The 54465-nt window shown below is 68.9% G+C and carries 57 protein-coding genes (1 of these 57 only partly in view); 33 read left to right on the top strand and 24 right to left on the bottom strand.

The window, feature by feature from the left end; all coding sequences use genetic code 11:
- Both ACFXI3_RS20505 and ACFXI3_RS20500 read left to right on the top strand, forming a co-directional pair.
- Positions 1–62, top strand: partial view of a DUF4262 domain-containing protein gene (locus ACFXI3_RS20505; protein ID WP_378401287.1) — the 3' portion only. 406 nt of this gene lie to the left of the window's left edge; only the last 62 of its 468 coding nucleotides appear in the window; its start codon lies off the left edge, out of view; it ends in the stop codon at positions 60–62.
- Between the two features lie 53 nt (positions 63–115).
- A complete protein-coding gene (locus ACFXI3_RS20500) occupies positions 116–595 on the top strand; it encodes a GNAT family N-acetyltransferase (protein WP_378401285.1) in 480 nt (159 codons plus the stop codon).
- A gap of 5 nt (positions 596–600) precedes the next feature.
- Here ACFXI3_RS20500 and ACFXI3_RS20495 read toward each other — a convergent pair whose 3' ends face one another.
- Entirely contained in the window at positions 601–954 is a 354-nt protein-coding gene (locus ACFXI3_RS20495) for a MerR family transcriptional regulator (RefSeq protein ID WP_378401283.1), read from the bottom strand.
- 96 nt (positions 955–1050) lie between these two features.
- Here ACFXI3_RS20495 and ACFXI3_RS20490 point away from each other — a divergent pair, with 96 nt between their 5' ends.
- Positions 1051–1824, top strand: coding sequence for an amidohydrolase family protein (locus ACFXI3_RS20490; RefSeq protein ID WP_378401281.1), 774 nt, complete (start codon positions 1051–1053; stop codon positions 1822–1824).
- Positions 1825–1934: 110 nt separating this feature from the next.
- Here the strand turns inward: ACFXI3_RS20490 and ACFXI3_RS20485 are convergent, their stop codons facing one another.
- The 3 genes from ACFXI3_RS20485 to ACFXI3_RS20475 are packed head-to-tail and all read right to left on the bottom strand — an operon-like array spanning position 1935 to position 4137.
- Positions 1935–2621: a GntR family transcriptional regulator gene (locus ACFXI3_RS20485; RefSeq protein WP_378401279.1), complete on the bottom strand. Its 687-nt coding sequence runs from the start codon at positions 2619–2621 to the stop codon at positions 1935–1937.
- Between the two features lie 3 nt (positions 2622–2624).
- Entirely contained in the window at positions 2625–3350 is a 726-nt protein-coding gene (locus ACFXI3_RS20480) for a maleate cis-trans isomerase (protein ID WP_378401277.1), read from the bottom strand.
- A gap of 46 nt (positions 3351–3396) precedes the next feature.
- Positions 3397–4137: an Asp/Glu/hydantoin racemase gene (locus ACFXI3_RS20475; protein ID WP_344271034.1), complete on the bottom strand. Its 741-nt coding sequence runs from the start codon at positions 4135–4137 to the stop codon at positions 3397–3399.
- Positions 4138–4299: 162 nt separating this feature from the next.
- Between ACFXI3_RS20475 and ACFXI3_RS20470 the strand changes: the two genes are divergently transcribed.
- The 3 genes from ACFXI3_RS20470 (at position 4300) to ACFXI3_RS20460 (ending at position 7158) form a co-directional block, all read left to right on the top strand.
- A complete protein-coding gene (locus ACFXI3_RS20470; protein WP_378401342.1) occupies positions 4300–5247 on the top strand; it encodes a D-2-hydroxyacid dehydrogenase in 948 nt (315 codons plus the stop codon).
- The gene (locus ACFXI3_RS20465) at positions 5229–6611 is read left to right on the top strand and encodes an amidase (protein ID WP_344271039.1); all 1383 of its coding nucleotides are present in this window, start codon (positions 5229–5231) and stop codon (positions 6609–6611) included. Before ACFXI3_RS20470 ends, ACFXI3_RS20465 begins: the two co-directional genes overlap by 19 nt.
- Positions 6612–6672: 61 nt before the next feature.
- Positions 6673–7158, top strand: coding sequence for a MaoC family dehydratase (locus ACFXI3_RS20460; RefSeq protein WP_378401275.1), 486 nt, complete (start codon positions 6673–6675; stop codon positions 7156–7158).
- On the opposite strand, the gene ACFXI3_RS20455 is transcribed toward ACFXI3_RS20460, so the two are convergent.
- Positions 7115–8344, bottom strand: a complete 1230-nt coding sequence (locus tag ACFXI3_RS20455; RefSeq protein ID WP_378401273.1) for an MFS transporter — start codon at positions 8342–8344, stop codon at positions 7115–7117. The genes ACFXI3_RS20460 and ACFXI3_RS20455 overlap by 44 nt on opposite strands.
- An 86-nt stretch (positions 8345–8430) precedes the next feature.
- On the opposite strand from ACFXI3_RS20455, the gene ACFXI3_RS20450 reads away from it, so the two are divergent.
- Complete coding sequence (locus ACFXI3_RS20450) at positions 8431–9411, top strand: aldo/keto reductase (protein WP_378401271.1); 981 nt, start codon at positions 8431–8433, stop codon at positions 9409–9411.
- Positions 9412–9415: 4 nt separating this feature from the next.
- On the opposite strand, the gene ACFXI3_RS20445 is transcribed toward ACFXI3_RS20450, so the two are convergent.
- Positions 9416–10783: a wax ester/triacylglycerol synthase family O-acyltransferase gene (locus ACFXI3_RS20445; protein ID WP_344271050.1), complete on the bottom strand. Its 1368-nt coding sequence runs from the start codon at positions 10781–10783 to the stop codon at positions 9416–9418.
- Positions 10784–10977: 194 nt separating this feature from the next.
- On the opposite strand from ACFXI3_RS20445, the gene ACFXI3_RS20440 reads away from it, so the two are divergent.
- The 4 genes from ACFXI3_RS20440 to ACFXI3_RS20425 all read left to right on the top strand — a co-directional run bounded on the left by ACFXI3_RS20440 (position 10978) and on the right by ACFXI3_RS20425 (position 14435).
- Positions 10978–12624, top strand: coding sequence for a thiamine pyrophosphate-binding protein (locus ACFXI3_RS20440; protein ID WP_378401269.1), 1647 nt, complete (start codon positions 10978–10980; stop codon positions 12622–12624).
- A 173-nt stretch (positions 12625–12797) separates the two neighbouring features.
- Complete coding sequence (locus ACFXI3_RS20435) at positions 12798–13166, top strand: VOC family protein (RefSeq protein ID WP_344272295.1); 369 nt, start codon at positions 12798–12800, stop codon at positions 13164–13166.
- Positions 13159–14010 (top strand): NAD(P)H-binding protein, encoded by an 852-nt coding sequence (locus ACFXI3_RS20430; protein ID WP_378401267.1) that lies wholly within the window; start codon positions 13159–13161, stop codon positions 14008–14010. Before ACFXI3_RS20435 ends, ACFXI3_RS20430 begins: the two co-directional genes overlap by 8 nt.
- On the top strand, positions 14007–14435 hold the full coding sequence (locus tag ACFXI3_RS20425; RefSeq protein WP_378401265.1) for an EVE domain-containing protein: 429 nt from the start codon (positions 14007–14009) through the stop codon (positions 14433–14435). Before ACFXI3_RS20430 ends, ACFXI3_RS20425 begins: the two co-directional genes overlap by 4 nt.
- Positions 14436–14437: 2 nt before the next feature.
- On the opposite strand, the gene ACFXI3_RS20420 is transcribed toward ACFXI3_RS20425, so the two are convergent.
- The gene (locus ACFXI3_RS20420; protein WP_344271061.1) at positions 14438–15115 is read right to left on the bottom strand and encodes a GntR family transcriptional regulator; all 678 of its coding nucleotides are present in this window, start codon (positions 15113–15115) and stop codon (positions 14438–14440) included.
- 250 nt (positions 15116–15365) lie between these two features.
- On the opposite strand from ACFXI3_RS20420, the gene ACFXI3_RS20415 reads away from it, so the two are divergent.
- The 3 genes from ACFXI3_RS20415 (at position 15366) to ACFXI3_RS20405 (ending at position 18334) form a co-directional block, all read left to right on the top strand.
- Complete coding sequence (locus ACFXI3_RS20415; RefSeq protein WP_378401263.1) at positions 15366–16694, top strand: MFS transporter; 1329 nt, start codon at positions 15366–15368, stop codon at positions 16692–16694.
- Between the two features lie 14 nt (positions 16695–16708).
- A complete protein-coding gene (locus tag ACFXI3_RS20410) occupies positions 16709–16993 on the top strand; it encodes a hypothetical protein (RefSeq protein ID WP_378401261.1) in 285 nt (94 codons plus the stop codon).
- A 69-nt stretch (positions 16994–17062) separates the two neighbouring features.
- On the top strand, positions 17063–18334 hold the full coding sequence (locus tag ACFXI3_RS20405) for an aspartate aminotransferase family protein (protein WP_344271069.1): 1272 nt from the start codon (positions 17063–17065) through the stop codon (positions 18332–18334).
- A gap of 57 nt (positions 18335–18391) precedes the next feature.
- Here the strand turns inward: ACFXI3_RS20405 and ACFXI3_RS20400 are convergent, their stop codons facing one another.
- The 3 genes from ACFXI3_RS20400 to ACFXI3_RS20390 all read right to left on the bottom strand — a co-directional run bounded on the left by ACFXI3_RS20400 (position 18392) and on the right by ACFXI3_RS20390 (position 20741).
- Positions 18392–19366 carry an esterase-like activity of phytase family protein gene (locus ACFXI3_RS20400; protein WP_378401259.1) on the bottom strand — a complete coding sequence of 325 codons (975 nt, stop codon included), beginning with the start codon at positions 19364–19366 and terminating at the stop codon, positions 18392–18394.
- Positions 19367–19645: 279 nt separating this feature from the next.
- Positions 19646–19843 (bottom strand): hypothetical protein, encoded by a 198-nt coding sequence (locus tag ACFXI3_RS20395; protein ID WP_344272298.1) that lies wholly within the window; start codon positions 19841–19843, stop codon positions 19646–19648.
- Between the two features lie 196 nt (positions 19844–20039).
- The gene (locus ACFXI3_RS20390) at positions 20040–20741 is read right to left on the bottom strand and encodes a tyrosine-protein phosphatase (protein ID WP_378401257.1); all 702 of its coding nucleotides are present in this window, start codon (positions 20739–20741) and stop codon (positions 20040–20042) included.
- A gap of 150 nt (positions 20742–20891) precedes the next feature.
- On the opposite strand from ACFXI3_RS20390, the gene ACFXI3_RS20385 reads away from it, so the two are divergent.
- Together ACFXI3_RS20385 and ACFXI3_RS20380 are read left to right on the top strand one after the other, a co-directional pair.
- A complete protein-coding gene (locus tag ACFXI3_RS20385; RefSeq protein ID WP_378401255.1) occupies positions 20892–21194 on the top strand; it encodes a transporter suffix domain-containing protein in 303 nt (100 codons plus the stop codon).
- A complete protein-coding gene (locus ACFXI3_RS20380; RefSeq protein ID WP_378401253.1) occupies positions 21191–21637 on the top strand; it encodes a MarR family winged helix-turn-helix transcriptional regulator in 447 nt (148 codons plus the stop codon). The genes ACFXI3_RS20385 and ACFXI3_RS20380 overlap by 4 nt, the downstream gene beginning before the upstream one ends.
- 25 nt (positions 21638–21662) lie before the next feature.
- Here ACFXI3_RS20380 and ACFXI3_RS20375 read toward each other — a convergent pair whose 3' ends face one another.
- The 4 genes from ACFXI3_RS20375 to ACFXI3_RS20360 form a co-directional block, all read right to left on the bottom strand.
- Complete coding sequence (locus tag ACFXI3_RS20375; protein WP_378401251.1) at positions 21663–22166, bottom strand: GNAT family N-acetyltransferase; 504 nt, start codon at positions 22164–22166, stop codon at positions 21663–21665.
- A gap of 16 nt (positions 22167–22182) precedes the next feature.
- Positions 22183–22938, bottom strand: a complete 756-nt coding sequence (locus tag ACFXI3_RS20370; RefSeq protein WP_378401249.1) for an IclR family transcriptional regulator — start codon at positions 22936–22938, stop codon at positions 22183–22185.
- Positions 22939–23001: 63 nt separating this feature from the next.
- A complete protein-coding gene (locus ACFXI3_RS20365; protein WP_378401340.1) occupies positions 23002–24453 on the bottom strand; it encodes a PH domain-containing protein in 1452 nt (483 codons plus the stop codon).
- Positions 24454–24527: 74 nt separating this feature from the next.
- Positions 24528–25040 carry a PH domain-containing protein gene (locus ACFXI3_RS20360; RefSeq protein ID WP_378401247.1) on the bottom strand — a complete coding sequence of 171 codons (513 nt, stop codon included), beginning with the start codon at positions 25038–25040 and terminating at the stop codon, positions 24528–24530.
- Positions 25041–25214: 174 nt separating this feature from the next.
- Here ACFXI3_RS20360 and ACFXI3_RS20355 point away from each other — a divergent pair, with 174 nt between their 5' ends.
- A complete protein-coding gene (locus ACFXI3_RS20355) occupies positions 25215–26129 on the top strand; it encodes a proteasome assembly chaperone family protein (protein WP_378401245.1) in 915 nt (304 codons plus the stop codon).
- Between the two features lie 228 nt (positions 26130–26357).
- On the opposite strand, the gene ACFXI3_RS20350 is transcribed toward ACFXI3_RS20355, so the two are convergent.
- Positions 26358–26816 (bottom strand): MarR family winged helix-turn-helix transcriptional regulator, encoded by a 459-nt coding sequence (locus ACFXI3_RS20350; RefSeq protein WP_378401243.1) that lies wholly within the window; start codon positions 26814–26816, stop codon positions 26358–26360.
- Positions 26817–26899: 83 nt separating this feature from the next.
- Between ACFXI3_RS20350 and ACFXI3_RS20345 the strand changes: the two genes are divergently transcribed.
- Together ACFXI3_RS20345 and ACFXI3_RS20340 are read left to right on the top strand one after the other, a co-directional pair.
- Positions 26900–27319: a PaaI family thioesterase gene (locus ACFXI3_RS20345; RefSeq protein WP_378401241.1), complete on the top strand. Its 420-nt coding sequence runs from the start codon at positions 26900–26902 to the stop codon at positions 27317–27319.
- A 46-nt stretch (positions 27320–27365) separates the two neighbouring features.
- Positions 27366–28235: a class I SAM-dependent methyltransferase gene (locus ACFXI3_RS20340; RefSeq protein ID WP_344271102.1), complete on the top strand. Its 870-nt coding sequence runs from the start codon at positions 27366–27368 to the stop codon at positions 28233–28235.
- Here ACFXI3_RS20340 and ACFXI3_RS20335 read toward each other — a convergent pair.
- A complete protein-coding gene (locus ACFXI3_RS20335; RefSeq protein WP_378401338.1) occupies positions 28225–29163 on the bottom strand; it encodes an MCE family protein in 939 nt (312 codons plus the stop codon). The genes ACFXI3_RS20340 and ACFXI3_RS20335 overlap by 11 nt on opposite strands.
- A gap of 310 nt (positions 29164–29473) precedes the next feature.
- Between ACFXI3_RS20335 and ACFXI3_RS20330 the strand changes: the two genes are divergently transcribed.
- The gene (locus ACFXI3_RS20330; protein WP_037715467.1) at positions 29474–29668 is read left to right on the top strand and encodes a hypothetical protein; all 195 of its coding nucleotides are present in this window, start codon (positions 29474–29476) and stop codon (positions 29666–29668) included.
- Between the two features lie 1468 nt (positions 29669–31136).
- Positions 31137–31592: a hypothetical protein gene (locus tag ACFXI3_RS20325; protein ID WP_378401238.1), complete on the top strand. Its 456-nt coding sequence runs from the start codon at positions 31137–31139 to the stop codon at positions 31590–31592.
- Positions 31593–31602: 10 nt separating this feature from the next.
- Here the strand turns inward: ACFXI3_RS20325 and ACFXI3_RS20320 are convergent, their stop codons facing one another.
- On the bottom strand, positions 31603–32655 hold the full coding sequence (locus tag ACFXI3_RS20320) for a reverse transcriptase family protein (protein WP_378401237.1): 1053 nt from the start codon (positions 32653–32655) through the stop codon (positions 31603–31605).
- A gap of 229 nt (positions 32656–32884) precedes the next feature.
- Here ACFXI3_RS20320 and ACFXI3_RS20315 point away from each other — a divergent pair, with 229 nt between their 5' ends.
- Together ACFXI3_RS20315 and ACFXI3_RS20310 are read left to right on the top strand one after the other, a co-directional pair.
- The gene (locus tag ACFXI3_RS20315) at positions 32885–33349 is read left to right on the top strand and encodes a MarR family transcriptional regulator (RefSeq protein WP_344271116.1); all 465 of its coding nucleotides are present in this window, start codon (positions 32885–32887) and stop codon (positions 33347–33349) included.
- Positions 33346–34944, top strand: coding sequence for a chloride channel protein (locus ACFXI3_RS20310; RefSeq protein ID WP_378401234.1), 1599 nt, complete (start codon positions 33346–33348; stop codon positions 34942–34944). The genes ACFXI3_RS20315 and ACFXI3_RS20310 overlap by 4 nt, the downstream gene beginning before the upstream one ends.
- On the opposite strand, the gene ACFXI3_RS20305 is transcribed toward ACFXI3_RS20310, so the two are convergent.
- Positions 34934–36262: a class I adenylate-forming enzyme family protein gene (locus tag ACFXI3_RS20305; RefSeq protein WP_378401336.1), complete on the bottom strand. Its 1329-nt coding sequence runs from the start codon at positions 36260–36262 to the stop codon at positions 34934–34936. The two genes, ACFXI3_RS20310 and ACFXI3_RS20305, sit on opposite strands and share 11 nt — an antisense overlap.
- 58 nt (positions 36263–36320) lie before the next feature.
- On the opposite strand from ACFXI3_RS20305, the gene ACFXI3_RS20300 reads away from it, so the two are divergent.
- The 5 genes from ACFXI3_RS20300 (at position 36321) to ACFXI3_RS20280 (ending at position 41199) form a co-directional block, all read left to right on the top strand.
- Positions 36321–37229: an ABC transporter permease gene (locus ACFXI3_RS20300; protein WP_344271122.1), complete on the top strand. Its 909-nt coding sequence runs from the start codon at positions 36321–36323 to the stop codon at positions 37227–37229.
- Between the two features lie 93 nt (positions 37230–37322).
- On the top strand, positions 37323–38402 hold the full coding sequence (locus ACFXI3_RS20295) for a glycoside hydrolase family 3 N-terminal domain-containing protein (protein ID WP_378401232.1): 1080 nt from the start codon (positions 37323–37325) through the stop codon (positions 38400–38402).
- A 526-nt stretch (positions 38403–38928) separates the two neighbouring features.
- Positions 38929–39246 (top strand): hypothetical protein, encoded by a 318-nt coding sequence (locus ACFXI3_RS20290; protein ID WP_378401230.1) that lies wholly within the window; start codon positions 38929–38931, stop codon positions 39244–39246.
- Positions 39247–39562: 316 nt separating this feature from the next.
- Positions 39563–40072: an isochorismatase family protein gene (locus tag ACFXI3_RS20285; protein ID WP_344271131.1), complete on the top strand. Its 510-nt coding sequence runs from the start codon at positions 39563–39565 to the stop codon at positions 40070–40072.
- A 128-nt stretch (positions 40073–40200) separates the two neighbouring features.
- Positions 40201–41199 (top strand): hypothetical protein, encoded by a 999-nt coding sequence (locus ACFXI3_RS20280; RefSeq protein ID WP_378401228.1) that lies wholly within the window; start codon positions 40201–40203, stop codon positions 41197–41199.
- Here the strand turns inward: ACFXI3_RS20280 and ACFXI3_RS20275 are convergent.
- The 4 genes from ACFXI3_RS20275 to ACFXI3_RS20260 form a co-directional block, all read right to left on the bottom strand.
- Positions 41153–42010 carry a LysR family transcriptional regulator gene (locus ACFXI3_RS20275; protein WP_378401226.1) on the bottom strand — a complete coding sequence of 286 codons (858 nt, stop codon included), beginning with the start codon at positions 42008–42010 and terminating at the stop codon, positions 41153–41155. The two genes, ACFXI3_RS20280 and ACFXI3_RS20275, sit on opposite strands and share 47 nt — an antisense overlap.
- A gap of 650 nt (positions 42011–42660) precedes the next feature.
- The gene (locus tag ACFXI3_RS20270; RefSeq protein ID WP_378401224.1) at positions 42661–43410 is read right to left on the bottom strand and encodes an SDR family NAD(P)-dependent oxidoreductase; all 750 of its coding nucleotides are present in this window, start codon (positions 43408–43410) and stop codon (positions 42661–42663) included.
- A gap of 82 nt (positions 43411–43492) precedes the next feature.
- Positions 43493–43777, bottom strand: coding sequence for a hypothetical protein (locus ACFXI3_RS20265; RefSeq protein WP_344271141.1), 285 nt, complete (start codon positions 43775–43777; stop codon positions 43493–43495).
- A gap of 196 nt (positions 43778–43973) precedes the next feature.
- A complete protein-coding gene (locus tag ACFXI3_RS20260) occupies positions 43974–45215 on the bottom strand; it encodes a PucR family transcriptional regulator (RefSeq protein ID WP_378401222.1) in 1242 nt (413 codons plus the stop codon).
- A gap of 187 nt (positions 45216–45402) precedes the next feature.
- Here ACFXI3_RS20260 and ACFXI3_RS20255 point away from each other — a divergent pair, with 187 nt between their 5' ends.
- The 3 genes from ACFXI3_RS20255 to ACFXI3_RS20245 all read left to right on the top strand — a co-directional run bounded on the left by ACFXI3_RS20255 (position 45403) and on the right by ACFXI3_RS20245 (position 50114).
- Positions 45403–46842: a class I adenylate-forming enzyme family protein gene (locus ACFXI3_RS20255; protein WP_378401220.1), complete on the top strand. Its 1440-nt coding sequence runs from the start codon at positions 45403–45405 to the stop codon at positions 46840–46842.
- A gap of 75 nt (positions 46843–46917) precedes the next feature.
- On the top strand, positions 46918–48702 hold the full coding sequence (locus ACFXI3_RS20250) for a DUF3556 domain-containing protein (protein ID WP_378401218.1): 1785 nt from the start codon (positions 46918–46920) through the stop codon (positions 48700–48702).
- The gene (locus ACFXI3_RS20245; RefSeq protein WP_378401216.1) at positions 48699–50114 is read left to right on the top strand and encodes a phytoene desaturase family protein; all 1416 of its coding nucleotides are present in this window, start codon (positions 48699–48701) and stop codon (positions 50112–50114) included. Before ACFXI3_RS20250 ends, ACFXI3_RS20245 begins: the two co-directional genes overlap by 4 nt.
- A 3-nt stretch (positions 50115–50117) precedes the next feature.
- On the opposite strand, the gene ACFXI3_RS20240 is transcribed toward ACFXI3_RS20245, so the two are convergent.
- Entirely contained in the window at positions 50118–51668 is a 1551-nt protein-coding gene (locus ACFXI3_RS20240; protein ID WP_378401214.1) for an FAD-binding oxidoreductase, read from the bottom strand.
- A 68-nt stretch (positions 51669–51736) separates the two neighbouring features.
- On the opposite strand from ACFXI3_RS20240, the gene ACFXI3_RS20235 reads away from it, so the two are divergent.
- Positions 51737–52807: a DUF6670 family protein gene (locus ACFXI3_RS20235; RefSeq protein WP_378401212.1), complete on the top strand. Its 1071-nt coding sequence runs from the start codon at positions 51737–51739 to the stop codon at positions 52805–52807.
- On the opposite strand, the gene ACFXI3_RS20230 is transcribed toward ACFXI3_RS20235, so the two are convergent.
- A complete protein-coding gene (locus ACFXI3_RS20230; RefSeq protein WP_344271158.1) occupies positions 52788–53381 on the bottom strand; it encodes a TetR/AcrR family transcriptional regulator in 594 nt (197 codons plus the stop codon). The genes ACFXI3_RS20235 and ACFXI3_RS20230 overlap by 20 nt on opposite strands.
- A gap of 204 nt (positions 53382–53585) precedes the next feature.
- On the opposite strand from ACFXI3_RS20230, the gene ACFXI3_RS20225 reads away from it, so the two are divergent.
- The gene (locus ACFXI3_RS20225) at positions 53586–54353 is read left to right on the top strand and encodes an alpha/beta hydrolase (RefSeq protein ID WP_378401334.1); all 768 of its coding nucleotides are present in this window, start codon (positions 53586–53588) and stop codon (positions 54351–54353) included.
- Positions 54354–54465 lie beyond the last annotated feature (112 nt).

Raw genomic sequence — 54465 nt, 5'->3', positions numbered from 1 at the left:
GGTCGCCGCAGTACAACTTCGGCCTCGGCGGACAGCCCGTGCTGGGGGTGCGCGATGCCTGAGTTTTTCCTGTTGCGCCAGGCTTTTTCGCGCTTTCGCCCGGTAGAATCGGCGCATGCCCGAACTTGTGGCCCCCACCGTCCGGTTGCATCGCTCGTGGCTGGAAGCACACGCCGAATGGGGCCCAGGCCTGCACGAGGACGGCTTCGGCCTGTCGGCGTCGGACGAGGTCGATTCGCCAGCTGGCTTCGCCGCCTGGGTGAACTCTTTGACGCGGGACCGCGCTCGGTACCGCTGGCTAGTCGAGGACGGCCGGGTACTCGGCGGAATCGCTCTGCGCTCTGGCCCGGCGGAGTACGTTTCGTGGGCCGGGCACCTCGGCTTCGGCATCCGCCCGTCGGCGCGCGGCCGCGGTCTGGCTTCCTGGGCATTGCGCGAGATGCTGACCGAGGCCCGGGAATTGCCTCGGGTGCTCTTGGTGTGCGCGGGCGAGAACCTGGCGTCCGCCAAGACGATCGAACGCGCGGGCGGGGTGCTGGAGGAAGTGCGCCAGACCGATCACGGGCCGGTGCGGAGGTACTGGATCACGACCTGAGCCGTTCAGCCGGCGCGTTCCGTCACCGCGATCGCCTCGCGGAGCGTCCGCCGTGCCCGCGTGATGTCTTCCGCCCGGCGGTCGAGTTCGGTGAGTTGGGTGCGCAGCGCGCCCAGCACTCCCGGACACGGACGCAACGAACCGTCCGTTTCGGCGCACGGCAGCATCCGCTTGATCAGGCTGGTCGGCAACCCGGCCGCCAGCAGCGTGCGAATCTGCCGCACGGTCTGCTCGGCGGACGGGGCGTAGTCGCGGTAGCCGTTGGGCAGCCGGTCCGCCGTCAGCAGGCCGACGCGTTCGTAGTACCGCAGGAGCCGTTCGCTGGTCCCGGTGCGCTCGGCCAGCTGCCCGATTCGCATCGCCCCTCCGCTGAGCTTGACCTTGGCATGGTGTCAACGTTCAACACTGGTCCCGGCGGCCGCATTCCGCGCGCCCGAGCTGACCGGGAGTTTCCGTTGATCATCGACGCACACAGCCACGTCCACGACCCCGTGCACCAGCATCTCGCCCTGCTGGACGAAGCCGGAGCCGATCGCGCCGTGCTGTTCGCGACCAGGCCGCATCCCGAACGAGCCACCGATCTGGCCTCGTTCCGCCGGGAAATGAGCGCGCTGGACGCCGCGCTGAACGGCCAGTCTGGCGACGGCTACCAGTCCGCCTGGCAAGAACTGGACACCGCCCTGGCCGCACATCCGGACCGGTTCCTGGGCTTCCGCTCAGTCCGCCTTGACCGGTCCGAAGACCAGCTGGCCGCGGAGGTCGATCAGGTCGCGAGAGGGTTCCACGGCATCGGCGAACTGACCCCGCCCCCAGGCGCGGCGGCCCGGATCGAACCAGTCCTGCGGGCAGCCACCGACCACAATGGACTCCCGGTCGTGGTGCACGGCTCCGCCCCGACCACCGAAGCCGACCTTTCCACCCTGGCGGCGCTTGCCCGCAGCTACCCGACCGTGCCACTGGTGCTCAGCCAACTGGGCGGAGCACATTGGCTCACCGCGATCGACCTGGCCCGCGAGACACCGAACGTCTATCTGGAACTGTCGACAGCCAGCATCGTCTTCGCGGTCCGGCTGGCGATCAAGGAACTCCCGGACCGCACAATGTTCGGCTCGGACGCACCCTACGGCGACCCGGTCTTGGCCCGCACGACGATCGAACGCGTGACCCCGCCCGGAGAACTGCGAAACCGCGTCCTCGGCGGCACACTGGCGGAGGTGCTGGGGCTATGACGTTCGCCCTCAACCGGCTCCGGAGGGTGGCCCGGATCAGGAGACTGTTTGCGTTGTTGCGCGGCGCGCGAAAGCCGTCCGCACCCAACCACGCGGCGACCAACCCTTCATCACCCAGCCGCCGCGACTCCGTCCTTCAAGCTCCGCCCCGGAAGCAGCCGGCTGATCGCGTCCTCCATGTGCGCGTCCAGCAACTGCAGCGCCGTCTCCTCGTCGCCCGACCGCAGGGCTTCGATGATCCGCGTGTGCTCCTCCAGCCGATCCTCCACGCCCTGATACGTGCTCTGCAGCAACGTCAGGCACATCCGCGTCTCGATCAGCAACGTCCGGGCCATCCGCATCAACCGCTTGCTGCCGGAGGCGTTGATCAGGGCCTCGTGAAACCGGAGGTCCGCCTCGGACAACGCGGCCGGATCGTCCGCGGCGGCAGCCATGTCGGCCACGTTCTGCTCCAAGATGGCAGCCACCGCCTCGCGGTCGCCGCGGAACGCGCACAGCAGGGCGGCTCTTTCCACGGCGGACCGGGCGAGATAAATATCGAACACGTCAGCCGGTTCGAGGTCGATCACGAACAGGCCCCGGTGGCGTTCGCTGCGCAGCAAGCCCTCGGACACGAGGTGCTGCATCGCCTCCCGCAGCGGGCCGCGCGAGACCTGGAAGCGGGCGGCCAGGTCGGTTTCGCCGAGCTGGGTGCCCGGCGGCAGTGCGCCGGTCATGATCGCGTCGCGCAGCTGGCGCGCGATCACCGCGGCGGTCGATTCCCGGCTCACCGGTTCTATGTCAGGGAGTGCGACCACGGGTCAGCCCCTCGTCCGGAACAGCGCGCCCAGCGAACGCACCAGCCGAGTCGTGCCGGTCAGGCGCAGGCCTTCCCACACGGTCACCTGGTTGGCGGTCAGCACCGGCTTGCCGAGCTTCTCCTCGATCGCGGTGATCTCGCCGAGCGTGCGCATCGCGGTGTCGGGCACCAGAATCGCGTCGGCGTCCGGGTGGTCGTGGCTTACCGCCAGATCGACGACAGCCTCGGGCGCGAGCTGGCCGACTTCGGCGGCGGTGTCGATGTCGGCGCTCGACATCGACAGCACCTCGACGCCTCCCGCGGCGAGGAAGTCCACGAACAGCCGCGCGACGTCGTCGGGGTAGCTCGCGGCCACCGCGACTCGTTGCACGCCAAGGGCTTTCGCCGCGTGCACGAAGGCGAACGACGTGCTCGACGCCGGGACCCCGGCAACCGCGGCGAGCTGGTCGGCCTGGTTGCGCGCGCCGTCCCAGCCGTACACGAAGCTGCCGGACGTGCAAGCCCACACCACCGCTTCCGGCTGGTGCTTCGCGAGCAGCCGGGCGCCTTCGGCGAGCCGGGCTTCGCTGCCGAGGTCGAGCAGTTCCGGCACGGCGTGCAGGTCAGTCCCGTAAATATGGGCGACCGGCAGGCTGATGGCGCCTTCGGAGCCGCCGAGAAGCTGTTCCGCGAGCGGGTAGTCGTCCTCGGCCGCGTGGTCGGGGTAGATGAAGCCGATCGTGGTCACGAAACCTCCGGGATGCGCAAATTGTCGACAATATTAGCGGGACGGGTCAAGACACCTCCCGCAGCCACTGGCCGGGACCCACGACGGGCAGCCGCATCCGGCGCAGGCAGGCCCACATGGTCAGCTGGTTGGCGGTCAGCACGGGTTTGCCGAGCGCCTTCTCCAGCGGTTCGATCAGGTCGAACGTGGGGAGGTTGGTGCAGCTGACGAAAATCGCCTCGGCCTCGCGGTGGTCCGCGGCCAGGATCCGCTCGGCGATGGTGCGGTAGCTGACCTTCCAGATGCCGCCGCCCAGCCCGAGGTGGTCGCTGGACACGGTGTCCACGCCGACCTCGGCGAGGAAGTCGTGGAGTTTGCCGGTGAGGTCGGCGTCGTACGGCGTGAGCACCGAGACCCGGTGCAGGTCGAGCTGGTGCAGCACCTCGACGAGAGCGCCGGAGGTGGTGACCGCGTCCGGCGCGCCCGCGTCGCAGATCGCCTTGGTGAGGGAGCGTTCGTAGTCGATGCCGTTCACGAAGCTGCCTGACGTGCACAGGTACGCGACCACCTCGGGCTCCACGTGCAGCACGTCGCGCGTGGCCGTGGCGAGGTGCCGGCTGTCGCTCACCAGCTGGGCCATTTCCATGCTCACCGGGACCGGTTCGTACGGGGTGCGGGCGAGGTGCAGCGACACCTCCATCGGCACCCAGCGCCACAGTTCGCGCTCGAGCGCGAGGTCGAACGGCGCGATCACGCCGATGCCGCGCTGGGCTAGCGGGCCCTCGAACGCGAGGAAGTCCAGATCCAAGGTTCAGCCTCCGGAATACGCCTGTGCGGATGCCCGTCCGGTGCTCCGGGGGTGGTCCTCGGATTGTTGACAATCATACGAGCCACTTTTACCGTGTCAATCGTGATCGCCCCGGAAACCCCCGTACTGGCAGTGCTCTGCGGGGCAGACCAACCACCGGACATGGCCGCTATCGAAGACGCGGCGGTAGTTCGTTACACCGACGAGCGCGGCCTCGCCGGTGCGCTGGCCGGAGCCGACGCGCTTTTTGTCTACGATTTCCTTTCCGGCGCCGTCCCGGGGGCCTGGCCCGCGGCGGACCGGTTGCAGTGGCTGCACATCGCGAGCGCCGGCGTCGACCCGGTGCTGTTCCCGGGGCTGCGCGAGAGCGACGTGGTGCTCACGAACTCGCGCGGGGTGTTCGACGACGCCATCGCGGAGTACGTGCTCGGCGTCGTGCTGTCGTTCGCCAAGGACTTCGCGCGTTCGCTCGACCTGCAGCGCGCCGGCACGTGGAAGCACCGCGAGAGCGAGCGGATCGCCGGGCGGGAGGTGCTGGTGGTCGGCACCGGGCCGATCGGAAGGGCCATCGCGCGGATGCTGCGGGCGGCCGGGATGCGCGTGTCCGGGGCGGGCAGGCGAGCCAGGGTCGGGGATCCGGACTTCGGCGTCGTGCGCGAATCCACCGAGCTGGCGCGGTATTTGCCCGAGTTCGACTACGTCGTCGCGGTCGCGCCGCTCACCGATCAGACCAAGGGCATGTTCGACGCCTCCGCGTTCGCCGCGATGAAACCGTCCGCGCGATTCGTGAACGTCGGCCGCGGCGAACTGGTGGTCACGTCCGATCTGATCGCGGCCCTGCGAGCCGGCGAGATCGCCGGGGCCGCGCTCGACGTCTTCGAAACCGAGCCGCTGCCCGCCGAGAGTCCACTGTGGACCATGCCGGACGTCCTGCTGTCGCCGCACATGTCGGGCGACTTCATCGGCTGGCGGCGGACTCTGGTCGAGGTGTTCGCGGGGAACTTCCGGCGCTGGGTCGCCGGGGAACCGCTGTGGAACGTCGTGGACAAACGGCTCGGCTACGTGCCGTCCGAATCGCAGGGAGGCGCCGGATGGGCGACCGGGAATTGACCGCCAGCGAACTCGTCGCCGCCTACGCCACCGGCGAACTGTCGCCGGTCGAGGCGACGAAGAGCGCCCTGCAGAACATCGAGGACCGCGACGGCGAGATCAACGCCTACTGCCTCGTCGATGCCGAACGCGCGCTCGACCAGGCGAAAGCGGCCGAGGCCCGGTGGCGCGACGGGAATCCGATCGGCGCGCTCGACGGGGTTCCCGCGTCGATCAAGGACATCTTCCTCACCCAGGGCTGGCCGACGCTGCGCGGTTCCACGAGCATCCCGGTCGACCAGCCGTGGGAGGTCGACAGCCCGGTGATGGCGCGGATGCGCGAGGCGGGCCTGGTCGTGCTGGGCAAGACGACCACGCCGGAGATCGCGTGGAAAGGCGTCACCGACAGCGCGCTTGCGGGCATCACGCGCAATCCGGTGAACCCGCGGATGACGGCGGGCGGGTCCAGCGGCGGAAGCGCGGCCGCGGTCGCGGCGGCGATGGGCGAGCTGTCCGTCGGCACCGACGGCGGCGGTTCGGTGCGGATTCCCGCGTCGTTCTGCGGAATCGTCGGCATGAAACCGACCCACGGCCGGATCCCGTTGTTCCCCGCGAGCCCGTTCGGCCCGCTCGCGCACGCCGGGCCGATGGCGCGCTGCGTGGACGACACGGCGTTGCTGCTGGACGTCCTCGCGCTGCCCGACCACCGCGACCCGACCGGGCTCGCGCCGCCGATCAGCGCGTACCGCGAGGCGGTGCGGCGCGACGTGCGCGGGCTGATCGCGGCGTACTCGCCGGCGCTCGGTTTTGTCGACGTGGACCCGGAAATCGCCGCGATCGTCCAGTCGGCGGTGCAGTCGCTCGCCGACGCCGGGTTGCAGGTCGAGCAGGCCGATCCCGGATTCGCCGACCCGAAGGACGCCTTCGACGTGCTGTGGTCGGCAGGCGCGGCGAAGTCGCTCGACGCGTTCCCGCCGGGCAGCGAGCCGCGGGTCGACCCGGGCCTGCGCCGCGTCTGGGAACGGGGCCACACCTACTCCGCGGGCGATTACCTCGACGCCACCGCGGAACGCGCCGCGCTCGGCATCCTGATGGGCGAGTTCCACACCCGCTACGACGTGCTGCTCACGCCGACCGTCCCGATCCCGCCGTTCGAGGCGGGCCACGACGTGCCGCCGGGCAGCGGGATGAGCGAATGGCCGGAGTGGACGCCGTTCACCTACCCGTTCAACATGACGCAGCAGCCCGCGATCAGCGTCCCGGCCGGGCGCACCGAATCGGGCCTTCCGGTGGGACTGCAGATCGTCGGCCCGCGGCATTCGGACGACCTGGTGCTGGCGGTGGCGAAGCTGCTGGAGGAGGTCCGGCCCTGGGCCGCGCCGTGACGCTCGCCGGGCAGACGCGAGTCACGTTTCCGGCGCGATCAGCTGTGGCAGGCTGTCGCGTATGACCGAGTTCACCGCGCCCATCGACGACCGCTGGTTCGAGGACTACCCCGAGGGATCGGTGTACGAGTTCGGCGACACGACCGTCACCGAAGCGGAAATCGTCGAGTTCGCCGAGAAGTACGACCCGCAGAGCTTCCACGTCGACCCGGCGGCGGCGAAGGATGGCCCGTTCGGCGGGCTGATCGCGAGCGGCTGGCACACGTCCAGCCTGATGATGCGGATGTTCGCCGACCACTACCTGTCGTCGGTCGCGAGCCTCGGCAGCCCCGGCATCGACGAACTGCGCTGGCCGCGCCCCGTGCGGCCAGGGGACCGGCTGCGGATGCGGGCGACCGTCACCGAGGCGCGGCGGTCGAAGTCGAAGCCCGATCGCGGCCTCGTCCGCACCCGGATGGAAGTGTTCAACGGCGACGACGAACTGGTGTTCAGCGCGAGCGCGGTCAACTTCCTGTCGGTGCGACCGGAGCCGCCTGCCGGTTCGTGAGCTGCCGGATCTCGCGGCTGCACAGCGCGAGCCCGGTCGAAACCAGGATCAGCACCCCGCACGCGACTAGCACCGGCTCGCGGCCGAAGTGCTGCACGAGGGGACCCGCCGCGATCTGCCCGAGCGGCATCGCGGCGAGTGAACCCACCATGTCGTAGGAGTACACGCGGGCGAGCCGGTCGGGCGGGATGTGCTCCTGCAGCGACACGTCCCACGCGACGCTGAACTGCTCCATCCCGAGCCCGGCCGCCAGCATCGCGATCAGCAGCGGGACGAGCGACGGCCACCAGCCGAGCGTCAGCACCGGAAGCGCGTCCATCGCCACCAGGGCCACTCCGATGAACAAGGCGTGCCGCGGCTGCCAATGCGCGGCGACGATCCCGCCGAGGAACGCGCCCGCGGTCTGCACCGCCAGCGCCAGGCCCCAGCTGGACCGTCCGAAGGTTTCGTCCGCGACGACCGGCCCGATGACCGCGAGCGCGCCGATTCCGGCGGCATTGACGACGCCGAACTGCGCCACCACCGCCCACACCCAGGTGCGGGACCGGAACTCGTGCCACCCGGTGATCAGATCGGCGATCGGCCTGCTGCCCGAAACCCGGTCGGTCCGCGGCAACCGGACCGCGTGATAGGCGAGCGCGGCGGCGAAGAACAGCAGCGCGTTCAGCGCCAGCGCCCAGCCGGATCCGGTCGCCGCCACCGCGACCCCGGCGACTCCGGCCCCGGCGATGCGGCCGCCGTTGATCAGCAACCGCAGCAACGCGTTCGCCGGGGCCAGCAGTTCCCTTGGCACGGTCTGCGGAGTGATCGCCCCCGCGGCGGGCAGCGACATCGCCGCGACCGCCCCGTTGACCACGCTCAGCGAGATCAGGAACGGGATCGAAGAGAATCCACAAAGGACACTCGCGGCGATCAGCGCCTGGCTGAGCCCGGCCGCGATCTCGGTGCCCTGCAGGATCACCGCGCGCGGCAGCCGGTCCGCGAGGACGCCGCCGAAAAGCAGCAGCAGCACGTTCGCCAGCGACCGGGCGCCGACGACCAGCCCGAGATCGACCGCCGACCCGGTGCGGTCGAGCACCGCGAACGCGAGCGCGACCGGAGCGACCGAGTTGCCGAAGGTGCCGAGCGTTCGCCCGGCGGCGAGGGCGCGGAAACTGCGGTGCCGCAACGGCTCCAGGAGGCTCACCTGGCGAGCATCCTCTGATTGTCAACCGAATAATCAGCAGTTGAGAACGCTCGGCGAGGTCAAGCGAAGAGTGCTGTGCTCGGCGCATGCGGACGACGCCCCTTGGCCGCAGCGGCCTCGAAGTCTCCCGGATCGCCTTCGGCACCGGCGGGTTCGGCGGCCAGTGGGGCGGCTTCGACGAGGACACCGCGATCGCGGCGATCCGGCGCGCGCACGAATTGGGCATCACGCTCTTCGACACCGCCCGCGCCTATGGCACCGCCGAAGCGCTCCTCGGCAAAGCGTTGCGCAGCGAACTGGACCACCGCCGCGACAGCGTCGTCATCGCCACCAAAGGCGGGACGAACCCCGGTTCCGAACGCATCCGCGATTCGCGTCGAGCATGGCTTACGCAAGGCGTGGACGAGAGCCTGCGCGCGCTCGGCGTCGACCATCTCGACCTCTACCAAATCCATTGGCCCGACCCGCGGACGCCGGCCGCCGAGGTCGCCGGGACGCTGCGGGAGTTCGTGGACGCGGGCAAGATCCGCCACGCCGGAGTGTCGAACTACGACTCCGCGCAGCTCAGCGCAGTGAACGAGACGGCATTGAACAAGACGGCATTGAACGAGACGGTGGAAACCGTGCAGGTGCCCTACCACCTCTTCCGCCGCGGCGCGGAAACCGATCCGCTCCCGTACGCCCGCGAGCACAACCTCGGCGTGCTCGCCTACAGCGCGCTCGGCAGCGGTCTGCTCACCGGCTCGCTCACTGCCGAGACGGCGTTCGACCCGGCGGACTGGCGCTCGCGCTCGTCCGCTTTTCGTGGGGACTCGTTGCGGCACAACCTGAAGATCGTCGACCAGCTCGCCGCTTTCGCCAAGGACAGAGGTGCGGCGGTGAGCCAGTTGGCCATCGCGTGGACGCTGGCGAAGGCCGACGTCGCCATCGTCGGCGCCCGCCGCCCGGCCAGCATCGAGAAGAGCGCGACCGACCTTCAGCTCACCTCAGCGGACCTCGCCGAGATCGACCGCATCGTCGCCCAAGCCGTCCCGGTCGGCGGAGCCAGCCCGGAAGGCATCGACTGACCGGCTACCCCCGCGTCGCGAATTCCAGCTCGGCGAGCGCCGTATCCAGATGCGTCAGGATCCGCTGCAGGTGCGGGACGCTGCGCCGGCACCCGGTGACGCCGAAGTCGAGGTTGTCCCCGTTGCTGGTCAGCGTGATGTTCAGGGCCTGCCCGTCGAGCAGCACCGACGCCGGGTAGATGCCGTCCAGCGCCGCGCCGTTCCAGTACATCTGCTTGCGCGGGCCGGGGACGTTCGAGATCACCAGGTTGAACGGCGGGCGCGTGTTGCCGACGACGCCGGGGATCGGCGACGCCCCCAGCTGGGCCACATTGATCCCGGACAGCAGCAGCGTCTGCAGCGGCGAGAGCTGCGAGAACAGCTTCTTGCCGTTCGACATCGACTCGGAGATCGCGGCCAGCCGCCGCGCCGGATCGGTCTCGTCGGTGGCCAGGTTGCACAGCAGCGCGCCGATGTTGTTGCCGGTCGCGTCGCCGGAGTCGCGGCGGCGCAGCGACACCGGGACCATCGCGACCAGCGGCGCGTCCGGCAGCGCGCTCTGTTCGATGAGGTAGTCGCGCAGCGCGCCGGAGCACATCGCGAGCACGACGTCGTTGCGGGACACGCCCGCGGCGGTCGCGACCTCGCGCACCCGGTCGAGCGGCCAGGACTGCGCGGCGAACCGGCGCGCGCCGCCGATCGGCACGTTCAGCATCGTCTTCGGCGCCTGCATCGGCAGCGTGAGCCGGTGCTCGCGGAACGCCTCGCGGGCGACCTTCGCCGCGGCTGGCGCGATACCCGCGACCTGCTCGAACGTCTTGCCCACCAGGGCGAACGGCGACGCCGGGGCGCGGCCGTTGTGGTTCGCGGCGGGCTTGTCGCGCGAACCCCACGGCGGCGGGCAGTCCAGGTCGGCCGGGTCGTCCGACAGCGTGCCCTGCAGATGCCGCAGTGCCGAAACGCCGTCCATCAGCGCGTGGTGGATCTTCGAGTACACCGCGAACCGGCCGTCGCGCAGTCCTTCGATGAGGTGTGTTTCCCACAGCGGCCGGTGCCGGTCGAGCAGCGTGCTGTGCCAGCGCGAGGTGAGTTCGAGCAGTTCGCGGATCCGGCCCGGCTGCGGCAGCGCGGAATGCCGGAAGTGATAGTCGAGCTCCAGGTCGGTGTCACGCGACCAGCGCACGTGCCCGACGGTGTTCACCGGGCGGCTCGGCCGCATCCGGAACACGCTGCGCATGTTGTCCGACTCCAGCAGGCCGCGGCGAAGGTCGCGCAGGTAGTCCTCGCCCGCGCCCTCGGGTTTGCGGAACAACTGGAGCCCGCCGACGTGCATCGGGTGCTCGCGGGTTTCGACCATCAGGAACATCGAGTCGGTCACCGGCATCAACGGCATTCGGACACCCCTTTCCGCCGCCACGGGGACCTCGGCGTCCCCGGCACCCGGAGTGTACGCACGAAAAAGCCGGTATCTCAGATCTCGCGGCCAGGTGGGGGACAACGGGGCGGCGCGGCAGGCCGCGGACCCTGACAAACCCTGTCCGGTGACGTGTCTGCGGCTGCTTACCGGGGGCGGATACCATCGCTGGCGTGGCAGGACGGACTGGAGCTCAGCAGCTGGGGGACGCGCTCACGGCTCTCGGGACCGAGGTGGTGTTCGGCCTGCCGGGAGTCCACAACCTGCCGCTGTGGGAGGCGTTGGCGGACACCGGGATCCGGCTCGTCAACGTCCGGCACGAACAGACCGCGGGATACGCCGCCGACGGTTATGCCCGCAGGACGGGAAAACTCGGCGTCGCGCTCGTGACCACCGGCCCCGGCGCGGCGAACACGCTCGGCGCGGTCGGCGAGGCGATGGCGTCCGCGGCCCCGGTGCTCGTGATCGCCACGGACATCCCGTCGACGCTGCGCCGTCCGGGTGTCGTGCGCGGGGTGCTGCACGAAACTTCCGACCAGCAGGCGATGTTCGCGCCGGTGACCAAAGCCGGGTTCACCGTGCACCGCGCGGACCAGATCGCCACGACGCTGCACCGCGCCGCCCGGCTCGCGCTGATGCCGCAAAGCGGCCCGGTGTATTTGGGCATTCCGACCGATTTCCTCCGGGAGACCACGCCGCCGCGCGAACCGCCCGCGCCGCCCGCCGAGCGCGTGCTCGACCTGCCGGACCTGCCTCGTGCGTCGGAGCTGCTGGCGTCCGCGCGCCGTCCGCTGATCTGGGCGGGCGGCGGCGCGCTGCGTTCCGAAGCCGGGGAAGCGATCGGGCAGCTCGCGCAGCGGCTCGCCGCGCCGGTGCTCACCACGTTCGGCGCGCGCGGCCTGCTTCCGCCCGAACATCCTTGCCTGGCCCCGAATCCGGTGCACGCGCCGGAGGTCGGGCAGCTGTGGGACGAGGCCGACGTGGTGCTCGCGATCGGCACCGACTTCGACGGCCTGATGACGCAGAACTGGCTGATGCCCGCGCCGCCGAAGCTGATCGCGATCAACGTCGACGCCGGCGACGCGGCGAAGAACTACCGGCCGGACGTAACCCTGGTCGGCGACGCCCGCCGCGTCGTCGAATCCCTGCATCCGGAAACTCGCCCCGGCCTGGACGAGCTGACCGCGCGGCTGGCCGGCATCGGCCGCCGGGTGCGCAGGCGCATCCGCGACGAGGAGCCGCAGGCCGCCGACTTTCTGTCCACTTTGGAGGAAGTGCTCCCGGCGGACGGGACGATCGTCACCGACATGTGCGTCGCCGGATACTGGATCGGCGGCTTCCACCGGGTCCGCGCGCCGCGGCGGCTGGCGTACCCGATGGGCTGGGGCACGCTCGGCTACGGCTTCCCGGCGTCGCTCGGCGCGGGCGCGGCGGCCGAGGCGACCGGCGGCGGTCGCGTCCTGTGCGTCACCGGCGACGGCGGTTTCCTTTACGCGGTAGGGGATCTGGCGACGCTGGCCGAGGAACAGCTGCCGGTGACGGTCGTGATCGTGGACGACGGCGGCTACGGCATGCTGCGCTTCGACCAGGACCAGGAAGGCCTGCCGCACCGCGGAGTCGATTGGGACAGCCCCGATTTCGTCGGGCTGGCCCGCTCGTTCGGCGTGCACGCGGACCGGGTGTCCGGCTTCGGCCGCGCGTTTCGCCGGCTGCTGAGCGAATTCGTGGAATCGGACGAGCCGAACGTGCTGGTGGTGCGCGCGAAGCTCAAGCCGCCGCTGAACACTTCGCCGCGGTGGTACCGGAAACCGCGCAGCTAGGCGCCGTCTAGCCGGGGCGCGCCGCCGCCTCCTTCATCCACTGCCCGCGTCACGAACGCGGACAGCCTCAGTGACGTGTCCAAGATCGGACCTTCGCGGCCTTGACTAATGTCAGGATCCTGACATACCTTAGACGGTGTCAGGAACCTGACATGACGAAAAGGAGCAGCACCGTGCCCGCCATCGGCCCCGACTTCATCTCGCTCCAGGCGCGTGACCTGGACGCTTCGCAGGCGTTCTACGAGCGGTACCTCGGCCTCGTCCGCTCGCCCGCCGGACCTCCGCACGCCGTCGTCTTCGAGACGAAGCCGATCGCGTTCGCGCTCCGCGAGGTCGTTCCCGGCACCGACCTCGCCTCCGCCGCCCGGCCCGGCATCGGCGCCGCGATCTGGCTGCTCGCCACCGACGTCCAGGCCATTCACGACGCACTCGTCGCCGACGGGCACGAGATCGTGTCCGCGCCGATCGACGGCCCCTTCGGCCGGACGTTCACCTTCGCCGACCCCGACGGCTACCACGTCACCCTCCACGACCGTGGCTGACGCGAGCACCCTGGTTTTCGGGGCTACCGGAGCACTCGGCCAGCACGTCCTGGACGCGCTGGCCGCCAGGGGCCTGAGCCCCGAAACGATCACCGCGGCAGGGCGGAACCAGGCGCGCCTCGAGGAACTCGCCTCCGCCGGGTTCCGCACCGCTGCCGTCGACCTGTCGGATCCGGCCGCCGTCGCGGACTTGGTCGCCCGGCACCCGGACATCGTGCTGATCTCGGGCCGCGACGAGAATCGCCTCGCACAGCACGAGTCGGTCATCGAGGCGGCGAAGGACGCCCGGCACGTTTACTACACGAGCGGAGTCCGCGCCGACGACGAGCGCTTCGAGATCAACGCGGACCATCGTGCGACCGAGAAGGCTCTTGTCGCTTCCGGCTTGACATACACGATTCTGCGGAACACGTGGTACATCGAGAATTATGTTCAGTCGCTGGCCGGTCCTCGCTTCACCGGCGTCCTCGCCGCCGCGACCGGTGACGCCGTCGTCGCGGCGGCCAGCCGGAAAGACCTTGCCGAGGCGTTGGCCGTCGTGGTCACCACTGATGGCCACGACAATGTCACGTACAGCCTCTCCGGCGACACGGACTTCACCTACGCCGACATTGCCGAAGCGATGTCCGTCGTGCTGGAGCGAGAGGTCGTTTATCGGCCGGTCGCTTCCGAAGAATTGCGGGCAATGCTCGGCAAAACGGGAATGGACGGCGAGCTGGCCAGCTTCTTGGTCAGCCTCGACGAAACCATCGCGGGCGGAGTTTTCGCCCGGGTCGGCGACGATCTTTCCCGGCTCCTCGGCAGGCCGACGACCGGTCTCGTCGAAGGATTGACCGCGAAATGACCCCTTCCGATCAGCGATTCTGGATCAACACCGTCACTCTGGACCACGTCGAAGGGGCCATCGAAGGCAGCTTCACGCAGGCGGATCACGGGGCGGGAAAACGTCTCCGTCAGCCACGTCCGGGCGACGAGATGATTTTCTACTCGCCGCGTACGAGCTTGCAGGGAGGAAAGCCCGTCCGGCAATTCACCGCGTGGGCCACCATTGCCGGCGACAAGCCTTACCAGGCCTACGTAAGCGACGAATTCCAGCCGTGGCGGCTCGCGGTCACCTTTCACGATTGCCGGCGCGTGGACGCGAAGCCGCTAGTCGACCAGCTGTCGTTCGTCACCGATCCCGCGCATTGGGGGTTGCCGTTCCGCCGTGGCTTGTTTTCCATTCCGCGGCAGGATTTCGCGACGATCCTCGCGTGCATGACCGCGTGAGGTCAGCTGTGCGAGTCCGCCTCCCAGCTGAGGAACGCGTCCAGGGTCGCTGATCGGTGCGCCCGCGCGCAGTGCTCGATCCATTCGGCGCCGGAGCCGGAGCGGATGAGATCGAGCAGCTGGTCGTGTTCGGCGACCGAGGCGAGCGCGCGGGCGGGGACGAACGAGAACGTCGAATCGCGGATCCTGGCGAGCTGGGCCCAGCCCTTCTTGACCAGGTCGACCAGGCTCGGGTTGGGGCAGCGGGTGTAGAGGACCTCGTGGAACTCGTGGTTGAGCCGGGTGAACTCGACCGGCTCGAGCTGGTCGAGACCGGCGCGCATCCGGTCGTTGAGCTCGCTGGCCTCAGCGAGGTCGTCGGCGCTCAGGTGCGGCGCGGCGAGCGCGGTCGCCGCGCTTTCCACGATCGCGAGCATCTGCATCGTGTGCTCGTAGCCGACCGGGTCGATCGCCGCGACGGTCGCGCCGACGTTGCGCTCGAAGTGCACCAGCCCCTCGGCCTGCAGCAGCCGCACCGCTTCCCGCACCGGGACCGTGCTCACGTCGAATTCCTTGGCCAGCGAACCGAGGACCAGCCGGTGGCCCGCCGGGTACGCGCCCGCGGTGATCCGGGACTTGAGGACTTGGTACGTGTGCTGGCTCTTGCTGAGCCCGCCGGCCGTCTCGTGTGTTGTGGACATCCCTGTCGCCTCCCCTTCACAGCCCGCCGGGGCGGGGTGTCCAGGCCACGGTAACCGGTCCGTTCGCCGCGCTAAATAATATACATTCAATCCAGACGATGCGCCGAACGAGAGACGCGCGCTCGCGGCCGCGACTGGGCTATCTGGGCAAAAAGCCTGTTCAGTTACCTCATTGAGCCTTGTCGGGGTGACGACTGATTATATACGATCTGCCACGGCCTGAAGCACCGTCAGCAGCAGGGGAGGCGCGATGCCGCGCACGACCGGGATCAGCAGAGAGCACCGTCGCGTCGTCTTGGCGGCCATGGTCGGCACGACTATCGAATGGTTCGACTTCTTCATCTACGCGATCTGCGCCGGACTGGTCTTCGCGACGCAGTATTTCGCAGTGCTCGGCAAGGACGCGCTGATCGTGTCCTTCGCGACGGTCGGCATCAGCTTCTTCTTCCGCCCGATCGGCGCGATCATCGCCGGGCATCTCGGCGACCGCCTCGGCAGGCGCGCGATGCTGATCCTCACCCTGCTGCTGATGGGGATCTCGACGGTGCTGATCGGCCTGGTGCCGAACACCGCGTCGATCGGCGTGTGGGCGCCGATCATCCTGGTGCTGCTGCGGATCGTGCAGGGGCTGTCGGCAGGCGGCGAATGGGGCGGCGCGGCCCTGCTCGCGGTCGAGCACGCGCCCGCTGAGCGACGCGGGTTGTACGGCGCGTTCCCGCAGATCGGCGTGCCGATCGGGCTGCTGCTGGCCAACGGCGTCCTCGCGCTGGTCACCGCGGTGACGTCGCCGGAGCAGTTCCTCGCGTGGGGCTGGCGGATCCCGTTCCTGCTGAGCGTGGTGCTGATCGTCGCAGGGCTGATGATCCGGTCGCGGGTCGCGGAAAGCCCGGTGTTCGAGGAGGTCCGCGAGAAGAAGGCGCGCTCGAGCATGCCGCTGGTGCAGTTGTTCCGGCACCATTGGAAGCTGGTGATCGCGGGCGCGCTGCTGTTCGCGGCCAACAACGCCGTCGGCTACATGACCACCGGCGGATACGTGCAGTCGTATGCCACGAAGACATTGCACCTCGGCCGGTCGACAGTGCTGATCGCGGTGATGCTGTCCGCGGTCGCCTGGCTGGTGAGCACGCTGATCGGCGGCTGGCTCGCGGACCGGATCGGCCGCGTCCGCACTTACCGGATCGGGTTCGTCATCCAGCTGGCGTGGATGTTCCCGTTCTTCGCGCTGATCAACACGGCCAACGTCGGACTGCTTCTGGTGGCGCTGTTCCTGTTCTCGGTCGGGCTCGGGTTCACCTACGGTCCGCAATCGGCGCTGTACGCGGAGATGTACCCGACCACGGTCCGCTACAGCGGCGCGGCGATCTCGTACGCGATCGGCGCGGTGCTCGGCGGGGCCTTCGCGCCGACCATCGCCGAATCACTGCAGACCAGCACCGGAACGGTCTACGCGGTCGCCGGCTACCTCGCCGTGATGACCGTGATCGGCCTGGTCACCAGCTTCTTCGTCAAGGACCGGAAGGGCGTGTCACTGAGTTCCGCGCCCGCGAACGCACAGGCAACCACCGTCGAAAACGTCTGAGCAGGGGGCGCGCGATGCGGACCCAGACCCGAAGCGACTACTGCGCGTGGCTCGACGCGGCCGCCCGCGACGCGCACGACGCGATCAACCGGATCCACGTCGAGGCTTACGCCGATCTGGTCCGCGCCGCCGAGATCTTCAAGGGCGAGCTGGCCTGCCGCCGTCCGTCGCGGCGGCAGGCGCCTAGTCTGCCCGGCCGGGGACAGCGCCATCGGAGCCATCGGGACGCCGGACTGCGGAGTTCGGCGATGGCGCGCGTCGAGGGGTCGCGGTTCGCCGATCCCCGGCCGGGCGGGTAGAAAGGGCGGCGGCGGCCGGTCGCCGCTCCCCGCGGCGCCAGCCGGTTGAGCCGACCCCGAGGAGGAGCAATGCCGGACCAGCAGCCGAACCCGCTGTGGCACCCGTTCGCGGACATGGGCGCGGTCGACGGGAACCGGTTCGTGGTGACCCGCGGCGAGGGGTCCTATGTCTGGGACGACGCGGGCCGTCGCTACTTCGACGCCTCCGCTTCGCTGTGGTACTCGAACCTCGGCCACGGCCGTCCCGAGATCACCCGCGCGGTCACGGAGCAGCTGGAGAAGCTGGACGCGTACAACCTGTTCGGCGGCGTCGCGAACGAGCCAGCGCTGAAGCTGGCGTCGCGGCTGTCCGAGCTGGCGCCGGTGCCGGGGTCGAAGGTGTTCCTCGGCTCGGGCGGCGGCGACATGGTGGACACCGCGGTGAAGATCGCGCGGTCCTACTTCGTCCACACCGGACGTCCGGACAAGACCCATGTCATCAGCCGGACCCAGGGCTACCACGGCACGCACGGATTCGGCACCGCGGCGGCCGGGATCCCGGTGAACGCGGAGGGCTGGGGTCCGCCTGCCGCGGATTTCTCGCAGGTGCCGTATGACAACGCGGCGGCGTTGGAGGAGGAAATCCTCCGCGTGGGGCCGGAGCGAGTGGCCGCGTTCTTCTGCGAGCCGGTCATCGGCGCGGGCGGCGTGCTGCTGCCGCCGGACGGGTACATCGAGGAAGTGGCGGCGATCTGCCGCAAGCACGAGGTGCTGTTCGTCGCGGACTGCGTGATCTGTGCGTGGGGCCGGCTCGGCACCTGGTACGGCATCGACCGTTGGTCGGTGCAGCCGGACCTGGTGACGACGGCGAAGGGCGTGACGAGCGGGACGATCCCGCTGGGCGTGCTGCTGGTCGCGCCGCACGTGGCGGAGCCGTTCTTCACCGGCCGTCCGGGCGCGCCGATCCTGCGCCACGGCGCGACGTACGCCGGGCACCCGGTCGCCTGCGCCGCGGCCAACGCGACGCTGGACATCTACGAGCGCGACGACATCATCCCGCGCGGCAAGGCGCTGGAGAAGCCGCTCGCGGACGCGCTTTCCGGTGCGGTCGGGCATCCGGCGGTGGCGGAAGTCCGGGCTGGGCTGGGATTCCTGGCCGCCGTGGAGCTGGCGCCGGACCTGCTGTCGGCGGACCCGGGCGCGCCCGGCCGGTTGCACAAGTTCCTGCTGGAGGAAGGCGTGATCGTGCGTTCGCTCGGCAAGGGGATGGCGGTGTCGCCGCCGCTGGTCGCCGAAGAGGCGGAGCTGGACTTGCTGGCGGCTGCTGTTCCGCGGGCGTTGGACCGGTTGCTGAAGAACTGACGACACTGCGGCGGCGCCGATGTCCTGGTGCCGCCGCAGCTGTCTGTCTACAAAGGACTACTTACAGGCGAGCGTTCCGGTGCGCAGCGCGTGGTTGTCGTCGTTGTCGTCGTCGGACCACACGACCTGCTTGCTTCCGTTCGCGCAGGTCGGCGAGATCGCGAAACCCTCGTTGTTGTAGTTCGACATCCCGGACGGGCGGTCGTACTGCGCGGTGACCGCGAACGCGCCCTTGGCGTTGATGTCGAGCGTGGTGGTGCGGCCCTTGCACGTGTTGTCGCATTCGGCCCACAGGTGGCCGGTCGATGGTTCGTATTCGAGGTCCATCACCGCCGGGAACCCGCTGTCGATGGTGGCGACACGCGTGTACTTGGTGCCGGACTGGTCGAGCGCGTACGCGTAGACCTTCCCGTTGGCCTCGAGCCCGACGAAGTACAGGCCGGTCCCGTGGTTCGGATAGCTCGCCGGGTCGTAGGCGGCTTTCGTGTGCTCGTCCCGGAATTTGTGCGCGGTGAGCGCCGAGTCCGGCACCCAGGCGATGGCCTCGAGACCCTTGTTGGGCTCGACCGAAGGCAGGTCCGAGGTGAGGTCCCACTCCCCGGTCGCGTTCAGCGACTTGCCCGACCCGGAGGTCGCGTACCGGAGCACAGCGGGCTTGCTGGTGTCGCCGTTGTCGTTGTCGCGCTCAGTCGAGGTGAAGACGCCGTCCGGGGTGAAGACGACCCCTTCGGCGTCCGGGTCGCCGCTGCCGTCGGAGTAGTGCATGGACTTGCCCTTGGCCCAGCCGTTGGCGGTGTCGGGCCGCCATTTGCCGCCGTCCTGGACGAGCCGGTAGAGGGTGCTCGGGCCGTTCTTCACCGCCCACAGGACGCTGGGCGATTCGTACGACACGCCGCTGAGGTTGGTGCCGAAAACCCCGGAGTCGTCGGCGATGGCCACCTTCGACCCGCCGGGCCACGCGGTGGCTTTCGGGGTGGCCGCCGGCGCCGCGTGGGCCGCGCCGGCCCCGACCGCGAGCGCGAGGACCGACAACGCGACAGTGACTCGGATTTTTCCACGCCGATGTGTTCCACGCTGGTGCGCAAGCAAGGAGCCGCTCCTTCTGTCCGTCTTGGCACGGGTGCAGGGCCGTGCCGAGGTGGTTGCTGCTGACAAGCGGCGGTCCCGCGTCGCGGGACTTACAGCAGTGGGTGATCGACAGTGGAGCACAAGGCGTGGCCAGTAGGCAACAAACAGCGGGTGACGTTGTCCCGGTGATCGGCACGGCGGTCTCGCGCCGCGCCGATCACCGTGGGAGCCAACGAGAACCGGTCACCGAGCGACGGTCCGCCACACCGGCACGTTGACGACCGCCGCCGGCATGCCGGGAGCCCCGTGGTCTCCGGGAACGATCGTGAAGCGCCATTTGTCGACGCCGCCGCCCATGATTTCGGCATAGCGGCGAGCGCCGTCCGCGTTCGCGAAGCGGACCTGCTGACCACTGGCGAGGTGGGTGATCTTGACCGCCACACTGCCTCCTGGGATCGATCGAGGGGAGGGGTTCTGCCTGGGTGCCGGCCCGCGGAGCTTCCCCCTCCGGGGCCGGCCCGATCAGTAGAACACGTGTTCGATTCTGGGGGCAATCCAGGTCCCCCTCGCGAGCGACCCGGGCCAGGCGGCCCGACGGTTAGCCGGCGCTGAAGGTTCTCGCCGGCCGACCTGTTCGTCAGATGGTCAAGCGGGCGTGCAAGGCGGTCAGTTCGGTATCGGACAGGCCGTTGTCGAGAAGGTAGTCCGGCATCGTCAACGACGTGATCGTTGAGGTCAGCGATGCTTCGACGGTGGTGTTGCGGGCCGCGAGGAGCTTGGTCACTCCGGTCAGTTGGTCAGGGATGCCGAGTGCGTCGTACCGCTGCTTCATCCGGTCGTAGGCCAGCAGATAGTCGGCGATGATCTCCTCCGGTGCTGCTCTGGCCAGCGTGAGCAGCACCAGGGCCAGCAGCCCCGTCCGGTCCTTGCCGCCGGAGCAGTGGAACACCACGCACCCCGGCGCGGCGTTCGCGATCGCCCGCACGGCGGTGACCACCAACTCGGGGTGTTCGGCCAGCATCGCCGGGAAGTACAGCGGCGAGGCCAAGTTGTCGATCTTCTTCCACTTCTCGTAGAACGGCGTGCCGACCGGTTCCAGCGGGACATGAACGGTCGTGATTCCCGCCGGTCTCGGTGCGTCGTCCGGCTCGCGCTCGTCGGGCTCGCGCAGATCGACCACAGTGCGGACCCCATATGCCCAAGCCGCCGCCCACCCGGCCTCGCTCAAGCGCGTCGGCGCCTCCATCCGGACCACCGCGCGCGGCCTGACCCGCCCCAGCCCGTTGAGATCCCGAACATTGACACACCCGTCCCAAGAAAGCTCTCTGCCGCCGATCACCGTCACAAGACGCGTGACGCCCGCTCTCGGTTGGCACCCGGCAAGCCTGCCGTGCTGCCATTTCCGCGGCCGTCGACGAACAACGACTCGCCCCGCGCCAGGCCCACTCAACTGCTTGCCGCAATTAGTTTAGATATCTAAACTAATTGCATGACGCAGACCTCGAACCCTCCAGTCCAGCCCAAACCCAAGAAACCGCTCAGGTTCAAGATCGGAGTCGCCTTCCTCGTGCTGTGCGGCCTGCTCTACCTGAGCATCGCGGTCACCCTCTTCCTGCCCCTGGACGGCGGAAGCAAGGCCGCCTTCGTCGGCGTCACCATCGTGGTCGCGGAAGCCTGCGGGCTCATCGGGACCGCGGGCGTCGGCAAGGAGGTCGTCCGCAAGGTGAAGGCGCTGCTGGGCCTCAAAAAGCGCGGCCGTGCGCGGGAGAAGGAGAGCGTTCCGGGACAATGACCCTCGTGGCAGACGAGGAAACCCGGGTGCTGGCGGACCGGATCAACCAGCTGATCGTGGACATGTGGGCCGCCGTCGAGCGGAAAGGTCCCCGCTACGACGAGTTCGAGCTGACCAATCAGCAGCACCTCATCCTCGGGCTGATCATCCGCGACCCGGACGTGACGCCGAAGCAGCTGGCCGAGAAAGTCGGCGTATCGAAGGGCGCGATCAGCCAGCACTTGGCCCGCCTGGAGCAGGACGGCTATCTCTCCCGGGAGAAAAGCCCCGCCGACGGGCGTGTGCAGATCTTCCGGCTCCGCGACCACGGCATCGCCTATCAGCGGGCCATGGAGCACTACGACCGCTACCTCGAGGACTCCTATGCCGCGAATCTCACCCCGGCGGAGATGGAACAGATCGCGGCCTCGCTGGAGAAACTGAAGCGGGCCTTCGAAAACTAGGTCGGGACGGCCAAAACCGCTTGTGCTACAAGGAAGAACGCACCATAGCCACCCGCGGCCACCGGTCCAGCCCCCGCGCGATCTCCGTCCGCCGGATCTCCCGCAGTGCCGGTCCGAGATCCTCGTCCGCCAGCACGCGGAACCCGAGCCGCTCGTAATAGGGCGCGTTCCACGGCACCTCCGCGAACGTCGTCAGCGTCAGCCCGGACAGCCCGCGCTCCGTTGCCCATGCGCCGACCGTCTCGATCAGTGCTCGACCCAAGCCGCGGCGTGCGTGGCTCGGCAGCAGTGAAACCTGTTCCACGTGGCCGAAACCGTCGACTTCCTCGGCGAGCACGTACGCCGCGATCACCCCGTCGTCGTCCCAGACCCAGCACCGGCCCTCGGACTGGAACACCGCGAGGTCCTCGACCGAAGGCGGTGCGTCGTCGGCGATCTCGGCCATGCCGACGGTCCGGAACGGTTCTCCGGCGGCGCGTTCGAGGTCGGGCAACACAGACAGGTCGGCGGGGGCCGCGAGACGGATCACCGGTCCGATTTTACGGCTACACCGAGTACTCGGAAATCGCCTTTCCGATCTGCTCGGCGTAGCCGCGCAACGCCGTGATCGCCCGTTCGCGCTCCGTGTCGCCGACGCGCGTGGCCGGCCCGACGAGGCTAAGCACGCTCGGCCGGAGCCGGTCCGCGTCGACCGGTACCGAGCACGCCCACACGCCGTCCTCGATCTCGCCCCAGCTCTGCGCATAGCGGTTGACCAGCGCGTGCTTGAGGGTGTCGCGCACCTCGGCACCGCGTTCGTCGGCGATCCGGGCGACCTGGCGTTCGCGTTCGCCGTCGGGCAGCAGGGCGAGCAGCATCTTCCCGGTCGCGCCGACGCCGAGCGGGATCGAATGCCCCGGCTGGAACGTGAACCGCATCGCGCGGTCGCATTCGACCCGGTCGCTGCACACCGCGAAATCGCCGAAGTGCTGGAACAGCAGGATCGTCTCGCCGAGTTCGCGCGCGGCCTCCTCCATCGTCGGCCGCGCGATCCGCGCCAGGTCGTTCGCGAGCCGGGCGGCGCGCGCGAGCGGCATGACGCGGCTGGTGACGTGGTAGCGCCCGGAGCGCGCCTCTTCGAGCAGCTGCAGTTCCTTCAGCAGCTGCACGTAGCGATAGGTGGTGGCGACCGGGCTGCCGATCACCCCGGCGAGTTCCGCCACGCTGGCCTCCCAGCGCTGTTCGGTGAACGACAACAGCAGCTGGAGCACTTTGCGGGAACTGTTGGCGCCGGCCGTCCGACGGAGTCCGGGTTCCGACATCCTGAAAGCCTCTTCGTGAGATCACCGAATTCAGTCACGAACGCGTCGGTAAATTACCACAGGTCACGGTTTTTCCGCCCCAGCAAGGAACGGTGTCAGCAATCCGGGCACAGCGGTGTCGGCGAGCGCGAGCCCGGCGCCCTGCTCGACGTCCAGCACGCGGTAGTGCCCGCGGCCGGCGGCGATCGGCGCGGTGACGGTCACGAGACCGGCCCGCCGCTGGAACAGCGACTGGTGCACGACGATCCCGGTCAGCCGGTCACGCCGGACGGCGACCGTCGCCCTGGCCAGCGACCCGGAACGGGTCACCAGGTACCGGCCGGTGATCGCGTGGCCGAGCGAGCGGTACCGGTCGAAGCCCACCAGGACGGCGAACGGCAGCAGCACGAGCGCGGCCTGCCACGGCCATTCCGGCAGCACGTCGAGCCGAGCCAGCGCGAACAGCGCGGCCGACAGCGCCAGCACAGCGAAGACGGCACGGGTGATCCGGCGGGTCAGCGCGCGCCGGGAATGCCGCACGAGGGGGATGTTCGCGAAGTCCTCGCCGAGCACGTCGCTCGCGATCTCCGTGGCCTTCGCGGCCGGAGCGGGCGGCAGCAGCAGGCCGCCGCCGCGGTCCGCGCCCTTGCCCTCGCGCAGACCCGCCGCGACCGCGACGCACTTCGCGCCGCCGACCATCCGCAGCGGCAACGGTTCCTTGATCTCGACCCCGCGCAACCGGTCTTCCTCGATCGACACCGACCGAGTCGTGATTAGCCCGCGCCGGATGTGCAGTGTCCCGCCCGGTTCGCGCGTGAGCCGGAAGTTCCAGAACGACAACACGTATCCGCCGACCGACAGCACCGACACCAGCACGAGCAGCCCGGCCGCCGCCAGCACCACGGTGAGCCACACCGGCTGTGCGAGCGCGCGGGCGGTGAGGTCGCGCAGCGGCCCGAAGCTCGTCGGATCGAAGTGCAGTTCGTGCGCGAAGTGATAGACGGTGCCGAGAATCGCCGCGACCAGGGCGAGCCCGGACAGCGTGAACGGCGCGAACCGCACCCAGCGCTTGTCGACCTCGGCGACGAGCGACTCCGGCGGTCGCGGCGCCTCGGATTCGGCCGGTTTCCGGTGCAGCAACAGGGTCCGCAGCCGCTGGGCTTCGGCACGGGTGACCGCGTCGAGCACCAGCTGGTCCTTGCCCGGCCCCTTTCCGTGCTCGTGCCGTCCGGTGCCGATTCGTACTGCGGAAAGCGAGAAAAGCCGATGTTTCGGCTCTGAAACCACGTCTACGGCACGGATTCGATCGAGCGGAATCGCGCGTTGCTTGCGCAGCAGCAACCCGGTGTGCCATTCGATCTGGGTCGCGGTGACGCGGTAGCGCGAGGTGAGGCAGTGCGAAATGCCGACGCCGATAGTCACGGCGGTGGCCACGAGACCGATCCACTGCCAGTAATTCCCGTGGCCGAGCAGCAGCGCGCCAACCAGTACCGGAAGCGACTTCACCAGGTCGAGAACGGGGCGGATCAACAACATCCGGCGGTCGAGACGGTGCCAGGGCGCGTCGCCGGTGCCTTCGGCGGCGACCGGCGGGGAGGGCGCGGTGGCGTTCACGTCGCGTCCCCGCGCACGGCCTGGGTGGTGCGGGTCAGCTCGTCGGCCAGCGTGACCGCGACTTCGCGGTCGAGCCCGGAGATCCGCAACGGCCCGGCGGCCGACGCGGTCGTGACGGTGAGCCGGGCCAGTCCGAACAGCTGCTCCAGCGGACCGCGTTCGACGTCGACCGTCTGGATCCGCGAGATCGGCGCGATCCGCCACTCCTGCTTCAGCCAGCCGGACTGGGTGTAGACGGCCTCGCCGGTGACCTCCCAGCGATGCACGCGATACCGCCACTGCGGCATGATCAGCAGGTGCAGCGGGGCCAGCACGCAGGAGAGCACCAGCGTCACCGTGAGCCACGACGGCGGGTCGTCCGCGGTCGCGACCACCACCGCCTGCACCGCGAGCACGACCAGCCAGCCGGTCCCGGCCGACGCCGCCCAATGGCCGATCGCCCGGCGGCTCACCCGGTGTTCGGGCGGGCGCAGCCGCAGTTGCAGAGTGGTGGATTCCTCGGTGTTCACCTGCTCAGAGTGCCCGACCGGACGCGCAGATGCCCACGACAAGTGTCACGGTCCCCCGATCCGGGGTGGCCGATGAGTGCGGGGCGTTACTATTTCCGCCGCGCGCGGGATGGATTCGCAGCCGGGCCGCGTTGTACCGCGTACGTCCGTGCAAGCGAGCAGCAGGAGGATCCGGTGGGACTCGATCCCGAGGAACTGTACGAGGTGGACTCGGACGTCCCCGACCTGGACGGAGCCGTGCTCCTGCACTTCTTCGAGGGTTTCATGGACGCGGGCTCGGCCGGGCGGCTGGTCACCGACCACCTCGCAGGCGAAGTGGAGAACCGGGTCATCGCGCGGTTCGACGTCGACCGGCTCATCGACTACCGGTCGCGCCGCCCGACGATGATCTACGCGGTCGACCACTGGGAGGAATACGAGGCTCCCGAGCTGGTCGTGCGCCTGCTGCACGACGACGACGGCATGCCGTTCCTGCTGCTGTCCGGCCCCGAACCGGACCGCGAATGGGAGCTGTTCGCGGCCGCCGTGCGGCAGCTGGTGGAGCGCTGGGGCGTGCGGCTGACCGTGGGTTACCACGGGATTCCGATGGGCGCCCCGCACACGCGCCCGCTCGGCGTCACCGCGCACGCGACCCGCGAGCACCTGGTCGGCGAGCACCAGCCGCTGCCCAATCGCATGCAGGTCCCGGGCAGCATCGCCGCGCTGCTGGAGTACCGCTTCGGCGAATGGGGCCACGACGCGATGGGCTTCGCCGCGCACGTGCCGCACTACCTGGCGCAGTCGACCTATCCGGCCGCCGCGCTGACGATCCTCGAGTCCATCGGCAAGGCCACCGGCCTGCGCCTGCCCGACGGCGAACTGCGCACCGCGGCCGAGGTGGCCAAGGCGGAAATCGACCGCCAGGTCGCGGAATCCGACGAATCCGCCGACGTGGTGCGCGCGCTGGAGCGTCAGTACGACACGTTCACCGAAGCGTCCGGGCACAGCCTGCTCGCCGAATCGCAGGAACACATGCCGACGGCGGACGAGCTGGGCTCGCAGTTCGAACGATTCCTCGCGGAACAGGGCGGGGACGGCTCCGAACGCTGAGCCGAGAGGTACGCGACGCCTGCGGATCGGACCGTCTGCCAGGCCCACCAGAGCCGGGCCGTCATGATCGCCACGCCGGACATGGTGCGGCCCGCACGTTGCCGGGAGGCGGCGGGGACGGGTGTGGCGGGTGACATCTGGTGAAGCTAGCCGGTGCGCGGGTCGGCCCGGCACCCGGACAGGCCCCTAGCGCTTCCGCCGCCGTCCGTGAGGGGAACCCTGACGGAATCAGAGTCCCTCAGGGTTCCCCTCACGGACAACCACAGAGGGACCCGGCCATCCCACCAGCTGCCGCAGCGCCTCGCTGGTCGGCCCGAACGCGTCCCCGAGCAGCGCGTGCAGCTCGCCGTTGAACGTTTCGATCACCGGCCGAAGCCGGGCTAGCGTCGCGGTTCCCTCGGCGGTCAGGTCCAGCACTAGCGCCCGGTGCTGCCGCGGATGCGGCTCCCGGACGATCAGCCCGGCGTCGATCAGCCGCCCGGTCATCGCGGTGATCGCGGATTCGCGCTGGCCCAGCTCAGCGGCCAGTTCGCGCTGGGTGAGCCCCGGCCGATCGTGCACCGCGAGCAGCGCGCCGAGCTGCGCGGTCGTCACGCCGCCCGCCGCGAGGCAGCGCCGGTCGCCCTCGACGCGCAGCCGGTGTGCCGCGCTCTGCAGCAGGAAGAAAAGACGTTCGTCGGCGGCCATGCGGGGATCTTGACAGTGATCTCTCCTCGCCGCCATCCTCACTTCACTACTGAAGTACTTCACTACTGAAGTGAGGACTGGGAATGGACTTGGACTTCGCGCGCGCCGGACTCGCCGCACAACCGTTCAGCGTCCTGCTCGGCGCGCGAGCCGAGGAATTCGGCGACGGCCGCGCGGTGCTGGAGCTGGAGGTCCGCGACGATCTCCGGCAGCAGAACGGCTACCTGCACGGCGGCGTCCTCGCCTACGCCGCGGACAACGCGCTTACCTTCGCCGCCGGGAGTGTGCTCGGCGCGCAGTTGCTCACGAGCGGTTTCTCCATCGACTACCTCGTCCCTGCCGACGGAGTGCTGCTGCGCGCGGAAGCGATGGTGGTCCAAGCGAGTCGTTCGCGGGCCACCTGCCGGTGCGATCTGTACACAGTGGACAGAGACGGGAAGTCGACGTTGTGCGCGGCGGCGCAGGGATCCGCGGTGGTCCGGCGGACGGCTACTCCCGGGTAAACCAGGCAGTTCGAGGCGGCGTCCGGTTGTCGGCTATCGTCCCGGAATGAACCAGGAAAGCCAAGATCGGCTGACGACAAGGACTTTGGGCCCTGCGCTGCGCCGGAAGGCCGGCCTGGTGCTGCGCCGGGCCGCGGCCCGGCTGCACGATCCGCACACCGACCAGCTCGCCGAACTGCGCGCGGAACTGGAGCGGACACGCGAGGAACTGCGCTCCGAGGTCGTCCGGCAGGGGGATCGGCTGCTGGACCGCGTGGTCGAGTTCGAAATCCGCAGCCGTCGCGACATCGTGTACGCCGGCGACCAGGACGCGGCTCTGGAGAGCAACGTCTTCGCGCGCGAAAGCCTGATCGGGGCGCAGCATTTCGGCAGCCCCAAGGAAACGCTGGAGTACGCGCTTTCCCTCGCGCCCACCGGCGGGATGGCGCTGGAGTTCGGCGTCGCGTCCGGGAACACGCTGCGCACCATCACGGCCGCGCGCAAGGCCACCGAGGTGTACGGCTTCGATTCGTTCGACGGACTGCCCGAGGCGTGGCTCAACGGCATGCCCGCCGGCGCCTTCGCTCGCGACGACCTGCCGGACGTGCCGGGGGCGGAACTGGTCGTCGGCCTGTTCTCCGACAGCCTGCCCGGATTCCTGGAGAAGCACCCCGGTCCGGTCGATTTCCTGCACGTCGACGGTGATCTCTACAGCTCGGCGAAGACCGTGCTGGACAACGTCGGCCCGCGGCTGCGGGTCGGCAGCATCGTGCACTTCGACGAGTTCTTCAACTTCCCCGGCTGGAAACGGCACGAGTACCGGGCGTGGACCGAGCACGTCGAGAAGACCGGTGTCGAGTTCACTTACGAGGCCTACACGTACAACGACAACCAGGTCACCGTGCGGATCACTGGCGGTCCCGGGCTCATGGACTGAAGCAGCCGTGCTCGTTGAGCGGTCCGATCGCGGGAAGGATTAGGCCGCACAGGTAACCGTCGATCCACCGGCCGTTTCCGGTGAGATTCGCGGCGAAGCGGACGAGCGGGGCCATTTTCCGGATTCCTTCGGCGAGCGACGCGCGGTTTCGTTCGAGCAGCGCGGTGAGCCGGTCGAGCTGGGCGAGCACCGGGCCGAGTTCGCGGTCGTTGTCGGCGACGAGCCCGGATACCTCGACGCCTAACTGGCGGGCTCCGCTGAGCAACGCCTGAATGGCCGACTCGCGTTTGCTCACCTCGTCCAGCAACTGGTTGCCGTCGGCGAGAAGCCGGGTCAGCTGCGCGTCGCGGTCGGCGAGCGTGGCGGAAATCGTGCGTGCTTGCGTTAAAAGGTGAGCCAGTTTCGCGTCGCGGGTCGAGAGGGAGTCGGAGAGCCGCGACAGCCCGGTCAGCGTCGCGCGGACGTCGGCCGGTGTGTGCGCGAAGGTCTCGGAAATGGCGTGGAAGCTGCGCGAGAGCTGGTCGGTGTCGATGGCGTCGACGGTCGCGGCCAGCTGCCGGAACGCGGGCAGGACGTCATACGGAACAGTGGTCCGGTCGCGCGGGATCGGCGTGTCCGGATCGAGCGACCCCGCCCCGACCGGGTCGAGCGCGAGATATTTCTGGCCGAGCACCGTTTTGATCCGGATCGAGGCCGATGTCCGGTCGCCGAGCCACGCCCCCGACACCCGGAACGACACCCGGACGGACGCGCCGTCGAGGGAAACCTCAGACACCCGGCCGATTTTCACCCCCGCGATCCGGACGTCGTTGCCGGTCTGGAGCCCCGCGGCTTCGCTGAACTCGGCGGCATACGCGGTGCCGTCGCCGATGATCGGCAGATCCGGTGCGCGCAGTGCGGTGAGGACGCCGAGGACGAGCACAGTCATCCCGACGAGAGCGGTGCGCACGGGGCGCCGGTCGGGATGCACAGCGTGGATGGTGACTCGCCCGGCCGGGTGAGGCCAGTCATGCCACCCGAATGGGCGCTTTTTCCTAGTGTCCACTTAGGACTGTTCGCGCTCGCGCCCTGCGCACGCCCCCTTTTTATTGCCGCACCAGCCGCTCCTGTCGTGTGCCATTCTGGCCTGACCGGCCGACGTGACCGGAGTCATCGGAACATCCGGTGCGGGTCGGCCGTTGAAGGGGTGTGCAGCGAGCGCGGAAAGCCGCGCCGACGCCGATCGGGGAGGAGCCACCATGCGAGACCTGACCACCGGATTGCACCCGGCGCCAGACCTCGTGGACGACACGGACGCGGCCCGGCAGGAGGAACGCCGCCGCAAGGCCGCGCTGGCCGTCGCGTCCCGGGCCAAGGACGCGCAGGAATGCGCCCTGCTGCTGGACATGCTGGGGCTGCACGCCCCGGGCGGCAGCCGGACCGAGGTCGCCTGAGTTCCGTCCGAGGGGCTCGGAGTTGTTCCGGGGTGTTCGAGGTATTCGGGCTCGGGGTATTCGGGCTCGGGGTGTTCGGGGGAAGAACACACCGCGACCGGCGTGCGGACCGGCCGCGGGCTTTGTCGGCTCGCGCGCCAGCGTGGCCCTGGGGAGGGCCGGGCTGGCTGCGACTGAGCGATAACGAGCCAACCGGCCCGGCTGCGGAGGCGGCCGGGCCGGTTGGCTTGTGGTGAGTGGTTTCGGCTCCGGAGAACGGGGAACCCAGCGGGATTGCCGGATGAAGCGGGGACCCGGTGGAGCAGTTGGAGATATCGGGGAACCCGGTGGGTCTGCTGGACGGGGCGGGGACCGGGCGGGGCAGTTGGAGATACCGGGGAACCCGGCGGGACTGCCGGACGGGGCGAGGGACCTGAAGGGGTAGCTGGAGAGGCCGAGGAACCCGGCGGGGTAGCCGAACAGGCCGGGGAACCTGACGGGTCAGCTGGACAGGCCCCGGAAGCTCGGTTAGGTCTGCCAGACGGAGCGGGGAACCTGGCGGGCGGCAGCGGGTTGATGTGAGGTGCCGGTGTTTCGGCTCTGTCTGGCGGGAAGTGCCCCCACTTTCGGGCAGAAACAATCCCGCGGCGTATAGAGATGCCGAGCTCGCGTGGCAACTGGCTGGCCCATCAGCGCCCGGCCCAGCCCAGCCCAGCCGTCGCCAGGCCCAGTCGTCGCCAGGCCCGGCCAATCATCGTCAGGCCGGGACCGGTCGCGTCCTGCCCGGCCGACTCCGCATCGTGGCGACCGACCGCCCTGCGGTCAGACCTCGCGCTCAGATTCCTTCCCGCCACGCCGAATCCCGTCATTGCCCACAGCCGGAGTCCCGACCCGCTGCCAAGCCGGATCTCGCACGAGCCCGCAGCTTCGACCTGAAGCGACAGCCCCTCGACCCGCCCCAGATCTCCCCGCTACGCACCCAGCGCAGCCTCCCAGGCCCCCAATCCCACGCCTGATTGGGCCGAACGGGTGAAATCACCGCCGGAAATCAAACTCAAATATCGCGCCGCCCGACCCCGTCGAAGCGCGAACCGCCCGGAGGCCCGCTCCGTTTGAGTGGAGCAACCCCTTGCCATGAAAGCGATTCGCGACCGCCGCCTCCGTCGGGCCCGGGGTGTTCACCGGGACCGGTCGCCCCACGATGCGGATTCCGCAGCAACTCACCACATCCGCATCGGCAACCCAACCCAACCCCCGAAACGAATGCGGAAACCGGCCCATGTGAAAAACCTCCGCAACCCCCGCCGAAGTCCCCGATTCCCTGAACTCCACAGGAATTCCTGAGCTTGCGCGGTCGGGTACTGTCGATGCCCCTGGGTGATATTTTGCTCCGAACGGCTGAGTGTCGCCGACGTATCTGTCACCCTGGTGGAGCATCCTGTACCGGGAAGCGGCCTGGGTCGGGACCGGGCGCAGGGGAGGAAACGCTGTGCAGTACCTGCGGGAAGACGAATATCTCACTCGTCAGCAGCGAGCGCTGGCGGAAATGGTGCGCCGGGGACGGCGGAAGCGCAGTTTTCAGCTCGCGGAACATCTGGCGGCGGAGGGCGGGGTGCATCGGTCGGACGTCCTCGCCGTGACCGCGCTTTTCCTTGCCTGCCAGGCGTTTCGGCGAGGCGACGCGGTGGCCGTGCAACGATTTTCGAGCGCGTTTCGCAGTTGTGAGCGAAGCAGCGTGGATCTTGCTCGGCAGCTCATGCGATTGGAAGCGGGCCGGGAACAGGGGTGGCTTCCGCGGGCGCATTATGACGAGCTTTTTTCCTACGCTTGGCGAGAAAACCGGCCCGACATTCTGGTCAAAGCCTCGTTGATTCAGCCGAGAGATGTTCCGGCGGCCGGATGGTGGGCCGAGATGGAGCGGAATCTCAGCCTGTTATCGGTCTGAACCACCGCGTTCACGGCCAGTCGATCCGGTCGAACAGGCCGCGCAATTTCGCGCCGCGAGTCTCGTTCGCGGCGCTGACCCACGCGATCCGGCCCAGCAGGTGCGCGCGGAAATCCGGGTGCCCGGCACGGTTCTGCGACGCCGGACCGGTCCGGACGCAGTTGTGCAGCACGGCCCGCAGCTCGTCGTACTCGGAGCGAGCGACGGCCGGCGCTGCGTTCACCACCAGGCCCGCGACGCGTTGCTGCCGGTAGGCCGGTTTCACTGACGTCTTGTCGTCGCGCAGGCGGAAGCCCTCGTCGGTCACGATCCGCCGCACACCGGGTAGCAGCCGATGCAGCGGCAGGCTCGCGTCGCCGGAGAAGGCGAGATCGTCCGCGTAGCGGGTGTAGTTCGCGCCCAGTACGGCGGCGAGGCCGGAAAGCCGGCGGTCCAAGCGAGTGGTGACGGCGTTCGCCACGGAGGGCGATGACGGCGCGCCTTGCGGGAGGTGCGTGCCGGCGAGGTGGTCCAGCATCCTCGACCGAGCGGGCGCGGCACGCAGGACGTCGACCGGGGTGCGAGTGGTGAGGATTCCGGCGATGGCGGCGGCGACGGCCGGCGGGTAGCCGGCCAGATCGAGCAGCGAGCGCACGCGGGTCGCGGAGACCGTCGGGAAAAACCCAGCCAGATCGAGCCGCACCACCAGGTCCTGTCCGGCGTGCGGCCGGGCGCAGGTGTGGATCGAGCGGCCGCGACGGAAACCGTGCGCGGCCTCGTGGACCGGCAGCGCGTCGAGCACGTGCCTGCGGACTCGGCGTTGCACCTCGGCCAGCCGGGGCTTCGGCCGTTCGATCAACCGCGCGCCGCCGGTGGACGTCGGGATCCAGCGGTAGCTGTAGTGCCGCAGCACGGGCCGCGACCGTCGGTGCCAGCCGCGTTCGTCGGCGAACCACGCCAGTTCGCCGACGGTGAGGTCCAGCGCCGCGGCGCATTCGTCGAACGTCGTCCACCGCGCGACCGGCCACCGCCACACCGGCATCGGTTCGAGGAGCGACGCGGAGGCGACTCGTTCTCCGTTCATCCGCGCTGTCTTGCACGCGGAGCGTGCCGCCGCTGCGCGGGGCGCTGTGGGTACGTGTCGTGCTGCTCCCCGGGGTTGCCCCGGAGTGGGTGGGTCTCCACCGGCTCACCTCCGCGTCGCTCAACGCCACCCTAGCCAAGATCACCGACAAAACGGGCAGCCGGGGAGAACGCCCTCGTGACCGAGCACACCCTTGACCCAGAGCCTTGTCTATAGCAACTTTTGCACTATGCAAGGTTTGCCGGACGACGTGGCCGATCTCGAGCGGCTGACTCGCGTGCTCGTGGCCGTGGCCTGGGACAGCGCGCACGCCGCCCCGCGCGGCGTCACCTTCCCGCAGGTGCGATTGCTCGTGGTGCTCGACAGCCTGGGACGCGTGCCGTGTTCGCGGCTCGCCGAGGCGATGGGGGTCAACGCCTCCTCGGTCACGAGGCTGGCCGACAAGCTCGAGGCGCACGGATACGTCGTGCGCGGAGAGGACGAGCACCGCCGCACGGTGGTGACGATCGAGGTCACCGCTGCCGGGCGCGAGGTCGTCACGGGTGTCGTGGACCGACGCCACCGCGCGCTGTCCGAGCTGCTGGCGGAAGTGCCCGCCCAGCGGAGCCAGGCGGTCTCGACGGCGGTCCGCGACCTGGTCGCGGCGGCGGAATCGGCACCCGGTGTGCCGACGGCCGGGCCGGGCCGGCTGTGAAGATCCCGGCGCGGGCCGCGCACCTCGGCGACTTCGCAGTCAATCCGCGGATGCTGCTGATCACCGCGATCGCGCTGCCGGTGGGCGGCGCGGCGGCGGTGGCGGCGTTCGCGCTGCTCAAGCTCATCGGCTTGATCACCAATATGGTCTTCTACCAGCGCGTCGCCACGGATCTCGTCGCGCCGGGCGCGCAGCACCACCCGTGGTGGCTCGTGCTGCTCGCGCCGGTCGTCGGCGGGCTCGTGATCGGCCTGATGGCGCGCTACGGCTCGGAAAAGATCCGCGGCCACGGCATGCCGGAGGCGATCGAAGCGATCCTCACCGGCGGCAGCCGGGTGGCCCCGCGCGTCGCGGTGCTGAAGCCGGTTTCGGCGGCGGTCAGCATCGGCACCGGCGGCCCGTTCGGCGCCGAGGGACCGATCATCATGACCGGCGGCGCGGTCGGTTCGATCCTCGCGCAGTTGCTGAAACTGTCCGCGGACGAACGCAAGACGCTGCTCGTCGCCGGTGCCGCGGGCGGGATGGCGGCGACGTTCAACGCGCCGCTCGCGTCGGTCCTGTTGGCGGTCGAGTTGCTGCTCTTCGAATGGCGTCCGCGCAGCCTCGTGCCGGTGGCCGCCGCGGTGTCGGTCGCGACGGTGTGCCGCGGTTTCCTGCTCGGCACCGGACCGGTTTTCGGGGTCCCGTTCACCGGCGCGAACCCCGGCCCGGCCGCGGACGGTCTCGCCCTCATCCCCGGACTCACCGGCGGGTTGCTGGCGATCGGCGCGACCGCGCTCGTTTACTTCGCCGAAGATCTTTTCGGGCGCTTGCCCGTGCATTGGATGTGGTGGCCCGCGATCGGCGGCCTCGTGATCGGCATCGGCGGGTTGATCGAACCGCACGCGCTCGGCGTCGGCTACGACGTGATCGACACGCTGCTCACCGGGCACGCGACCGCGTCGCTGATCGTCGGAATCCTGGTTGTGAAGACGCTGATCTGGGCGCTGTCACTGGGATCCGGGACCTCCGGCGGCGTGCTGGCACCAGTGTTCATGATCGGTGCCGCGCTGGGTGCGGCGGAAGGCGGTTTGCTGCCACACGTCGCGCCGGGATTCTGGGCTACGTGCGGGCTGGCCGCGGTGGTCGGCGGCGTGATGCGATCGCCGCTCACCGGAATTGTGTTCACTTTGGAGCTGACCCACGCGTGGAGTTATCTGTTGCCACTCGTCGTCGCGTCGTTCTCGGCGTACGCGCTTTCGGTGTTGCTGCTCAAGCGTTCCGTGCTCACCGAGAAGATCGCGCGGCGACGGCTGCACCTCACTCGCGAGTACACGACTGATCCACTTGAGACGTTCTTCGTGCATGAAGTGATGACGCACCAACCGGATGTGCAGATGTCGGCGGATGTCGTTGTGTACGCGGACGACACTCTGCGCGATGTCGCGAACGAACTGGCGCTCGGGCACACGACACAGGCGTTGGTGGTCGACCGGCACGATCCCTCGCGGGTGCTTGGCAAAGTGACGTTGGCGCAATTGCTGCACGCGCGACGGCGAGACCTGCACGAGGAGCATCACCGGGAACGGCTGCTGGGACCGTCGGTCAGCGCTTGAGCCGTTGTTTGTCCACTTTGCCCACTGGGGTCAGCGGCAGCTCAGCACTGAACTCCACAGTGGACGGTACGAAATGCTCGCCGCCGAGTTCTCTGCGGACCTGGTCGCGCAGTTCGTCGGCGGTTGTCTTGTCGGCGACCACGACTGCGCGCAGAAGGGTACCGTCCGGCCCGGCTTCCGGGACGACTGCGGCGGCTTTTACCCTGGGATGACTGAGAAGTGCGTGCTCCACTGTGGTCGAAGAGACTTTCGTGCCGTGCTCGCCGGTGACGATGACGTCGTCGATCCGGTCCTCTAGGTAGAGGTAGCCGTCCTCGTCGAAGCGGCCGAGGTCGCCAGTGTGCAGCCAGCCGTCGCCGATCGGCGGCTGGCCATGGTAGCCGTCCATCATGGACAGTCCGCGCACGAGTACCTCGCCGTTCTCGACGCGGGCTTCCATGCCTGGCACGATGCGGCCGACCGAGCCGAGGAGCTCCGGCCGGGCAAGGACTTCGTCCGCGGAGATACTGGCGATCATCGGCGCTTCGGTGAGCCCGTAACCCTGTCCGACGACCGGTCCGAACACCTCGAGCGCCTCGGCCAGCCTCCGGGGCGGCAACGGCGCGGCCCCGAGGGAAAGCTGCTGCACGCTGGATACGTCCGTTGTGGACAGATGCGGATGGTCGAGTACTGCGGCGAGCCGAGGCGGGGTAAGGGAAAACGTCGTGATGCGATGGCGCTCCACATCAGCCAGCAGCTTTTCGGCGTCGAACTGCCGATGCAGCACCACGGTGTTGCCGCAACAGAGCGCGCCGAGCACGGCGGCATTGCCGGTCATGTGCGTGAGCGGCGCGGTGACGAGAGCGGTTTTGGTGCCGTCCGGCTGGAAGATGTGGGCCACGCCGTCGTAAATGCCGCTGTGCCGGATCAGCTTCGGAGTTCCGGTGGTGCCGCCGCTGGGGAAAATCGCCGTGACTCGATCCGGCAGTGTGTCCGGAGTGGATGGACGCGCGGCGGCGAGCGTGTCGAGTTCGGTGTCAGTGAGCAAGGTCGCCCCGGTGGCCGCCAGCGTCGCCGCCCGCGCCGGACGGCTCGCGGACGCGGCGATCAGCACGATTTCCAGCCCACGCAGTTGCGCGGCAAGCTGAGCGAGCACCACTTCCGGCCGGTTCGCGGCGTCGATCGCTACCATGCCGCGCATCTCGGCGAGTCCAGTGTGCAGTCGCGACAGCAGCTCTGCTGCCGCCCGGTACGTCATCGTGGTGTCGTCGTGGTGGAACAGCACGGTGTCGCCGCCGTCGCGGAGTGCGGAAAGGACGCGGGACAGGAAAAAGCTCACCCGGCACACCGTAGTCGCGTGTTGGCCGGGACCGGCGATCGCGGCTAGGTTCGGTGTCATGACCGCTCCGCCCGCGATCGACGCGGACCCGAGAAGCTGGCGCCGCGCCCTCGCCGACCTGCGGGCCGGGCTGCGTGCCCGGGAACTGTGGGCCTTGCTCGCCTGGCAGGACATCAAGCAGCGCTACCGCCGTTCGTCGCTGGGGCCGTTGTGGATCACCGTCGGGATGGCGGTCACCGCGCTCGCGCTGGGCGTGGTGAACTCCGCGTTGTTCGGTACCTCGATTTCGACGTTGCTGCCGAGCATCACCACCGGGCTCATCCTGTGGAACTTCATGAACGGCTGCATCGTTGAGGGTTCGGAAACGTTCATCGCGAACGAGGGGATGATCAAACAGCTGCCGGCACCGGTGTCGGTGTACGCGCTGCGCACGGTGTGGCGGCAGGCGTTGTACCTGGCGCACAACCTTGTCGTGTACGTAGTGGTGCTGGCGATCTTCTTCGGCAAGCTCTCGCAGCCGTACCGCTTGGTGGACAAAGCGGGCGCGCTGCTGCACCCCGGGCTCGGCTGGGGGATGCTGCTCGCGGTGCCCGCGCTGCTGCTGGTCTTGCTGAACGGTGCGTGGGTGGTGCTGCTGTTCGGGGTGGTGTCCACGCGGTTCCGCGACATCCCGCCGGTGATCCAGAGCTTCATCACGATGCTCTTCTACGCGACGCCGATCATGTGGTCGATGGACCAGGTGCGCGCGATGAATCAGGCCTCGCACGAAGGTTTCGGTTCTGTCGCGGTGAATTTGCTGCAGCTCAACCCGGTGTACCACTTCGTCGAGATCGTGCGCGCGCCGCTGGTCGGGCAGCAGCAGAGCTGGACGCACTGGCTGGTCGCGGGCGTGGTGACCGTGGTCGGATGGACGCTGGCGTTGCTGGTGCTGCGCAATTACCGGGCCCGGGTCGCTTACTGGGTCTGACGTCCACTTAGGACTTTTCCGTCGACAGCTCGATCGGCCGAGCACGCGCGCGGGGTTTAGCGTGGTCCCACGACCCGCGCGAACGGAGGCCCCATGAAGCGTCGGAAGGCATTGCTGGCTCTCGGCGTGACGGTGCTCGCGATGAGCACGGTCGCCGCCACCCCCGCCGAACTCGCCCCGCGGCAACTGGCCGGACAGCGGGTGATCTACTCCTATCCCGGCCTGACCCCGCCCGACGCTCTGCTGCAACGAATCCGCGCCGGGGAAGCCGCGGGCGTGATCTTCTTCGGCGAGAACATCTCGAACTCCCAGCAGATTACCGGCGTCATCCGACAATTACGGGACGCGAACGCGCAAAGCCCGGTGCATCGGCCGTTGTTGCTGATGACCGACCAGGAAGGCGGCAAAGTCCGCCGGCTGCCCGGGGAGCCGGTCCTGTCGGCGAAGCAGGTCGCTCAGTCCTCGAACCCGTCCGCCGCGGCGCAGGCCGCAGGCACCGGTGCGGGCCAGAACCTGGCCGGGGTGGGCATGAACGTGAACCTCGCGCCAGTTCTGGATGTCTACCGCCAACCGGGCAATTTCATCGACAAGTACGGCCGTTCTTATAGCCAGGATCCCCAGGTGGCCGGTGCACTGGGCCGAGACTTCGCGACCGCCCAGCAGTCCACCGGAGTCGCCGCGACCGCCAAGCACTTCCCAGGGCTGGGCGCCGTCCCGGCCGGAAGCAACACGGATGTCGGGCCGGTAACGTTGAACGTGCCGTTGCCTGAACTGCGCGCTAAGGACGAGGCTCCCTACCACCCGGTGGTCGATGCCGGGGTGAAGCTGGTGATGCTCTCGTGGGCCGTGTACCCGGCTCTGGACGCTTCCCGCCCCGCCGGACTCTCGCCGGCGGCCGTGCAGGAACTCCGCAACGGCACGGGGTTCGCCGGGGTGACCGTGACGGATGCTTTGGAGGCTGGCGCGCTGAAGTCTTATGGCGGGCCGGGGAACCGTGCTGTGCTGGCGGCGAAGGCGGGGATGGACTTGATCCTGGCCTCCGCTCGAGACGTGAGCCAGGGTGATGATGCTGCTTCCTCGCTGGCCGCGGGATTGTCGGACGGATCTTTGCCGAGCGGGGAATTTACCGCGGCGGTTGATCGGGTGTCGACGTTGCGGGACGGGGTGAAGTAGGGCCTTTGATGGTGGGTTGAGGTTCTGCTCGCCGCTGCGGGGCTTCTCCTTGCCGTGTTCTTGCTGCTGAGCCCCGAGCGCACTCCCGTGCGACGAGGTTCTCGCATCGCTGCTGGTGTTGGTCGCACCTGAGGCGTGCTTCCTCGCGCGGCAAGGTTCTCGGCGCTGCCTCGGTGTTCTCTGCCGCGCGGCTCCGCCCTGGATCCTGCCCTTGAGCTGCCACGCCACGTCGCGAGATTCCGGTATTGCTCCTCGCCGCGCACGACAGCTCTCGGTATTTCTCGCGGGTTCGGCTCCGCCGCGCATCCAGTCAGCGGTGTCCTTCGTTCGCGCTAACTGCGAGCCTGGTCGTCGTAGAGGCCTCGCTAGCGACGTCGTAGCCGGTACCTGCGCGGCACCCCACCCGCCCTCCGCGATTATCCAGCAAACAACCCCCGTTCCGGTGACACCCGGCGGTGTGGACATCGCGCTGTCGGCGGGCCGAACGGGCACCCTTGCGTGCGACCCACCCACGACGGGAGGACGAATGCAAGCTTGGTGGCTCCTGGTGGCCGTCGCCGCGGTGTTCGTGGTGCTGGCCGTGGTGTTCCTGCGCCGCGCCGCCCGGCGTCGCTCCGCTGTTCCTCCGCCGACCACCCCGCCCTCCGCGACCTCCCCGACCTCCCGGCCGGACGACTCGATGCGCCGCTGGGTCTCACCGTCGGACGACGTGCCCCGACGCGCCCGTCACCGACTGGACGAGGCGCACCCTCTGGCGCGCTACCCCGTCGCCCGGCAACGTCCGGTGCGCCACCCTCGGCCGTCAGCGCAGCCGGATTCCGCACAGGAGCCACGAGACTCGTAGCTTGCGGGATCTGGTGGCAGGCCCGACGGTCGTCGCGGAAGTACTGTCAGCGAGCGGTTTCGGCGGATGGGTCGCCGAATGCTCGCCGGCGGTTGCCGGAAACTCGCCGCCCTGCCCGAAGGCGCGCTGCGGCTGGAGCTCTGGAAATTCGCCAGCGCCGGAACCCGGTGGGAAATCCTCTTCAGCGGAGGCGTTGCCGCTCCAGTGCGACGCTGTCAGCTCATCAGGGCGTTGCCCCGCGGCTTGCCCAGTGTTCATCCCTGTGGGCGAACGCCGAGCCCCGTTTTTTGTCGGTGCCCGCTGAGATGCTTCCGGCATGGTTCCCGTGCTGCTTCTCATCGACGTCCAGAACAACATGCTTCTCCCGCCCACCCCAGTGCCCGATGCCGACCGAGTCGCCGCCGCGATCGCGCGTGTCCTGGAGCGTGCGCGAGCAGCGGGTGCCCAAGTAGTGCACGTCCGGAACAACGGCACCGGCGACGACCCCGACGTGCCCGGCACCTCCGGCTGGGAACTGGTGCACGACGTCCGCCCGGGCGAGCACGTAGTCGACAAACAGACACCCGACTCCTTCGCCGATACCTCGCTGGGCTCCTTGCTTGCGGAGTCAGCCCCGCTGGTCGTGGCCGGAATGCAGAGCGACTTCTGCGTCCGGGCCACCTCCTTGGCCGCCCTCAACCGCGGTCATGAGGTCACGCTGGTCCAAGACGCCCACGCCACCTACGACGACGAACTCCCCGCCGCGGAGGAGAGCGCCCGGGTGAACGAGGAACTGTCCGCAGCAGGCGTGAAGCTGGTCGGCAGCGAGGAGGTGCTCTTCGCCTGATCCCGGCACCGTCGAGGGGCGGCAATTGCTAAGTCGATGAGCCTCCGCAGGATCGATCGATTTCATCGCTGAATCGCAGCGAAAACAGGCGTTGGACTGGCTGGTCGCCGTCGGCCAATACTCAGCCCATGACGTCTGAGCCCGGCGACTCCGCCGAGGATCCAGCCCGAAGCGACGACCTCGACGGTGGCGTGCCGGCGGACCGGTCCGCCGACACCGAGCCCGGCCTCGCTGCGAAGAGCGACGCGGGCGATCGTCGGGTCGCACAGGACAACGTTGTTCTCGATGCGGCGAGCGACAGCACGGCGGCCGGTGCTGAGCCGGTGGCGACTGTTGAGCCGATGGCGGGCGTCGACCAGGCGGCGAGTGTCGATGCGATGCGGGGTGGCGAGTTGGTGGCCGACGTCAGTTTGGCGACCGGTGCCGAGCCGGTGATGGCCGTCGAGTCGATGGCGGGCGTTGACCAGTCGGCCAGCATCGACCCGGTGGCGGGTGGGGAGCCTGCTACCAACGTCAGCTTGGCGACCGGTGCCGAAGCGATGGCGGGTGTTGACGGGGCGGCGAGTGTCGATCCGGTGCCCAGCGCTGAGTCGATGGCCGTCAACCCGATGGGGAGCATCGGCCCAGTGCCTGGCGTCGAGTCGGCGGTCAGCGCCAGCTCGGCAGCAGATGCCGTGGCCGACGCCAACCCGGTGGCGGGCAGCAACTCTGCTGGCGGACTCAACCGGGCCAATGCCGAGCCTGCGGCCAATGTCGGCAGGGCGGCCAACGGCAGCCCGGTGCTCGGCGGCAATTCGGTGCGCGGTGTCGGGCCGGTCGTGAGCCCCGGCTCGGTGGCCGGCGTCGAGCCAGCGGTGAGCCTCAACTCGGAGGCTGGCGTCGAGTCGGAAGTCGGCGTCAGCCCGGCAGCCGATGTCGAGCCGGTCGACGGAGAGACTCGCGACGCTGTCCGGTTGCTGCGGCGGCTCGGCGGGCGAGCGTTCGCGTTGGCGTTTGTCGCGGGGATTACCGGGCTGACGACCGTCGCGTTGGTGTTGGGGTTGGTCGGCTTTGCGCTGGTGCTCGCGCCGGTGCGTGGGGTCAGGCGAGGAGGTGGGCCAGCAGCGCCCGTGCCGCCGGGTTGGTGAGGTTTGGCGAGCGGCCGGTCAGGTAGATCGTGCGGGCCAGCGTCGGCTGGGTCAGGTGGGCGAACGGCAGCCCGGACCTCGCGGCGACCTGTTCCGGAACCACGGTGACGCCCAGGCCGGCCGCGACCAGGTCGACTAGCAGTGGGACGTTTGTCGCCTCGCATACCTGGTCGCGGCGGGCTCCGGCTTCGGTGAAGGCGCGGTCGACCAGGGCTTGCAGGCCGCTGCCGGTGAAGTCCACGAACGGTTCGCCGTCCAGCTCCGCCAGCCGGACTCGGCGGCGGGGCGACAGGCGGTGTCCGGGATGGGTGAGCAGGACCAGGTTTTGCTGCCAGCTGGCGAATTCGGCCAGATCCTCCGGCAGCGGACCGCCCACATAGGACAGATCCAGTTCGCCGTCGGATACTGCGGCGGTCAGTCCGGGGATCGTGCCTTCCCGGACACGCAGCCGGATTCCTGGGTAGCGGGCGCGGAATTCGCCGAGTTTCGCGGGCAGGTCGATGACGGTCAGGGTCTGGATGGTCCCGATCGACACCCGGCCGCGCGCGAGGCCGGTTACCGCGGCGACCTCACCTCGGGCGGAGTCGACGTCCGCGGCGATTTGGTGCGCCAGGGGGAGCAGGGCCTCGCCTGCGGGAGTGAGGGTCACCCGGCGGGTGGTGCGGTCGAACAGGTCCGCGCCGAGGTCGGCTTCCAGTTTCCGGATCGACGCGCTGAGAGCGGACTGCACGACGTGCACGTCTTGGGCGGCGCGGGTGAAGTTGCGGTGCCGGACTACGGCGAGGAAGTGTTCGACCTGCCTCAGCTCCATCGGCTTCGCCTCCGTTCGCGACCGGGGAGACCGGCGCTTGGTGAACGTACCGCGTGGGCTCGTTCGCGACGGCGGATCTAGGCAGGGGCCGCGGCGGCGAGGCCCGATGGTGGGCCGGGGCGAGAGGCGATGGGTTCGCGCGGCCCGCGGGCTCGACGACGAACTGCGGCGGTTGGACGCGGAGGGCCGGTTCGCGCGCTGGTCTCCGTGCCGGGGCTCAGTGGCCGGGGCGGTGCGCGTGGCAGGGCTGGGGTGGCTGCGTGTGGCGGGGTTGGCTGACGGGGAGGCTGCGTGTGGCGAAGTTGGTTGGCTGAGGCGGCTGGCGTGTGACGGGCTCGGTTGGCTGAGGCGACTGGCGTGTGGCGGGGTTGGCTAGCCGGGGTGGCTACACGTGGCTGGCTTGGCTGACCGGGGTGGCTGGCTTGGCTGATCAGGGCGGCTGCGTTTGGCGGGTTGGTTGGCTGGGCGGCTGCGCGTGGCGCGCTTGGTTAGCTGAGGCGGCGCGCAGCTGGCTCGGGTTAAGCCGGGGCGTCCGAACGGGCTCGCCAGCGGGAGCGGGCCAAGCAGCCAGAAACACAGCCAGAGTGCACACGACACCGCACCGAGGCTTACGGGGCTCCCGCCCAACTCCGCGGAAGCCCCAGAAAACCTTACTGGGCCGTGTAACCCCCGTCGGCCATGATCTCTACCCCGGTTACGTACGAGGATTCCGCGGAAGCCAGGAACAGGATCACATCAGCGACCTCCTGCACCTCCCCGGTGCGCCCCATCGGCACGCCCTCGACCTGCTTCGCTCGCCACACCGGGTCGGTGGAGCCGCGGGAGGTGCGCATGGGCGGCAGCAGGCCGGGCGCTACCGCGTTGACTCGGATGCCCTCGCCTGCATAGTGGACCGACGCGGTGGTCGTCATCGCCTTGATCGCGCCCTTCGAGGCGGCATAACCCAGATGCACGCCGATCTGACCGATCGAGGCTGAGATCGACGTCAGGTTCACGATCGAGCCGCCCCTGCCGGACATCGCTGCGGCGCCATGCTTGATGCCCAGGAATACTCCGCGGGCGTTGACTTGCAGCAGGCGGTCATAGAAGGCCGTGCTCGTGAGATCCGGGTCGAAGGTGCCGCTGATCCCGGCGTTGTTGACCAGGACGTCCAGCTTTCCGTGCTGGTCCAGGACGGCGCCGAGGACAGCCGCCCAGGAGTCTTCGTCGGTGACGTCCAGGCGGCGGTATTCGGCCTGGCCGCCGAGTGCGCGGATTTCCTCGGCTACGGCGGCGCCGTCAGCGTCTTCGACGTCGGTGACGACGACCGTCGCGCCTTCGCGGGCGAAGGTGAGGGCGGCCGCCCGGCCCATTCCGCTTGAAGCGCCGGTGATCAGGGTGATCTTGTCGGCCAATCGCATTTGGGATGCCCTTTCGCTGGTGGGGACCCCAGTCTGAGCATGCGCGTCGGCGGGCCGTCGGCGAGGGGGTGGCTCAGAAAGATCAGGCCAGCTCAGCGGAGACGACGGACGACAGGTCGCGCAGGGCGTCCAGCAGCGAGTCGAGCGCATCGGGGCTGACCAGGACCGTGCTGACCATGCTGCTTTCCCGGACGCCTTCGCGGACGTCGACGGACAGCTCGTGGATCAGCTTCCCGTGCTGGGTCAGCGTGGCGACCAGGCCGGGGATCTGGTCGATGCCGCCGACGAAGTACGTCGCGATCCGGCGGCGGACCAGCATGGCCGGGGCGGAGGTGTACGGGGCCGAAGAAAAAGTGCTCAGGGACATGGCGTTTCTCCAGGAAGAAGGATCTGGCGGGAAGAGGGCCAGGTCCCGGAGAAAGGCGTACGCCGACTTGCGCGCCGGCAGCCTGGTTCAGCCGGCGCGCTGGGTTACGAGTCGCTCGGACGTCATGAGGCGCAGCACGGCGACAGGCTAACACGGCATCCCGAGAAGGCAAAGGAATCCACAATGGACAGACGGGTCAGCCGGGTTCGTTCCACGGCAGCCGCTTGCGCAGCAAGGTGGCCGCACGCAGGGCGACTTCCACTTCCAGCCGGTGTTCGGAGAGCGGTCGTCCGCACAGTTCCTCGGCCTTGCGGACTCGATAGTGGACGGTGTTCTTGTGCAGGTGCAGCCGGGCGGCGGCGTGCGTGTAGCTGCCGTCGGTGTCGAGGAAGACTCGCAGGGTTTCGCGCAGCTGTTCGGCACCGGGATCGTCGGCGACGAGGTCTCCGAGCACCCGCGCGATCCATCGATAGACATCGTCGGACTGTTCGGTGAGCAGGGCGGCGATCGCGACGTCGTCGAACAGCACCACGTTCTGGCTCTGGTCCTCGTTGGTCTCCGCGACCGCCCGTGCCCGGACCGCCTCGCGCAGCGAACCGCGGAATCCGGCCAGTCCGTAGCCGGGCGCGCCCAGAGCCAGCCGCAGGCCGCCGCCGATGTCGGTGACGCCGGAGCGGAGCCGGTCGACCTCGATGTCGTCGCGTTCCGTGCTGACCGTCCAGCTCCACAGCGTGCGGTCGTCAGCCAGCATGGTGAGCGCCGGACCGCGTCCGCACACCTCCTGTAGCAACCGGGCCGCGGCCTGCAGCTCGCCCGCACCCTCGGCGGGCAGCCACGCGACGGCCGCGCGGTGCCACTGTCGCATCGGGAAGGCGAGAAGCTGCTGCGCGGAGTCCTCGGTCAGCGTGTCCGAATCGAGGACCAGCCGGATCTGCGCCGCCCGCGCGGCTCCGGTGCGGCTGCTCCAGCGGCGGCGTTCGGTCTCGAAGATGTCGATGAGGCCTTGGATGACCTGGTCGATGTAGCGGTTGGTGCGGCGGGACAGTTCGGCGAGCACGGCCAGCGCGAGCTGGGTGTCGATGTTCGGCTGCCGCTCCAGCGCCTCGATCGCCCACTGTTCGAACCGGTGCTCGCCGAGCCGGTACGCGCGCAGCAGCGCTTCCAGCGACAGCTCGTGCTGGGCGAACCGGCGCGCGTACTCGGCCGCGGCGGGCGGGACGGTGATCCGGTCGAGCGGGATGGAATGCGACAGCATGTCGAGGATCGCGACCAGATTCGCCGACGTGCTGGCGATCATCAGCTTCCGGACCGTCTCGTCGTGCCGGAACTCCGGGATCATCTCGACGAACCAGTCGGTCAGCTCGGTGGTGCGCGCGGTGAGATCGGCGTCGATGGCGTGCGCGATCTCGGCCACGACGGCGTCGACGGCGTCGGACATGGCGGTCAGGGTAACCACCGGGCCGCCGCGGCGACAGGCGAGCGGCGTCGTTCACCCCCTCGGTGCAGGCGGTTGTGACCCCGGCACAACGACCGGCGAAGCCTTCGGTTCTGCGGCCTATGGCCTGGGTCACGGCCCGTCCTTACCGTCATTTCCCACTAAGCCGCCCTGGGAAAGGACTTCGACGATGCACCTCGCGGCCCTGCCTGAAGAACGAGCCCGGCGGAACCCGAACCTGCCCTGTCTCGCCGATGAACACGGCGAACTCGGGAATGCCGGATTCGCGGTGCGGGTGCGCAGTGCGGCGGCCTCGTTGCGGGCCCGAGGGGTCGGCGCGGGCGATGTGGTCGCGGTGCTGCTGCCGAATCGGGTCGAGTTCGCGGTGGTGTTGTTCGCGGCCTGGCGGCTCGGGGCCGCGGTCACGCCGGTGAACCCGGAGCTGACCGACGGCGAGGCGTCGTTCCAGATCGCGGATGCGAAGGCGAAAGTCGTGGTGGGACAAGAGGATTCGGATCTGGTGACGCTGCGGCTCGAGCAACTGGCGACCGCCGCGCCGGACGAAGGGCCGGTGGCCGACGACGAGCATGCCGTCGCGTTGCTCATTTACACCAGCGGCACGACGGGACAGCCGAAAGGCGTCGTGCTCGACCACGCCAACGTGCGGGCGATGACCGAAATGATCGTCAACGCGCTCGAACTCGGCCCGGCGGACCACAGTTTGCTGATCTTGCCGCTGTTTCACGTCAACGGAATCGTGGTCAGCGTGCTTGCGCCGCTGCTCGCCGGCGGCCGCTCGACGATCACTGCGAGATTCCGCGCCGACGACTTCTTCGACACGATCGAACGCGTCCGACCGACGTTTTTCTCCGCCGTACCAGCGATTTACGCGCGGCTGGCGGGTCTTCCGGAGACTGTTCGGCCGGACACTTCGTCGCTGCGGCTGGTGGTTTGCGGTGCCGCGCCGATGCCCGCTGAGCTGATCCAGCGTGTCGAGCAGCGGTTCGGGGTGGTGGTCGTCGAGGGGTACGGACTGTCCGAGGGAAGCTGCGCGTCGACGCTGAATCCGCTGGCCGGGCCGCGTAAACCGGGCACAGTCGGGCGTCCGCTGCCCGGACAGGAAGTCGCGCTGATGGATCCACAAGGCAGGCTGACCGACGGCCCCGGCGAGGTCGTGGTCCGCGGCCCGAACGTGATGCGCGGTTACCTCAACCGGCCCGAGGCCACCGCCGCGACGATCGTCGACGGCTGGCTGCACACCGGCGACGTCGGGCGGTTCGACGAGGACGGTTACCTCGTCCTGGTCGACCGCATCAAGGACATGATCATCCGGGGCGGGGAGAACCTCTACCCCAAGGAGATCGAGAACGCACTGCACGCACACCCGGCGGTGCTGGAAGCCGCGGTGGTCGGCGCGCCGCATCCGGTGCTCGGCGAGCTGCCGGTCGCGACCGTGACGCTGTACCCGGCCGCGGTCGTGAGCGAGGCCGAGCTGCTTGACCATTGCCGCGCCCGGCTGACGCGGGTGAAGGTGCCGGTGCGGATCGACATCGTGCCCGCGCTGCCGCGGAATCCAGTCGGCAAGATCGACAAACCGGCGCTGCGCCGGGAACTCGCCGCGGCTGGCTAAACCCGCTCTCAAAAGAACAATCCGTGCCCGCATCAGCGGGTCCGGTCGATGCTGCCCGGAGAAAGGCGGAGAACAATGGGGTTCAAGACAGGGGATTTTCCCCCGGTCGATCCGGAAACCTTCCTGCGGAAGCCACTGTTCGAACGGACCAAGGCGCTCGCGCTGCACTGGGTCCAGTTCGGCTTCGGCTCGCCCAAAATGATTCCGGCTACGTATGTGGTGAAGCTGCTTTTCCTCTACGTGCTGGCCGGGGTGGCGCTGGTGACCTCGACGTCCGGCGTCGGCCCGTTCTGGGACATCGCCGCGTGGTGGCATGAACCGGTCGTTTACCAAAAGCTCGTGCTGTGGACGGTATTGCTGGAAGCGATCGGCGTCGCCGGTTCCTGGGGACCGATCGCGGGCAAGTTCAAGCCGATGACCGGCGGGATCCTGTTCTGGGCGCGGCCCGGGACAATCCGGCTGCGACCGTGGAAGCGCGTGCCGTTCACCAAGGGCGACCGGCGAAACGGCTTCGATGTGCTGCTGTACCTGGCTTTCCTCGCGACACTGCTGACCGCGATCGTGCTGCCCGGCGTCCCGGACGCTGCGTTGTCGGCCGCGCTTCCGGGCAACACCACAGGGCTCGTGCGTCCGGCGTTGCTGATCGCGCCGATCGTGCTGTACGTGCTGAATGGCTTGCGGGACAAGACCGTTTTCCTTGCCGCGCGGGGTGAACAGTATCTGCCCGCGTTGGTGTTCTTCGCCTTCCTTCCGTTCGTGAACATGATCATTGCCGCGAAACTGCTGATCTGCCTGGTCTGGATCGGCGCGGGCGTCTCGAAGTTCGGCAAGCACTTCACGAATGTGGTGCCGCCGATGGTGTCCAACAGTCCGTGTGTGCCGTTCAAGTGGCTGAAGCGAGCGCATTACCGCGATTTCCCGAACGACATCCGGCCGTCGAAGCTCGCGTCGTTCATGGCGCACGTCGGCGGGACGACGGTGGAAATCATTGCCCCGCTGGTGTTGCTGTTCTCCACCAATCACTGGGCCACGCTCGCCGGCGTCGCGCTGATGGTGGTCTTCCATCTGTTCATCACGTCCACGTTCCCGCTGGCGGTGCCGCTGGAGTGGAACATTCTCTTCGGCTACCTCGCGATCTTCCTGTTCCTCGGCTTCCCGGCGAGCGCTGGATACGGCGTCGGCGACATGACGCCGGGCTGGCTGGCCGTCGTGATCGCGGCCGCGCTGCTGTTCTTCCCGATCCTGGGCAACCTGCGGCCGGATCTAGTGTCGTTCCTGCCGTCGATGCGGCAATACGCGGGCAACTGGGCGTCGGCGCTGTGGGCCTTCGCGCCGGGTGCCGAGGCGAAGCTGAACACGTTGCCGCACCGGCCGACGAAGAACCAGGTCGACCAGTTGCAGGAGATGGGCTACCCAGCCGAAATCGCCGAGATCACCATGCAGCAGACGATCGCCTGGCGGTCGATGCACAGCCAGGGCCGCGGGTTGTTCTCCGTGCTCGCGAAGAACCTGCCGGACCTCGACGCGCGGACCGTGCGCGAGGCCGAATTCGGCTGCAACTCGATCCTCGGGTTCAACTTCGGCGACGGGCATCTGCACGGCCTCGACTTCGTCAACGCGGTGCAGAAGCGGGTCGGATTCGCCCCCGGGGAGTGGATCGTGGTGTGGGTCGAATCGCAGGCCATCCACTCGAAGGTGCAGCATTACCAGGTGATTGACGCGGCGCTGGGCGTGATCGAGCGCGGCCACTGGACGGTGGCCGACGCGGTCAACGAACAGCCGTGGCTGCCGAACGGTCCGATTCCGCTCACCGTCACCTGGACCGCTCACCAGGCCAAGACCGGCAGCGTGCTGGCATGACTACGGCGGTGGTGGTCGGCAGCGGTCCCAACGGGCTCGCCGCGGCCGCCGTGCTGGCGCGCGCCGGCGTCGACGTGACGGTGCTGGAGGCCACCGACGAGATCGGCGGCGGCACCCGCACCTACGAGGCGATCGTCCCCGGCCTGCTGCACGACCACTGCTCCGCGACGCATCCGATGGCGGTCGGCTCTCCGGTGCTGACCGGCCTCGGGCTCGACCGGTACGGTCTGCGCTGGCGGCTGCCGGAGATCGACTGCGCGCACCCGCTCGACGACGGCACCGCCGGGGTCCTGCGGCGCTCGGTCTCCGCCACCGCCGCCGGGCTCGGTCCGGACGAACGCCGCTGGTCAGCGCTGTTCTCCGCACCGGCGCGGAACTACGACGCGCTGAGCGAGGACATTCTCGGCCCGCTGCTGCGGGTGCCGAAACATCCGTTGCTGCTGGGCAGATTCGGCCTGCCGACGGTCGCTCCGGCGACCGTGCTGGCCCGGTACTTCCGCACTGAACAGGCTCGTGCGCTGTGGCTCGGCGTTGCGGCACACGCGTTCCGGCCATTGGACCGTCCGCTGTCGTCGGCGATCGGGCTCGGCATTCTCACCGCGGGTCACCGGCACGGCTGGGCGGTGGCCGAGGGCGGGTCGCGGGCGATCAGCGACGCATTGGCCGCGTTGGTGGCCGACTTCGGCGGGAAGATCGAGACCGGCGTGCGGGTGCAGGCGGTTTCGCAGCTGCCGCGAGCGGATGTGGTGGTGTGGGACGTCGGACCTCGCGCACTGGCATCGGTGCTCGGCGATCGATTGCCGCCGCGGATCCGGCGGGCGTACGAGCGGTTCCGCTACGGCCCCGGTGCGTTCAAAGTGGACTTCGCGGTGCAGGACGGGATTCCGTGGCGCTCGCCGGAAGCGCGGGCGGCCGGGACTGTCCACTTGGGAGGTTCTGCGGCGGAAGTCGCTTCGGGTGAGTGTGAAGTGCACAATGGACGGATGCCGGAGCGGCCGTTTGTGTTGCTGGGTCAGCAATACCTGGCCGATCCGTCCCGTTCGGTCGGTGATGTGCATCCGGTGTGGGCGTACGCGCATGTGCCGCATGGCTACTCCGGCGACGTGACCGAGGCGATCACCGCGCAGATCGAACGGTTCGCGCCGGGGTTCCGGGAGCGCGTCATCGGTTCGGTGACCACGTCGTCGGCGGAATTCGCTGCGGGGAACCCGAATTTCGTCGGCGGGAACATCCTCACCGGAGCGAAAGACGTGCGACAGCTGGTGTTCGGGCCGCGGGTGACCCTGCAGCCGTACGATGTCGGCGTTCCAGGCCACTTCGTGTGTTCCGCGGCCACGCCGCCGGGACCAGGCGCGCACGGGATGTGCGGCAGTCACGCGGCGGCGCGGGCGTTGCGGTATCTGCGGCGGTAAGGACTAGCGGAGCAGGACGCCCGGGTTCAGCACTCCGGCTGGGTCGAGGGCGTCCTTCGCCGCGGACAGGGCAGCGGCGAACGGGTCCGGGCGCTGCCGGTCGTACCACGGGCGGTGGTCGCGGCCGACCGAATGGTGATGGGTGATCGTGCCGCCATTGGTCAGAACCGCTTCGGACACCGCGGTTTTCAGCTCGTCCCACTGCGCGACGGTGCTGCCCCAGCGGCCGGTCGCGTAGATGCCGTAGTACGGCGCGGGGCCGTCCGGGTAGACGTGGGTGAACCGGCAGGTCACCACGCCCGCGCCGCAGATCTCGGCGATCGCCGCGTTCGCGGCCGTCGTGACTGCCTCGTGCAGCGACTCGAACGCGTCCCAGGTGCAGGCCGTTTCGAAAGTCTCCACCACCATCGACCGGCGGGCGAGCGCGTCGCGCTGGTACGGCATCCGCAGGAAGGCCGATCGCCACGCCGAACCGGATTCGCCGCGCCGGGCGGTGACGGTGCCGCCGTGGTCCGCGGCGAGTTCGAGCGCGCGGTCCAGCCAGGCGTCCACCGGATGGTCGGCGGACTCGAACGCGAGCAGCAGCAAGCCGTCCGCCTGGACCCCGGTGTTGAGGAACGCCTCCGCCGCGTCGAGGAGGCGGCAGTTCGATGGGTACAGGCCGGACTGGGCGATCGCCCGGGTCGCTCGTACTGCGTCGGCGTACTTGGTGAAGCTCACCGACGCTTTCGCCTGCCAGCGGGGACGTTCCTGCAGTCGCATCCACGCTTCGGTGATCACGCCCAGTGTGCCTTCCGAGCCGAGGACCAGCCGATCCGGCGACGGTCCGGCCCCCGAACCGGGCAGCCGTCGCGACTCGCTGACGCCGGCCGGAGTCACGACGCGCAGGGACTCGGTGAGGTCGTCGATGTGCGTGGCCAGCGTCGCGAAGTGGCCGCCGGCGCGGGTCGCCAGCCAGCCGCCGAGCGTGGAGTGCGTGAACGACTGGGGGTAGTGCCGCAGCGTCAGGCCGTGCGGGCGGAGCTGGTCCTCCAGCGCGGGCCCGTACACCCCGGCCTGGATGCGCGCGGCGCGGCTCGTCCGGTCGATCTCCACGACCTGGTCGAGATGGCCGAGGTCCAGCGACACCGCGGGGGCCGGGAAACGCGGTTCGATGCCGCCGACGACGGAACTGCCGCCGCCGTAGGGGATTACCGGCGTGCCGCTGGTGGAACACCAATCCAGGAGGTCGAGCACGTCCTGCTCGGACTCCGGGCGCGCGATGATGTCCGGCACCGCCTCGACCCGCCCTTCCAGGTTCCGGACGACGTCCCGGAACGCCTTGCCGCGCGCGTGCGACAACCGGTCGGCCTGGCCGGTCGAGCACAGCCGGGCCAGCGCGGCGGGCGGGCGGAGCCGGGACGGCGGCGCCGGCAGGTCGTCCGGCGAGGGAGGAGCGTGGTCGGTGAAGTCGTGGGCGGGAAGGAAGGCGGACGTGCGCGCGACCAGCGCTTCCGATTCTTCGGCGGTCAGCGCTTCTTCGGTGTCGCCCCAACCCCACCAGGACCGTGTCATCCGACTGCTCCCTTCCGAATTGACCCTAGAGTAACTTACTCTAGGGTAATAGGCACTGAGGAGGAAAGATGAGCGTGCTGACCGCTGCCGCGCCGTTCGTGGTGAACCGGGTGCTCCCTCGCTTCGACCAGCGGATCGAGGCGTCCGCGAAGCCGTTCGACCGGCCTGGTCTGCTGCGGCCGCATCCGGACTCGCGGACCTGGGCGTGGACGCACTACGGCATCTTCGTGCCGGAACTGCCCCGGCCGCACCGCTACCTCAACACCATGACGCTGATCGGCAGCACCGGTGCGGTGTGTTTCGACAACGATTACCTCGCTACCTCCGATGCGCGCCGCACCACCACTGTCTTGTCGTCTACTGCCGCGCCTGGACATCATCACTATCAGGCCTACGATTCGCACACCGAATGCCGCTTCGCGGAGGACGGTTCGCGGCTGGAGTGGGATTCGGATCTCGCTATCGAAGCGGCGCATCCGTCGTATCAGGTGCATGCGCGTTACGACGGGTTCTCGGCGGATCTGGCGATTACTGCTACGCCGCAGGTTTCCTGGTTCGTGCGGAATCCGGCGTATGACCACTTGAGTTTGCTCGCGACCTTCACCGGGATGATTACCGACGACACTGGCGAGACCGAGATTGGCGGGCTATGCACTGTCGAGTACGCGCGATCGGTTTCGCCGCAAGCACTTCGGCGTACACCGTTGCCGCTGCGGTACAAGCTGCCGATCGACTTCTTTACCTATCAGATCATCAACCTCGATGATCGGACGCAGCTGTTGCTGACCGATGTTCGGGCGGCTGGGGCTACGGCTTGTCGGCTTGCCTATGTGCGCACGCTTGACGGGGATGCTGCGGTGTTTCGTGATGTCCAGTTCGAGGTGGACTATCGGGACGAGCCGGAGATTGATCCGCGAGGGCGGGAGATGCGGGTGCCGGAGCGGTTTCGGTGGACCGTGCGGGACGGGGTGGACGAAGTCGTGGCGGTGGAGGCTGTTGTGGACAGTCCATTGCGGTACGGGCATGGGCGCGGTTATGTCGGCGCGTACACGTATTCCGGCGCGTTTCGGGAGCGGGCGGTGTCGGGGAGCGGGTATTTCGAGTGGGTGGATTGCGAAGTCAGCCGCGCAGGGAGGTGAGGATTCTCGCGCAGCGTTGGGTGGTGGTTTCGGCGGTTTCTTCCGGGTGCTCCAGCCACCAGTTGACGGTGGCGGCTACCGCGCTGTACCAGATTCGGGCGAACAGGGAGGCGTCGGCTGGGTCGGCGAAACCGGCTGTGGACAAGGCTTCTTGGGTGCCTTCCGCGCCGAGTGCGGACAGTTTGCGGCGGTAGGAGCGGGCTGCTTCGTCTACCGCGGAGTTCGGGGGGAGGGTGGGGTCCCACAGGACTGCCCAGTCGAGGCGGCGGGGTTCCAGGGTGCGGAAGATGGCGTCCAGGGTGTCCAGGGCTCGGGTGAGGCCGGTGCCGGTTTGGGCTTCGGTGACCGCGTCGACCAGCGGGGCCGCGCCGCGGTGCAGGCAGGCCAGGTAGAGGCCGTCTTTGGACTCGAAGTAGCCGTAGACGAGCGGTTTGGAAATTTCCGCCCGGCGGGCGATGGCGGCTACTGAGGCGTGGGCGTAGCCCTGGGCTCCGAACTCCTGGACGGCGGCGTCGAGGATCAGCCGCTCCCGTTCGGGACGCGGCATTCCTTTGCTGCCTGCCGAATTTGCCACGGGGCCAGCATAGCCGATGTCGGCTGCTGGGCGGTTGGGTCCATTGTGGACTCTAGGGTGCGGTGGTCGGGTAGGCTGCTCGCACAGGTTTTCGCGAGGCAGGGGAGTGTCGCTGTGTCTACTCATCATCTTGTGCTTGACGGTGCGGACATCGTTTACGACGTGCATAACCGGCCGGTTTCGGAGGTGGACCGGCCGTTGGTGATGATCGGGCAGCCGATGGATGCCAGTGGGTTCGGGACGCTTGCGGGGTTGTTTCCGGAGCGGGCGGTGGTTACTTACGATCCGCGCGGGCTCGGGCGGAGTACTCGGTCTGACGGGGGTACGGAGAATCGGCCTGAGGTGCAGGCTGGGGATGTGCATGCGGTGATATCGGCTCTTGGGGTGGGGGCTGTTGATCTGTTCGCCAGCAGTGGCGGGGCGGTTACTGCGCTGGCGTTGGTGGCTCGGTATCCGGGGGATGTGGCGAAGGTGGTGGCGCATGAGCCGCCGGCTATCGCGGCGTTGCCGGATGTCGAGGGGGCGGCTCGGGCTTGTGATGCGGTGACTGAGCGGTATTTGGCTCGGGGGTGGGGGTATGGGATGGCTGCGTTTATCGCCATGACCAGTTGGGTTGGGGAGTTTACTGAGGAGTTCTTTGCGCAGCCTGAGGTTGAGCCTGGGCAGTTTGGGTTGCCTGCCGAGGATGACGGGAAGCGGGATGATCCGTTGTTGTCCGCGCGGTCTCGGCCGGTTATTGACTTTGTGCCGGATTTTGCTGCGTTGAAGGCTGTTGAGGGGCGGGTTGTGCTGGCGGTGGGGGAGGAGACCGGGGAGACGTTTACTGGGCGGACTGTTCGGGCTCTTGCGGCTCGGTTGGGGGTGGGGGTGACTGTGTTTCCTAGTCATCATGGGGGGTTTCTTGGTGCGGAGAATGGGTATCCGGGGCAGCCGGAGGCGTTTGCTGTTCGGTTGCGGGAGGTTTTGGGGTGATTGCTCGTCGCCTGGCGGCGACATTGCGCCCTGAGTGGGGCCACCACCCCGAAGTTTTATTGTCCTGACGGTTCGGGGGTGCGTGTCAAGGCGGGGAAGATGCCTTGCCAAG

Source organism: Amycolatopsis sp. NPDC059235, assembly GCF_042754125.1.
Lineage (GTDB): Bacteria > Actinomycetota > Actinomycetes > Mycobacteriales > Pseudonocardiaceae > Amycolatopsis > Amycolatopsis albidoflava.
The sequence above is the reverse complement of the archived record's forward strand: the minus strand, read 5'-3'. Positions and strand labels throughout refer to the sequence as shown.

What these genes read in the sequence shown, in the direction of transcription:
- ACFXI3_RS20500 (WP_378401285.1), top strand. Translation starts at nt 116, where the DNA reads ATGCCCGAACTTGTGGCCCCCACCGTCCGGTTGCATCGCTCGTGGCTG.
- ACFXI3_RS20495 (WP_378401283.1), bottom strand. Translation starts at nt 954, where the DNA reads ATGCGAATCGGGCAGCTGGCCGAGCGCACCGGGACCAGCGAACGGCTC.
- ACFXI3_RS20470 (WP_378401342.1), top strand. Translation starts at nt 4,300, where the DNA reads ATGGCCGCTATCGAAGACGCGGCGGTAGTTCGTTACACCGACGAGCGC.
- ACFXI3_RS20465 (WP_344271039.1), top strand. Translation starts at nt 5,229, where the DNA reads ATGGGCGACCGGGAATTGACCGCCAGCGAACTCGTCGCCGCCTACGCC.
- ACFXI3_RS20460 (WP_378401275.1), top strand. Translation starts at nt 6,673, where the DNA reads ATGACCGAGTTCACCGCGCCCATCGACGACCGCTGGTTCGAGGACTAC.
- ACFXI3_RS20450 (WP_378401271.1), top strand. Translation starts at nt 8,431, where the DNA reads ATGCGGACGACGCCCCTTGGCCGCAGCGGCCTCGAAGTCTCCCGGATC.
- ACFXI3_RS20445 (WP_344271050.1), bottom strand. Translation starts at nt 10,783, where the DNA reads ATGCCGTTGATGCCGGTGACCGACTCGATGTTCCTGATGGTCGAAACC.
- ACFXI3_RS20425 (WP_378401265.1), top strand. Translation starts at nt 14,007, where the DNA reads ATGACCCCTTCCGATCAGCGATTCTGGATCAACACCGTCACTCTGGAC.
- ACFXI3_RS20420 (WP_344271061.1), bottom strand. Translation starts at nt 15,115, where the DNA reads ATGTCCACAACACACGAGACGGCCGGCGGGCTCAGCAAGAGCCAGCAC.
- ACFXI3_RS20415 (WP_378401263.1), top strand. Translation starts at nt 15,366, where the DNA reads ATGCCGCGCACGACCGGGATCAGCAGAGAGCACCGTCGCGTCGTCTTG.
- ACFXI3_RS20410 (WP_378401261.1), top strand. Translation starts at nt 16,709, where the DNA reads ATGCGGACCCAGACCCGAAGCGACTACTGCGCGTGGCTCGACGCGGCC.
- ACFXI3_RS20405 (WP_344271069.1), top strand. Translation starts at nt 17,063, where the DNA reads ATGCCGGACCAGCAGCCGAACCCGCTGTGGCACCCGTTCGCGGACATG.
- ACFXI3_RS20385 (WP_378401255.1), top strand. Translation starts at nt 20,892, where the DNA reads ATGACGCAGACCTCGAACCCTCCAGTCCAGCCCAAACCCAAGAAACCG.
- ACFXI3_RS20380 (WP_378401253.1), top strand. Translation starts at nt 21,191, where the DNA reads ATGACCCTCGTGGCAGACGAGGAAACCCGGGTGCTGGCGGACCGGATC.
- ACFXI3_RS20370 (WP_378401249.1), bottom strand. Translation starts at nt 22,938, where the DNA reads ATGTCGGAACCCGGACTCCGTCGGACGGCCGGCGCCAACAGTTCCCGC.
- ACFXI3_RS20365 (WP_378401340.1), bottom strand. Translation starts at nt 24,453, where the DNA reads ATGTTGTTGATCCGCCCCGTTCTCGACCTGGTGAAGTCGCTTCCGGTA.
- ACFXI3_RS20350 (WP_378401243.1), bottom strand. Translation starts at nt 26,816, where the DNA reads ATGGCCGCCGACGAACGTCTTTTCTTCCTGCTGCAGAGCGCGGCACAC.
- ACFXI3_RS20345 (WP_378401241.1), top strand. Translation starts at nt 26,900, where the DNA reads ATGGACTTGGACTTCGCGCGCGCCGGACTCGCCGCACAACCGTTCAGC.
- ACFXI3_RS20340 (WP_344271102.1), top strand. Translation starts at nt 27,366, where the DNA reads ATGAACCAGGAAAGCCAAGATCGGCTGACGACAAGGACTTTGGGCCCT.
- ACFXI3_RS20335 (WP_378401338.1), bottom strand. Translation starts at nt 29,163, where the DNA reads ATGACTGTGCTCGTCCTCGGCGTCCTCACCGCACTGCGCGCACCGGAT.
- ACFXI3_RS20330 (WP_037715467.1), top strand. Translation starts at nt 29,474, where the DNA reads ATGCGAGACCTGACCACCGGATTGCACCCGGCGCCAGACCTCGTGGAC.
- ACFXI3_RS20320 (WP_378401237.1), bottom strand. Translation starts at nt 32,655, where the DNA reads ATGAACGGAGAACGAGTCGCCTCCGCGTCGCTCCTCGAACCGATGCCG.
- ACFXI3_RS20315 (WP_344271116.1), top strand. Translation starts at nt 32,885, where the DNA reads ATGCAAGGTTTGCCGGACGACGTGGCCGATCTCGAGCGGCTGACTCGC.
- ACFXI3_RS20300 (WP_344271122.1), top strand. Translation starts at nt 36,321, where the DNA reads ATGACCGCTCCGCCCGCGATCGACGCGGACCCGAGAAGCTGGCGCCGC.
- ACFXI3_RS20295 (WP_378401232.1), top strand. Translation starts at nt 37,323, where the DNA reads ATGAAGCGTCGGAAGGCATTGCTGGCTCTCGGCGTGACGGTGCTCGCG.
- ACFXI3_RS20290 (WP_378401230.1), top strand. Translation starts at nt 38,929, where the DNA reads ATGCAAGCTTGGTGGCTCCTGGTGGCCGTCGCCGCGGTGTTCGTGGTG.
- ACFXI3_RS20285 (WP_344271131.1), top strand. Translation starts at nt 39,563, where the DNA reads ATGGTTCCCGTGCTGCTTCTCATCGACGTCCAGAACAACATGCTTCTC.
- ACFXI3_RS20280 (WP_378401228.1), top strand. Translation starts at nt 40,201, where the DNA reads ATGACGTCTGAGCCCGGCGACTCCGCCGAGGATCCAGCCCGAAGCGAC.
- ACFXI3_RS20275 (WP_378401226.1), bottom strand. Translation starts at nt 42,010, where the DNA reads ATGGAGCTGAGGCAGGTCGAACACTTCCTCGCCGTAGTCCGGCACCGC.
- ACFXI3_RS20270 (WP_378401224.1), bottom strand. Translation starts at nt 43,410, where the DNA reads ATGCGATTGGCCGACAAGATCACCCTGATCACCGGCGCTTCAAGCGGA.
- ACFXI3_RS20265 (WP_344271141.1), bottom strand. Translation starts at nt 43,777, where the DNA reads ATGTCCCTGAGCACTTTTTCTTCGGCCCCGTACACCTCCGCCCCGGCC.
- ACFXI3_RS20260 (WP_378401222.1), bottom strand. Translation starts at nt 45,215, where the DNA reads ATGTCCGACGCCGTCGACGCCGTCGTGGCCGAGATCGCGCACGCCATC.
- ACFXI3_RS20255 (WP_378401220.1), top strand. Translation starts at nt 45,403, where the DNA reads ATGCACCTCGCGGCCCTGCCTGAAGAACGAGCCCGGCGGAACCCGAAC.
- ACFXI3_RS20250 (WP_378401218.1), top strand. Translation starts at nt 46,918, where the DNA reads ATGGGGTTCAAGACAGGGGATTTTCCCCCGGTCGATCCGGAAACCTTC.
- ACFXI3_RS20245 (WP_378401216.1), top strand. Translation starts at nt 48,699, where the DNA reads ATGACTACGGCGGTGGTGGTCGGCAGCGGTCCCAACGGGCTCGCCGCG.
- ACFXI3_RS20240 (WP_378401214.1), bottom strand. Translation starts at nt 51,668, where the DNA reads ATGACACGGTCCTGGTGGGGTTGGGGCGACACCGAAGAAGCGCTGACC.
- ACFXI3_RS20235 (WP_378401212.1), top strand. Translation starts at nt 51,737, where the DNA reads ATGAGCGTGCTGACCGCTGCCGCGCCGTTCGTGGTGAACCGGGTGCTC.
- ACFXI3_RS20225 (WP_378401334.1), top strand. Translation starts at nt 53,586, where the DNA reads ATGATCGGGCAGCCGATGGATGCCAGTGGGTTCGGGACGCTTGCGGGG.